The sequence below is a fragment of the Actinosynnema sp. NPDC020468 genome (assembly GCF_040642015.1).
GTDB lineage: Bacteria > Actinomycetota > Actinomycetes > Mycobacteriales > Pseudonocardiaceae > Actinosynnema.
Genome location: NZ_JBFAEO010000003.1, coordinates 111,957 through 169,074, shown reverse-complemented (window position 1 = coordinate 169,074; position 57,118 = coordinate 111,957). Strand labels below are relative to the sequence as shown.

The following is a 57,118-nucleotide window of genomic DNA, read 5'->3' as shown; positions in this document are numbered from 1 at the left end:
GACGCTGACCGTGGCGATGTCGTTCGCGCTGGCCGCGTCGACGTTCTGCCCGCTGCTGGTGCTGGGCATCTGGTGGCGCGGGCTGACGTGGGTCGGCGCGGTGGCCGGCATGGTCGTCGGCGGCGGGCTGGTGATCGGCGCGCAGGTGGTGAACGTGATCAGCTCCTACACCGGCGGGTGGGCGCACTCGGTGTTCGCGCAGCCGGCGCTGGTGACGGTGCCCGCCGCGTTCTTCACCATGATCATGATCAGCCGGCTGACCGCGCGGCGGCGGCCCGAGGACGTCAACCAGATCCTGCTGCGGCTGCACGCGCCCGACCCGCTCGGGTTCATGCGCGACCGGGACGTGCAGCGGTTCGGGACCTCCGCGCAGCGGGCCGAGTCGGCGAAGCACCGCGGTCAGGGCTGACCGGTCCGGCCGCCTTGAGGGTCCGCAGGACCGGGCTCGTCTCCAGGGCCGTGATGCCGTCGACGGCGGCGAGGCTGCGCGTCAGGTAGCGGTGCAGGTCCGCCGGGTCGGTGCACAGCGCCTGCGCGACCAGGTTCGTCGGACCGGTGGTGGCCGCGACGAACGCCAGTTCCCCGTGCCGCGCCAGGGCTTTCGCGGTGCGCTCCTGGTCCTTGGGCGCGGTGGAGATCCACAGCAGCGCCTGGGTGTCCGCGCCGAGCAGCCGCGCGTCGATCTCCACGTCGAAGTAGAGGGCGTCTGAGGAGCGCAGCGCCCGGAGTCGTTTCGCGACCGTCGCGGGGGAGTGGCCGGTCGCGCTCGCCAGCTCGCCCAGCGGCGTCCTCCCGTTGCGCGCCAACGCGTGCAGCAGCGGTGCGTCGGTGTCGCGGACGTCGTCCGGATCGGACTGCTCCGGGGTGAGCGCGCGGATCTGCTGCGGTGTCAGGGAGTTCACGCGGCCGGACCACGCCGTCGGGCCGCCCAGGTGGACGTTGAGCACCAGGTGCGCCGAGACGGCGGTGATGCTGGTGGTCTTCGGGATGTCGTCCAGCAGCAGCGACGTGGTGGCGTGCACGAAGGCGATGATCTCCGTGCCGCCGGAGGTGAGCTTGACCCAGCTCGTGTCGGTGCGCCTGGCCAGCGACTCGGCCAGGTCGCGCGCCGTGCTCGGCGCGGCGGTGATGCGGGTGACCCAGCGCTGCGCGGCGTGGTGGTGGGTCAGGCCGACGACCCGCAGGCCGGCCTCGGCGGTCAGGCGCTGGTGGCGGCGGGTGATCGTCTGGGTGGAGACGTCGAGCGCGGCGGCGACGCGGGCGAACGGGGCCCGGCCGTCTACCTGGAGGGCGTGGATCAGCGCGCGGTCGAGGGTGTCGAGCATGGAGTGATTCTGCGCTCGGTGCGGGTATATTGGAAGAATTCTGCCGCTTTACGGTGAGATCTGGTCCGGATCGTGGTGCCGGTCGACAGTTCGCGGCATGATCACAGTGACGAAACACCGGTGGGTCGCGCTGGCCGCGCTGCTCACCGCCGAGGCGATGAACCTGCTCGACTCGACGGTCGTGCAGGTCGTCGGGCCGGTGGTACGGGCGTCGTTGGGTGGTCCGCTGTCGGACGTGCAGTGGTACACCGCCGCGTACACGTTGGCGTTCGCCGTGCTGCTGGTGACGGGCGGGCGGCTGGGCGACCGGTACGGCCGGCGGCGGGTGTTCCGGGTCGGGGTCGTCGGGTTCGTGGTGGCCTCGGTGCTGTGCGCACTCGCCTGGTCGTCGGGCGCGCTGGTGGCGTGGCGGGTGCTCCAGGGCGCGTCGTCCGCGCTGGTGATCCCGCAGACGTTGGGGCTGATCAGGGCCGCGTTCGGGGAGGAGGAGAGGTCGCGGGCGCTCGGCTTCATCGGGCCGGTGATGGGGCTGGCGGCGGTGTGCGGGCCGGTGCTCGGCGGTGTGCTGACCCACGCGGCGACGTGGCGCGCGGTGTTCCTGGTGAACGTGCCGCTGGGCGTGGCGGTGCTGGCGCTGTCGGTGCTGCTGCCCGAGGACCGCGGCGCGGTGCGGCGGCTCGACCTGGTCGGCTCGCTGCTGGTGGTCGTGGGCGCGGGCCTGGTGGTCCACCCGCTGATCCAAACCTGGGACGCGCGGGTGTTCGGCCTTGGGGTGCTGGTGCTGCTGGTGTTCGCCTGGCACCAGCGGCGGTGGGGCGCGCTGGTCGAGCGGAGCCTGTTCGCGAGGCCTGCCTTCCCGGCGGCGCTGGTGACGTCGACGCTGCTCTTCGCGGTGGTGACGGGTGTGCTGCCGGTGGTGGTGCTGGACCTGGAGCTGCGGTCGCGGGTCGACGTGCTGGACGCGGGGGTGGCCGTGCTGCCGTGGTCGGTGGCGATGGGTGTCGGGTCGTGGGTGGCGGGCGCGTGGCTGGTGCCGCGGTTCGGCTCGCGGGTGATGGCGGCGGGTGCCGTGCTGCTCGGCGGCGGGGTGGTGGCGTTCGCCCTGGGCGGGTGGCTGCCGGCCGCACTCACCTTGTGCGGCTTGGGTTTCGGCCTGTTCGCCACGCCGTTCTTCACGATTGCCCTGGCGGCCGTGCGGCCGGAGGAGACGGGGTCGGCGGCGGGCCTGCTGAATGCGGTCCAGCAGTTCGGCGGCACCCTCGGCGTGGCCGTCCTGGTCACCGCCTACCTAGCCCACGGCCCGTCCACCGCCGCCTGGCTCGCCGCCGCCGCCCTGCTGCCGATGACCGCGGCCGCGGCCGTGATGACCCGACCACCCGCCGCGGCACCGAAAGGAACGCGATGACCCCGCCCGATCCGCCGGCGTCGCCCACCCGGCACTCACGCGCCGCCGACCCGGCCGACTTCCTTGGCGCCGAAAGGAAGTGCGATCGACCTTTCCGGCCCGACGGCCGGACCGCCCGAAGACAGCGCCGGCCCGGCGCGGATCGCCGGCCGATCCCTGTGGCAGCGGAACGAAGTGCAACGGACTTCTCGACCTGGCGGCCCGACGGCCGGACCGACCGACGGCTGCGCCGGCCCGGCGCGGATCCCCGGCCGACTTCCTTGGCACCGAAAGGAACGCGATGAGCCTCTCGATCCGGCGTCGTCGCCCACCCGGCACCCACGCGCCGCCGACCCGCCCGGCTCCCGTGGCGCCGAAAGGGAGTGCGATGGACCTTTCCGGCCCGACCGCAGCACCCCGCGACGGCAGCACCGACCCGGTGGGAATCGCCGGCGGATTCCTGTTCGGCGCGGCACCGACCTCGTCGCGGCGACCGGTCTACGTGGTGCCGGAAGAGGCGCTCTGCACCGCGCCGGACTCGAGCCCCGACCCCGCGCGGTGCAGGCCGTCGGCGTCCGGCGGCCTGCACCGGCGGCCTGCCCTCCGGTCGTTGCGGCTCGGCGTCCGCTCCCGCTCGGCGCGGTGGGGATTGTTGAACAAGGGGACGATTTCGACCCCCTCAAACAGTGGCGGTGAGTAGGGGGTTGATCTCGAATGGGTGACGACAAGGTCGCCGATCCGGCTATCGGTGAGTTTCGTCACCCGAGTGGCCAATTGTCGCGGTGTTCGTACCGCTCATCGCATCACTCGACTGTTGAGCGCAAGTCCACGCTCGGCCTCTATCTCGCGTGACTCACGTCTCCCTACCGTCCTCCGCGTATCTGGACGCACCAGGAGGCCTTACGTGCCGTTCATGTTGCTGACACCGTCGACAAGTACGCGAGGAGGGGACCGTGAGCACCACTGAGCACACCCCGCAGGACTCGACCGGCACGGGGCACGAGTGGGTCGCCGTGCAGGCGAGCCCCGACTTCGTGGAGCTGCGCAGGCGGCTGCGGTCCTTCGTCTTCCCCATGACCGGGCTGTTCCTGGTCTGGTACCTGCTCTACGTGCTGCTCGCCGACTACGCCCACGGTTTCATGTCGACCAAGGTCATCGGCAACGTCAACGTCGGCCTGATCCTGGGTCTGCTCCAGTTCGTGTCCACGTTCGCCATCACGACCCTCTACGTGCGGCACGCCAACAAGAACCTCGACCCGAAGGCGGAAGCCATCCGGGCCAAGCTCGAAGGGGGGCAGGAGTGAGCAGCAACGCCGCCCTCAACATCGGCATCTTCGCGGTGTTCGTCGCCGCGACGCTGATCGTCGTCATCCGGGCCAGCCGCAACACCAAGACCGCCGCAGACTACCTCGCCGCCGGCCGCGCCTTCACCGGCCCGCAGAACGGCATCGCGATCGCGGGCGACTACCTGTCCGCCGCGTCGTTCCTGGGCATCGCCGGCGCGATCGCGGTCAACGGCTACGACGGCTTCCTGTACTCGATCGGCTTCCTGGTCGCGTGGCTGGTCGCGCTCATGCTCGTGGCCGAACTCCTGCGCAACACGGGCAAGTACACGATGGGCGACGTCCTGAGCTTCCGGATGCGCCAGCGCCCGGTTCGCGCCGCCGCCGCCACGTCGACCATGGTCGTGTCGTTCTTCTACCTGCTGGCCCAGATGGCGGGCGCGGGCGGTCTCGTCGCGCTGCTGCTGGGCATCACCGGCAAGGGCGGCCAGGCGATCGTGATCGCCGTCGTCGGCGCGCTGATGATCACCTACGTGCTGATCGGCGGCATGAAGGGCACCACCTGGGTGCAGATCATCAAGGCCGCGCTGCTGATCGTCGGCGCCGGCGTGATGACCGTGTGGGTGCTCGCCAAGTTCGGCCTGAACATCTCCGGCCTGCTCGGCGCGGCGGTCGACAACGCGCCCAAGGCCGGCGAGAAGCTGCTCGGGCCCGGCCTCCAGTACGGCAAGACCGGCACGTCCAAGCTCGACTTCCTGTCGCTGGGCCTCGCCCTGGTCCTCGGCACGGCGGGTCTGCCGCACATCCTGATGCGCTTCTACACCGTGCCGACCGCCAAGGAGGCGCGCCGCTCGGTGGTCTGGGCGATCTGGCTGATCGGCATCTTCTACCTGTTCACCCTGGTCCTGGGCTACGGCGCGGCCGCGCTCGTCGGCCCGGACAAGATCAACGCGGCGCCCGGCAAGGCGAACTCGGCGGCGCCGCTGCTCGCGGAGGCCCTCGGCGGGCCGCTGCTGCTCGGCCTGATCGCGGCGGTCGCGTTCGCCACGATCCTCGCCGTGGTGGCCGGCCTGACGATCACCGCGTCCGCGTCGTTCGCGCACGACATCTACGCGAACATCATCAAGAAGGGCGCGGTGGAGGACAAGGACGCCGAGGTGAAGGTCGCCCGGCGGACCGCAGTCGTCATCGGCGTCGTGTCGATCGTCGGCGGCATCGCGGCCAACGGCCAGAACGTCGCCTTCCTGGTGGCGCTCGCGTTCGCGGTGGCGGCGTCGGCGAACCTGCCGACCATCCTCTACTCGCTGTTCTGGAAGCGGTTCAACACGCAGGGCGCGCTGTGGAGCATCTACGGCGGCCTGGCGATCACGATCGTGCTGATCGTGCTGTCGCCCGCCGTGTCCGGCCTGCCGACCTCGATGTTCCCGTCGGCGAAGTTCGACCTGTTCCCGCTGTCCAACCCGGGCATCGTGTCCATCCCGCTGGCGTTCCTGCTCGGCTACCTCGGCACCGTGCTCTCCAAGGAGAGCAACCCCGAGAAGTACGCCGAGATGGAGGTCCGGGCGCTCACCGGCACCGGCGCGGAGAAGGCCGTCGCGCACTAGTCCCACCCGAAGACCCTGTGGGGAACCGCTCACCCGGCCGGGTGAGCGGTTCCTTATGCGGTGGATACCCCGCCGCGTGGCAGCATTGGCGCGTGACCGTTCCCAGCGTTGAAGTGAACGAGGTGCCGGCCGAACTCGGCGGCAAGGTGCTGCTCGACGTCCGCGAGGCCGACGAGTGGGCCGCCGGCCACGCGCCGGGCGCGCTGCACATCCCGATGAGCGAACTCGCGGGTCGGCTCGGCGAACTGCCCGCCGACAGCGAGCTGTACGTGGTGTGCCGCTCGGGCGGCCGGTCCGCCCGGGTCACGCAGTACCTGAACGCGAACGGCTGGGACGCGACGAACGTCGACGGCGGCATGCAGGTGTGGCAGGCGACGGGCCGTCCGCTCGTCGGCGAGGTCGAGGGCGCGGAGCCGGAGGTCGTCTGACGTGCACCCGCAACCGATGCGCGTGGACTGGGTGGCGAGCCCGCCGCCCGGCGCGTACCCGCGCCGTCGGTTCGACGCGCCGCCGCGCCCCTACGCCGGTCCGCCCTCCTACCCGGTACCGCCGCGCTGGGGCTTCCCGCTGCTCGCCTGGCGCTGGCCCACGTCCGTCGCCACGGCCGACACGCGGCCCGCGGACTCGGTCGAGCACGTCCAGCGGCTGGCCCGCACCGCCTCGCACGCGCTCGGCCTGACCGGCCTCACGGCGCTGTGGGCGGCGGGCAGCGAGGTGTGGCGCTACGTCCTGCTGCTGCTCAGCCGGCACGGCGCGCTGTCCGCGACCACGGTCGGCGTGTCCGACGCGATGGTGGTGTCGTCCTCGGTCGTCACGTCGGTGGCGGGCGTGTTCGCGCTGCTGCTCACCCTGCTGTGGCTGCGCCGGGCCCGGGCCGCCGCCGCGTCCGCCGCCGGTTACGCACCGTCGCGGTCCGAGGGCGAGGTGCTCCTCGGACTGGTGATACCCGGGGTGAACCTGTTCGTGCCCGGTTCGGTCGCGGCCGAGTTGGAGCACGCCGCGTTGCGTGAACCCGCGACCACCCGCCCGCGCCCGTCCCGGCTGATCCGCTGGTGGTGGGGCCTGTGGGTGGCGGCCGGCCTGGTGTTCACCGCGACCGTGGCGTGGGGTTTCCGGGACAGCGTGCAGGCGCTGGCCGACGGCGTGCTGCTGCACGTGGCGTCCGACCTGCTGGCCGCCGCGGTGGCGATCACGACGGCCGTGCTGGTCCGCCGGATCACCACGTTGCTGCTGCCGGTGGACGCCGCGGCGATCCGGCGGATGCGGGTGGTGGGCGTGAAGGACGCGCCGGTGCCCGACCTGCGCACCGTGCGGTCGGCCGGAGGCGTGCGCTAGCACCCGGGCGTTCCCCGTTGTTCCTGCGGTGTTCTCCTTGGCGCGCAACGACTCTGCCACGGTGGAGGGCATGCGCGCACTCGTGCTTGCCCTCGTCCTCGCGATGGCGGTCCCGGCGGTCGCGGACGCGCGCCCGCGGCGGGAGTTCGACCTCCAGGCCCACCGGGGCGGCATCGGGTTGACCGTCGAGAGCACCCTGGCCGCGTTCGGCCGGGCGCTGGAGGTCGGCGTCACGACGCTCGAACTCGACGTGCAGATCACCCGCGACGGGCGCGAGGTCGTCACCCACGACCGCAGGACCAACCCGGCCAAGTGCCTCGACACCGCGCCCGCGACACCCGGCGACCCGCTGTTCCCCTACGCCGGGCGCTACGTCAAGGACCTGACGTTCGCCCAGGTCAGGACGCTGGACTGCGGTTCGCGGCGGTGGGACAGGTTCCCCGACCAGGCTTTGTCGCCGGGTGCGCGGATGCCGACCCTGGCCGAGGTGTTCGGGCTCGCGCGCTCCTACCGGGCGTGGGACGTGCGGTTCAACGTCGAGACCAAGGTGGAGGCCGCCGCGCCCGAGGAGACCGCGCCGCGCGAGCAGTTCGTGGCCGTCACCCGGCGCGAGGTGCTCCGGTCCGGCTTCCTCGCCAACGTGACCATCCAGTCCTTCGACTGGGGCACGCTCCAGCTCTGGCGGCGGACCGACCCGAGGTTCCGGCTGGTCGCGCTGACCCAACCCGAGTTCTTCCGGCCCGGCTCGCCGTGGACCGGCGGCCTGGACCCGGCCGACTTCGGCGGCAGCCCGGCCCGCGCGGCGCGGACGTTCGGCGCGGTCGCCATCTCGCCCGTGCACGGCAACCCGCAGGACGGCAAGGTCACCGACCCCGGGTACGTCCCGTTCACCACGAAGGCGATGGTCGAGGACGCGCACCGCAACGGGATGAAGGTGATCCCGTGGACCGTCGACGACCCGGCGACCATCGGGAAGCTGATCGACGACGGCGTGGACGGCCTCATCACCGACTACCCCGACCGGCTGCGCACGATCCTCCAGGAGCGGGGATTCCGGCTGCCGAGGCGGTACCACCGCTAACGGGCCGCGTCCGGCCGCGATGGCGCAGTCATGGGAGTGGAACGTGGCGAGTGGCTGTGCCGGCTCGGTGTGGCGGGCGCGGTGCTCGCGCAGGTCCTCGCCGACGACTCGCGCGGCGACGTGGCGATCTGGGGTCGGGTGGCTGCCGTGGCCCTCGGCGTCACCGCGCTGAACGGGTTCCGGTTGCTGCGTTACGCCGCCGCGCCGCGCGACCGGCTGCGAGCCGAGTGGCGCACGCTGTCGGTCTACTACGGCCCGGGCGTGACCGGCGACCGCGCTCAGCGCCGGGTGCTGCGGATCACCGGCGCGGTGTTCGCCTGCTCCGGGGTGCTGCTGCCGCTCACCACCTGCCTGTCGGGCCACTGGGTGTGGGCACTGCTGTCTGCGGTGTCGACGGGCGCCGTGGTGGCCGGGTGCGCGCCGTTCTTCGCCCGTCGAGGTCCTCGGGTGCGCGCCGGGATCGCCCGATCGCTGCGCAGTCCCCAGGCGTGGGTCGTCCTCCTGGTCTGCGGCCTGTCGGCACTGGTGTTCGCCTTTCTGGCGTCCGCCGGCGCGGGCCTGCTGATCGCGGGCCTCGTGGTGTGCTGTGCGGGTGTGCTGGCGCCGCTGTTCGAGGCCGGCCGGGTGGTCGCCGACGTCGTCGGCGCGCGCCGGGACCGGGTGCGGTTGGCCTACCGCGCGCGGTTCGAGTCCGACTACCCGCTGCTGGACTCGTTGCGGGACACGGCGACAGCCGAGGGCGCCCTGGCCCTGCTCGACCGGCTGGACCACCCGCTGCCGGCTCCGGACCGCGGGCTGCTCGCCGAGGTGGCCGACGTGATGGACGACGACGACCCGCGCGCCGCGGTGCTCGCGATCCTGCCCGTCCGGCACTACGCCGTTCCGGGCGGTCGGCGGAACCCGCCGCTGCGGTGGGCGCACAGCGCGGCGGTGCGGGAGCGGATGCGGTCGCTAGCCGCGGCCCAGGTGTAGTTCGCGCCAGCCGCGCATCACGAACTCCTGGCGGCGTTCGGGTTCCGCGGCCAGCACGGCGTCGGGGAGCCTGCGGGTCAGCGCGGACAGCGCGGCCTCGACCTCGATCCGGGCCAGCGGCGCGCCCAGGCAGTAGTGGATGCCCATGCCGAAGCCGAGGTGCGGGTTCGGCGAGCGGGTGATGTCCAGCACGTCCGGGTCGGCGAACACCGCCGGATCGCGGGCCGCCGCGCCCAGCAGGGCCGCGATTTTCGTACCCGGTGGCACCGTGTGACCGGCGATCTCCACCCGTTCGGTGGCGGTCCGTTCGAAGAGCTGGAGCGGCGAGTCGTAGCGGATCGACTCCTCGACCGCCGACGGCAGCAGGTCCGGCGCCGACACCAGCAGGCGCCACTGGTCCCGGTGCGCCATGAGCGCGCGCACGCCGTTGCCGATCACGTTGACCGTCGCCTCGTGCCCGGCCATGAGCAGCAGCACGGCCGTGGCGACCAGTTCGTCCTCGGTGAGCTTCGCGCCGTCCGCGTCGGTCACCGCGACCAGGTCGGACACCAGGTCCTCGCCCGGCGAGGCGCGCCGGTGGGCCACCAGCTCGCGCAGGTAGGCCACGAACTCGGCCGCCGCGCGCTCCGCCGCCGCCTCCTTCTCCGCCGGCAGGCCGTACTCGTACATCTTCACGATCGCGTTCGACCACGGCTGCAACAGCGGGCGGTCGGCGGCGGGCACGCCCAGCAGCTCGGCGATCACCTCGACCGGCAGCGGGGTCGCGACGTGCGACAACAGGTCCGCCGAGCCCTCCGAGCCGATCTTGGCGACCAGCTCGTCCACCAGCCGGTCGGCCAGGTCCGCGACCCACGGCCGCAGCCGCTCGACGTGGCCGCGGCCGAACGCGGCGGCCACCAGCCTGCGCAGCCGGGTGTGCGTCGGCGGCTCGTTCTCCAGCAGCGAGTTGCGGTGCAGCAGGTTGAACGCGGTGAACCGCTCGACCGGCTTCGCGTCGGTCCAGATCCGGCCGAGCCCGCGGTGCCGCAGCACGGCCTGGCAGGCGCTGTGCGACACCGCCAGCGCGATGCCCATCCCGGGGTGCTCGTGCACCTCGCCCCGCTCCCGCAGCGCCGCGAACGTCGCGTACGGGTCGGCGAGGAAGGCCGGGTCGTGCTGGTCGAACGGGGTCACGGTCACGGACGGTAGGTCGTGCGGAGCGGTCCCGTCCATCGGCGTGTGGTTGTGCGTTCAAATAGTCAGCAAGTCGTGACATCAAGTAGTCGGGTTGACCCGTTCGGTCTCCACCAGCAGCATTCCTCCTCGTGTCGCCTGAAGTCGTCGCCCACCGCGGCGCGTCCACCGCGGAGCCCGAACACACCCTCGCCGCGTACCAGCGCGCGATCGCCGAAGGCGCAGATGGGCTGGAGTGCGACGTCCGGCTGACCCGGGACGGGCACCTCGTCTGCGTGCACGACCGCACCATCGACCGCACCAGTGACGGACGCGGCGTGGTCAGCGGGATGACACTCGATCAGCTGAAAAAACACGACTTCGGCCGGTGGCACGGCGACGAGCCCGCCGACGTGCTCGAACTCGACACGCTGCTCTCGCTCGCCGCCGACCACGACCGGCGGGTCTTCGTGGAGACCAAGCACCCCGTCCGGTACGGCGACCGGGTCGAGAAGGCGCTGTCCGCCGCGCTCGCCCGGCACCGGCTGGACGTGGTGATGATGTCGTTCAGCCTCACCGCCGTGCGCCGGTTCAAGACGCTGCGGCCCGAGGTGCCGACCGTGCTGCTGTTCGACCGGCTGTGGCCCGAGCGGCTGCCCGGCTGGGCCGACTTCGCCGGACCGGGCGTCCACCTGCTGCGCCGGCACCCCGACCGCGGTCGCGGCGCCTACTGCTGGACCGTGGACGAGCCCGCCGACGTGGCCCTGTGCGCGGAGCGGGGCGTCCGGTTCGTCGCCACGAACAACCCGGCGGACACCCGCTCGCTGCTTGCGGATAACTTGACGCGCGACCAGGGACCCTGACCTTTGGAGGCCGCGGTGGCGAAGCGGACGGCCGTGAAGACCAAGAGCGCGGACGGCGTGAACCCCCGTCAACCGTGCCCGTGCGGCTCGGGCAAGCGCTACAAGGCGTGCCACGGCGGCGCCGGCGGCGCGGCGGACGTGATCGTGTCGCGGCCCTTCGAGGGCCTCGCGGCCGAGGCGGAGCTGATCGCGCTGCGCGAGTTCGTGCCGGCGGCGACCGTGCCGCTGCCGATCAAGGACGGCGCGCGCGAGGTCGTGCTCGCGACCGTGCTGCCGATGGCCGCCGCGGCGCTGGTACGGGGCGACGGCACGGCGTTCGTCGGCCTCCAGGTGCAGACCCGGTCGGGTGATCTCTCCCGCGACCTGGCGCGCGCCGTGCAGTGGGCGCTGACCGCCGAGACGGGCGACGCGCTGCCGATCGTGGGCGTGGACGACGGCACGAACCCCGGCCGCTTGCAGGACCTCCTCGACACCGAGGCCGGGTTGAGCCCCGAGCTGCACACCGACTTCGCGTGGTGGATGCCGCCGGGCACCGAGCCGAGCGGCGAGGTCCAGCTGTCCCTCGAACGGGCGAACGCGGCGATCCTGCCGACCGAGCGCCTGGACGCGCCGGGCGTGTTCGCGGCGTACTGGGTCGACGCGGGCGACAAGGCGCACCTGCGCTGGGTGCGGCCGGAGCCCGAGGAGCGGCTGCTGGCCGCGCTGGCCCGGCTCGCGGTGCGCTCCGAGCACGACCTGGGCGAGGGTTCGCGCTACGCGGGCTCGTTCCGCGCGCACGGCCTGCTGGTGCCGGTGTGGGACCTCGACCGCGAGCTGCACTCCAGCGAGTGGGCCGGTCCGGCCGAGGCGCTGGGCAAGCGTTTGCAGGACGCGCTGACCAGCCTGGACGACGAGCCGCTCACCGAGGCCGAACGGCGGGCCCGGGACGGGCTGCGGGGGCGCCAGATCACCCTCAGGTGATACTTGTCCACAGGTATCCCCACCTTTGTCCACAGGAACCTGTGGACAACTTGGAGGACGAGTGATCCTGAGGATCAGCCCGCGCGACGACTGGAGTCGTGACCGGGAGGCAGGTGCCATCCCGCTCGACCCGGACGGCTTCGTGCACTGCTCGGACCCCGGCACCGTGCACCTGCCCGCCAACCGGCTGTTCCACGGCCGCGCGGACCTCGTGCTGCTCCAGGTGGACCCGGACGGGCTGCCGGTGCTGTGGGAACCGGGCGAGACCGAGGACGGCCCGTGGTTCCCGCACGTCTACGGGCCGATCCCGACCGACGCCGTGGTGGCCGTGCACGAGTTCGCGCCGGACGGCGCCGGCACGTTCCACCCATTGCCCGTGCTGTAGTCGCGAAGCCGGGCCGGGTCCGCGAGGGACCCGGCCCGGGAGGCCACCGGTGGCGCCTAGACCGTGCCGCCGGCCGCGCGCGGGGCGCTGCCGTCGGCCGCGTCGCCGACCGTCTCGCGGTTGAGGAACGCCTCCACGTGGAAGAGGTTGCCCGCCGCGCGGTCCACCACGGTGAGCAGCGTGCTCATCGACGCGACCTCCTCCACCTGTTCCTTGAGGAACCACTGGAGGAACTGCTCGCCGATGTAGTCGCCTTCGTCGCGGGCGGTCTTCGCGAGCGTCACGATCTGCTCGGTGACCGTCTTCTCCTGTTGCAGCGCCAATTCCACCGGCTGCCGCGCCTCGGTGAAGTCGTTGCGCACCGCGTCCACCCCGGGAATGGCGACCTTGAGCCCGTTGTCCATCAGGTACTGCACGATCATCATCGCGTGGTTGCGCTCTTCGAGCGCCTGCTTGTAGAAGTGCGCCGCGAGTCGGGGCAGGTCGTTGCCGTCGAACCACACCGCGATGGCCACGTACTGCTGCGCGGCGGTGAACTCGTGCCGCACCTGTTCGCGGAGCAGTTCGTGGAACTTGGAGTCGCGGGTTTCCGAGAGTTTCCTGACTGTGGCCATGCGCCCAGGTTAACCGGAAAATGATTCCGGCGCACCGAAGGCAAGGCTAATGAACAGGTTCGGAAAGGGTTCCCTAATTTAGGCGATCCTCTGTGACCCTTTTCTCACACCAGCGCGGCGCGGTCGATCGGGCACGACATGCAGCGCGGTCCGCCGCGGCCGGAGCCCAGTTCCGAGCCGCTGATCCGGAGCACCTCGACGCCCGCGTCCTCCAGCCGGGCGTTGGTCTCCACGTTGCGCTCGTAGGCCACCACGAGGCCCGGTCCGACGGCCAGCGTGTTGTTGCCGTCGTCCCACTGCTCGCGCTCGGCGGTCACCGGGTCCAACCCGGTGTCGATCACCCGCAGCCGGTCGATGCCCATCACCTCGGCCGCCGCCGCGAGGAACGGCCGGCGGTCCGCCACCACGACGCCGCCCGCGCCGTCCGAGCGCACCGGGAACGCGTCCAGGCTGTCCCGCACCGCCGGGTACATCACCACGGCGTCCCGGTCGACCATCGTGCACACCGTGTCCAGGTGCATGGTCGCCCGCTCCTGGGTGATCGGCACCGCCAGCACGGTGTGCGCCAGGCCGTCCGCCAGCGCCGACCGGGCGAACGACTCCGCGCCCGCCGGCGTGGTCCGCTCGCCGACCCCGATCGCCAGCACGCCCGGCGCGAGCAGCAGCACGTCGCCGCCCTCCAGCGGGGCCGAGTGCGCGCCGTACGCGCGGCCCGTGCGGCGGAACCGGGGGTGGTAGGCGTAGATCAGGTCGGTCAGCGCGGTCTCCCGGTCGCGGGCGGGCAGCGCGAGCGAGGTGATCGCGACCCGGTCGCCCACCCACACCGACGAGTCGCGGGTGAACAGCAGGTTCGGCAGCGGGTTCACCGCGAAGTCGATCGGGTGGTGCATCTTGCGCACCAGGGACGCGCCCTCGGCGGCGGGCAGCTCCTCGAACGTCATGCCCGTGGTCAGCGTGGTCGCCAGCTGCTCGGGCGAGGCGCCGGACAGGTGCGAGCGCAGCGCGTCCGCCAGGTCGATGCCGAGCCTGCGCTCGTCCACCGCGCTGTGGATGCCCGCGATCCGCGCCCGGTCGTCGTGCAGGGCGCTGACCAGCAGGTCCGACAGCAGCAGCACCTCGACGCCGCGGCCGCGCAGCACCTCGGCGAACGCGTCGTGCTCCTCCTGGGCGCGGTCCACCCACGGCACGCCGTCGAAGAGCAGCTGGTCGTTGTTGCGCGGCGTCAGCCGCTTCAGCTCGGCGCCGGGCCGGTGCAGCAGCACGGTGCGCAGCGGACCCACCTCGCTGTCGACCCTCGGCGCCGGTTCGGGCGTGCCGTCGATGGTCCCGGGAGCTGCGATGTGCGCGGTCACGGCGTCGAGGGTAACCCGGAGAATGCGCAAGTCGCAGCTCCAAGGTGGTCTGGATAACCGAAGTAGATGGCAAACGCGTCTCAAGGCGTCGATTCGTTGCGTTCTGAACAGGTACAGCAGGTCGATCGTTGCGGCGTCACACCGGTCCACCTCGTTCCGATGTCACCGTCGGGCGGCATGATCGTGGGGACAGGGGAGGACATCAGGTGGACATCAGGGTGACGGTCGACGCGCCGGGCAGTGCGGCGTCGGCCACCGGGATGCTGCTCGGCGAACTGCGCGACCAGGCGCGGGTGGACGCGGCGCCCGCGCCCGAGGCGTTGCCCGCCGGCGCCAAGAGCGGTGCCGGCGCGGCCCTCGCGGAACTCGTCGTGAACGGCGCGGGTGAGGCGGCGGTCGGCGCGATCGCGGCCGTGGTGACCGCGTTCGTGCAGCGGCGCAGCGCGCGCAAGGTGGTGCTGAAGGTCGGCGAGGACGAGCTGACCGTGGAGGGGCTCGACGCGCGGACGCAGAAAGCGCTCGTGGAGGACTGGCTGCGGCGGCACGGGGACTGACCGTGGGCAGGCACGCGTTGCTCGTCGCCACCGGCGACTACGCCGACGCCCGGCTGAGCAGGCTCCGGGCGCCCGAGCAGGACGTCGACCGGCTCGCCGCGCTGCTGGAGGACCCCGACGTCGGCGGGTTCGCCTCCGTCGCGGTGCTCAAGGACGAGCCCAAGAGCACCGTCGAACGGGCCGTCGAGGACCTGCTCGCCGACCGCGAGAGCGACGACCTCGTGCTGCTCTACTTCTCCTGCCACGGCCTGATGAACCCGGCCCGCCGGCTGTTCTTCGCCGCCGCCGACACCCGGCAGGACCGGCTGGCCAGCACCGCGCTGTCCCGCGCGTTCGTCAACGACCAGCTGGAGGGCTGCCGGGCCGCCGGGCGCGTGCTGGTGCTCGACTGCTGCTTCAGCGGCGCGTTCAGCGACGGCTTCAAGGGCGGCGCCGAGCCGGTGATCGAGGACCGGGGCGAGGGGTACGCCGTGCTCACCGCCACCAACGGCTACGAGTACGCCTACGAGTCCTCCGGCGACGGGTTGGAGGCGCTGCGGTCCTCGGTGTTCACCGACGTGGTGATCCAGGGGTTGGCGAGCGGTGACGCCGACCTCGACGGCGACCGGTGGATCGACGTGGACGAGCTGGCCAAGTACACCTCGCGCGAGGTCGCGCGGCGCACCGACCGGCAAACCCCGATGTACTTCGCGCGCGGGTCCGGCTCGCTGCGGATCGCCCGCGCCGGTGCCGGCGGCGTGCCCTCGGGGGTGCGCCGGGTCGCCTCCTACACGTCGGCACAACTGTTGGTGGCCAAGGGTTTCCGGGTTGCCGCCGAACCCGTGTGGCGCACCCTGGGCCCGGTCGGGCGGCGGGCCGTGGTGACCGTGGACGGACAGCCCGTCGAGCTGGGCGACGCGTCCGCGATCGCCGAGGCCTACCAGCCCGACGACCCGCGCGACGGGCTCGGCGTCGGCTACGTGCGCGACCTCGTGCGGCAGGTGCGGCTGGACGCGGGCGACGGCGCGGCGTCGGCGGTGGCCGTGGCGCAGGGCGCGATCACCGGCCTGGTCGACGCGATGCGCGACGGCGCGAACCCGGTGCGGCTGATGCGCGGTGTCGACGCGGCCGCCAAGCGCGCCGCGGAACTCGTGGTGCGCGACCACGTCGAACTGCTGCCCGGCGACGTGGCGCGGCTCGCGGCGTCGGTCGCGGGGTCGGCGCGGATCGGGCGGGTGGTGGCGTCGGTCGTGGAGCGGACCGGCGCCGGCGGTCCGGTCGTGGTGGAACGCGGTCAGGGTTTCGGGCTGGAGCACGACTTCGCGCGCGGTGTGCGCTTCGATCGCGGCTACGCGTCCAGCCTGTTCGTCACCGACACCGCCCGGCACGAGGCCGTGCTGGACCAGGCGCGGGTGCTGCTGGTGTCCGGCCGCGTGCCGGAGCAGGTGGGTCCCGCCACGCTGGGCAGGATCTTCGGCGACTGCCCGGCGCGGCTGGTGGTGTGCGAGCAGGTGTCGCACGGGCTGCTGACCGCCGTGCTCGGCCTGCCGCGGCCGGCGCTGCTGGTCGCCGCGGACCGCACGACGCTGGGTCTGCTCCGGGTCGCGGTCGGCGGACTGGTGCTGGAGGCCGACCTGCTGGGTTCGGCCGGCACGAGCGCGCTCGGCGGCGCGACCAAGGTCGTGTCGTCCGAGTGGGAGACGTCGGTGATCGGGCCGCGCGCGGACGGCGACCGGGCCTCGGCGGCCGTGCTGCGGGCGTCGGCGGCCGATTTCGGCGCGGTCGAACGGGCCGTGCGCGCGGTCCGGGGCGCCGCGGCCGAGGGCGTGCTGCGCGGCGGTGGCGTCGGGCTGCGGTCGATCGGCGAGGTCCTGGCGGGCGAGGCGACCGGCACGCCCGAGGAGGTCGCCGGGTGGCGCGCGTTCGCGACCGCGCTGGCCGCGCCGTCCGACCGGCTGGCGGACAACGCGGCCGTCGAGCCGCACGACCTCGACCCCGGGCTGATCGACTCGGCCGCGGTGGTGCGGGTCGTGGTGGAGGCGGCGGCGCGGACGGCCGCGCGCTTCCTGCGGGTCGCCTAGCCCGACGCGGCCGCGGACGCCGCGATCGTCGTGCTGATGATCGCGGCCTGCACCTGCTCGATCGCCTTGCGGGTCGCCTCGGACGCCCAGTCGCCCTCGGAGATCTTCTTCAACCGCGCCTTGACCTCGGCCCGCGGCAGGTCCTTGAACACCTTGCGGTCGTACTGCACGGACCTGACCAGGGACGCCAGCGCAGCGGTGCGCTCGTCCACCGGGTCGTCGCCGGTCACCGCCCTGGTGAGGCGCTCGCGCGCGTCGGTCTCCTGCGGCGGCTGCACGCCGTCCGGCGCCGGGTAGCGGGTGCGCGGGAACAGCAGCAGCACCCGGTCCTCCTCGCGGCGCAGCACGCCCGCGTCGACCAGACCCGTCAGCACCTGGTCCGGCAGGCCCTTGGACAGCTTGTCGACCCACGCCTTGGGCCGGCGCGGCTTGTCGTCGCCGATCCTGGTCAGCGCCAGGTCGAGCACCGGGTTGCCGGTCGGGGCCGGGTTCGTGACGGTCACGTGCTTGTCGACCACGTCGATCCGGCCGGCCAGGGTCAGCTCGACCAGCACCGCGCCCGCCAGCCCGAAGCCGAAGTTGGGCTGGCCGAGCTTCCGCGTGCCGTCGTCGTCGTAGGCGAGCAGGGCCAGTTCGTCGGCGAGGGTGAGGTCGCTCATCACCCGATCCTAGGCACCGCGCGGCGCGGCCCGCCGGGTTTCCGGGAGGTTCAGGGCAGCCAGGAGACGAGACCGCGCAACACCGTGTAGCCGACGAACGCGACCACGTCGAGCAGCGTGTGCGCCGCGATCAGCACCCACAGCCGGTTGGTGCGCTGCCAGACCTTGCCGAACACCAGACCCATCACCACGTTGCCGAGGAAACCGCCGAAGCCCTGGTAGAGGTGGTACGAGCCGCGCAGCACGGCGCTCGCGAGCAGCGCCGCGTTCGGGCGCCACCCCTGCTGACCGAGCCGGGTGATCAGGTAGCCGACGACCAGCGTCTCCTCGGCCCACGCGTTGCCGGCGGCGGACAGGACCAGCACCGCGCTGCGCCACCACGACTCGTCCAGCGTGGACGGCTGCACGGCCAGGTTGAAGCCCAGGTGGTACATCAGCAGGTACAGGCCCAGACCCGGGATGCCGATCACCGCGGCCAGGCCGAGGCTGCCCAGGGCGTCCTTGAGCGGCCGGGTGCGGTCCAGGCCCAGTGATTTCAGCGCGATGCCGCCGGTCCACAGCAGGTACAGGCCGAGCCCGCCCCACGCGGCCAGCTGCGCCACGCTCAGCAGCTGCGCGATCAGGTCGAGCAGGTCGAACCTGGCCTGCGGGACGTTGATCGCCACCGACTGCTGGTTCAGCGGCACCGGTTGGAGCAGGCTGTCGACCAGCCTGACCAGGCTGCGCGCGCCGGACATGCCGAGCGTGATCGCGAAGACGAGCAGCAGTTCGACCCGGATGGCGCGGCGTTCCTGGAGCACCCGTGGAGGTTAACGGCGTTGCGCGAGGAACGGGCAGCCCATCAGCCTGCGCAGCTCGACCGACAGCTCCTGGGCGGTCGCGACCGGGCGGGAGAACGCGATCCGCACGTCGTGGTCCTCCTCCGCCGCCTCGACCCGCAGCCGCAGGCCGAACCGGTCCAGGCCCAGCGGGCGGACGTGACCGCCCCGGAGGTTCTCCGGCAGGTGCTGGGAGAGCAGCCCGACCACGTCGCGGTGGGACAGCTCCAGGTGCCGCAGCCAGTGGTCCTCGTGCGCGCAGAACGGGTCCGGCACGGCGGCCGCGAACAGCTCCGGGCGCAGCGACACGGTGCCCTCGGCGTCGGCGACCACCAGGGACGCCGGGTCCAGGGTCAGCACCGCGGCGCCGTGACCGACGTCGAGCAGCCTCGGGTCCGGCTTGGCGTCGGCGACCTCCAGCGCGGCGCGGCGACCCTCCTCGACGTCCAGGGCGCGGATCCAGCCGGTGATCCACAGCAGGCCGCGGACCGGTTCGCGCAGCGGCACCGGCGCGTGGTCGGCGATCTCCAGCACGGCGGTCAGCTCGGCCCTGCGCGCCGCGCCGACCAGCGGGTGGTCGTCGTCGAGCAGCACGGTCGTCCGACCGCCCGGGTGCACGTGGTGCAGCAGCGGCACGACCCGGTCGTCCGTGCCGTCCGAGGGCAGCAACGCGGCGCGCCCGCCCCGTGCGGCCATGGTCCGCGCGCGCTCCGCCGGTGGCGGAGCCGGCGGTCGACGGTTCTCGCTCACCGCCTCACCTCCCCGACTTAGGTCACCCTAACTTGCCGGGCCGCCTCCGCGAAACCCCCGCCAGGATCCCGCGGGTTCGCCCGCCCGGCACCCCGAGTCCGCCGGTCGGTCATCCCGGCGCCGTGCGCGGGGGTCCGGTTGGCGGATGTCCGGCGGGTGCCGGCGGTTTTAGCCTGGGCGCGGGGTGAGATCGGACTTGGGTGGCGGGCCGTCCACCGACGGGGTGGCGATGGAGGACGCCTGGACGCGGCACTGCCTGGAGATCGCCGGGCGGCGGGCGTTCGGGTGGGTCGTGCTGGGCGCGATCGCCTTCGTCGGACAACTGTTGTTGATCTTCCTCGGGCACGTGCCCGGCCAGGTTCCCCTGATGCTGCTGGTCTTCTCCGTGGTCGTGCTGGGGCTCGGCATGGCGCGCCGCCGGGTGCCGCCGGTGATGGCCGACGAGCCGTGGCGGTTCGCGCGCGTGCACTGGCGCGGCGGACGGCTGGTCGTGCACGGGGAGCCCGAGCTGGTGCTCGACGTGACCGCCGGGCCGATCAGCCGCGGACGGATCAACCGGCACCGGCGCGCCTGGTACGTCGGCCCGGACCGCGACGGGCACTCGGTCGTGACCTTCCGCGGCGTGCCCCGGCTGTTCCCGGCGCGGTCCGCCGGGCGGTCACCCGGGTGAGGTGTGACCCGTTTCGCCGGTGATCGACCCGGCTACCCGGCCCGCACCTGGTTTGGTGGAGGGCGTGAGCGTGGTGGGCGAGGACTGGACCCGGAGGTGCCTGGCCAGGGCGGACCGCAGGGCGGCGGCGTTCGTCGGGTCGGCGGTGGTCGCGGGTGTCGTGGTGTGGCTGGCGTCGGGGTGGCTCGGGTCGCGGTGGGTGCTGCTGCTGCTCCCGCTGTGCCTGGAGTTCGCCGTGCCGGGGTTGCGGCACCTGGCCGGGCGGCGCGCGGTGCGGCGGTTGCTCGGCTCGTACCCGTGGCACGCCGAGGCGGTGACGTTCGTGCCGGGGCGGACCCGGGTCGGGCGGCAGGCGTTCCTGGAGGCGGCCGGGTCCGACCGCACGTTCCTGCGGCTGCCCGAGATGCCCGAGCGGGTGCGGGAGTACGTGCGGCGGTACGGGCAGGTGTGGCTCGCCGGGCCCGACGCGCGCGGCCGGGTCGTCGTGCTGACCCGGGGCATGCCGTTCCTGATCCTCGGCCGGGTGGTCATCCGCTAGCTCCGGCGTCACCGACCCACCGGGATGCCGGCCTGCTCGGCCCACGCGGCCACGTCCTCCTTGCGCAGCGCGGTGGCCAGCAGGTCCGGGAAGCGGTCCGGGGTGCAGGCGAACGAGGGCGCGCCCAGGTCGGACAGGGCGGCGGCCAGCTCGTGGTCGTACGCGGGGGTGCCGCTGTCCGAGAGCGCGAGCAGCACCACGACCGTGACGCCGCTCTGCACGAGTTCGCGCACCCGGCGGCGGAGTTCCCGCGCCACACCGCCCTCGTAGAGGTCGCTGATCAGCACCAGCACCGTGTCGGCCGGCCTGCGGACCAGGGACTGCCCGTACGCGACCGCGCGGTTGATGTCCGTGCCACCGCCCAACTGCGTGGCGAACAGGAGGTCCACCGGGTCGTCCAGCTGCTCGGTCAGGTCGACCACCTCGGTGTCGAACACGACCAGCTTCGTGTCGACGCTCTTCAACGTCGCCAACGACGCGCCCAACACCGCCGAGTACACGACCGACTCGGCCATCGAGCCCGACTGGTCCACCAGCAGGACCACGTCCTTGAGCGCGGCGCTCCGGTTGCGCCGCTGCCGGCCGAGCAGGTCCTGCACCACCACGGTCCGCTGCTCGGGTTGGTAGTGCCGCAGGTTCGCCCGCACCGTCGCGTTCCAGTCCACATCGGCCGGCCGGGGCCGCCGGGTCCGTCGCGAGTGGTCGACCGCGCCGTGCACCGCCGCGCGCAACCGGTCGGCCAACCGCCGCTCGATGTCCTCGACCACCTTGCCCACCACGATCTTCGCGGTTTCCCTGGTGCGCGCCGGTATCGCCGAGGACAGCGACACCAGGGTGCCCACCAGGCTGACGTCGGGCTCCACACCGGACAGCAACTCGGGCTCCAGCAACAACTGCCGCAACCCCAGGCGCTCCACCGCGTCCCGCTGCATCACCTGGACGACGGAGGAGGGGAAGTAGGTCCGCACGTCGCCGAGCCAGCGGTGCAGCACCGGCGACGAGCCGCCCAACCCGGCGCTCCGCTTCCCGCCCGCGTCGACCGGATCGCCCCCGTACAACCCGGTCAGCGCCGCGTCGCGCCGCCGGTCGTCCTCGCCCAGCGCGGTCAACCCGTCGCCCGCGGCCCCGCCCAGCAGCAACCGCCAGCGCCGCGCCCGTTCGTCCGCCGTGCTGTCCACGTTGGCCTCCGCGGTCATGTGTCCTCGTCCGTGCTCGTGGTGGAGGGAGTGGTCACGCGTCCGCCAGGAGGGCGCGGACGTGGTCGGCGAGGCGGGTGGCGAGGGCTTCGTCCCAGTCCTCGGCCCGGCTGCCGCCCTGCGCGGTGCCGGCTTTGACCCGGTCGCCCAGCAGGCGGCGTTCGGAGGCGCTGAACTCGGTCACCGCGCGGCGCAGCAGGGGCAGTGCGGCGTCGAAGTCGGCCGGGGACAGGCCCGTCAGCCACTCGTCCACCACGGTGAACAGCCGCGGGTCGGCGGCCAGCAGGGCGGCCGAGCCGCGCAGGAAGCCCGCCACGAAGGCGGTGGCGCCCGCGTGGTGGGACACCGCGCGGTGCAGCCGGACCGCCACCTCGGACGAGTCGAGCACGCCCTCCTCCCACAGCAGGCGGGTGGCGCGGCCGGCGGGGAGGCCGTGTGCGTCGGGCATGGTGGTGAGCGTGGCCAGGGCTTTGCGCCACGTGCCGCGGTGGGCGTCGTCGGCGGCCAGCCGGACCGCGTCGTCCGCGCCGTCCACCGCGGCCAGCGCGCGTTCGGCGGTGTCGTCGTCCACGTTCCGGCACGCGAGCGGGAGACCGACCGCGCCGCGCGCGAGCAGGCCGTGCAGCGCCACCCGCAACAACTCCGGGTCCGTGCCGCGGACCGAGCCGTAGCGGACCGTGGTGGCCAGGTCCGGCAGGGCGGCCAGCAGTTCCAGCGCGTCGGTCGCGGCCGCGGCGCAGCGGTCCAGGGCGAGCCGCGACGCCGTGACGGCGGCCTCGATCTCGCAGCCGACCGACCGGTTCAGCACCTCCGCCGCCTCGACCACCCGGCCCGCCGCCGCCGCGCGTTCGACCAGCACGTGCCGCGCCGCGCCCTCGACCGTCGTGCCGTGCCTGGCCGCGCCCGCCAGCGCCACCGCGAACTCCGGCTTCCAGTGCAGCTGCCACGCCTCGGCGAACGTGCCGAGCGTCCGCGTCGTGTCCGGCGTGCCCCACGGCACGCCGAGAACCTCCAGGCGCCGCAACAACTTCGACCGCTCCCGGTCCACGTCCTTGCGCAGGTCCAACCGCATCGGCTTGACGAACGCCGGTGCCGGCATCCGCAGCTTCCGGCGCAACCGGTCCAGGTCGACCGCCAGCGGCGACCGCGGCACGCCCTCGCCGACCTCGCCCAACCGCTCGCCGATCACCAACCGCTCGTGCACCAGCCTCAGCGGCACCTCGTCGCCGCCGCACAGCACGGCCAGCGCCGCCTCTGTCACCTCGGACAACCCCGGCGTCGGCCGACCGCGCAGGGCCGCGAGCGTGTCCGCGAGCCGCACCGCCTCGACCGCGCTCGCCGTCGACGCCGGCAGGTCCTCCGACCGCAGTACCGAGCACGCCCGGGCGAACCACCGCGCCACGCCGTCACCCTTGGCCGCGGTCTCCCACAGATGGGCGTACCAACCGGGTGACGTCACGCCCGCGCCGTAACCGGACGAGGACGCCAGCCGGCCGTGGCTCCACGGCACCCACGTGCCCGACACCTTGCGGCGCGGCAACCCCTTGAGGGCCGCCGCGTCCACCGCCGCGGGCGGCAGGTCGCGCAGCGCCGGCACGTGCCACGCCCCGCAGACCACCGCCACCGGGCCGGCGGTCGACTTCAGCGCGTCCCGGACGCCCTGGCGCATCCGGGCCTCCCGGCGCAGCGTCCGGGCGTCGACCTGGTCGGCGAACTCCTCGCGCAGCGCCGTCATCGCCTCCACCACCGCCTCGGCGAGACCGCGCGGGTCGGTGTGGTGCTCGACCACGTCCTCCCACCAGCGCTCCGGGTCGTCGAACCCGGCCGCCTCGGCGAGCGTGCCCAGCGGGTCCACCACGGCCCGCGGCTCCTCGCCGTCCCGTTCCTCGTCGGCCAGCGACACGGCCGCCGGCAGGTCGAAGAACCGCACCGGGACGCCGTTCGCGTCCGCCCACGTCATCGCCTGCCACTCCGGGGAGAACTCGGCGAACGGCCAGAACGCGGCCCGCGCCGGGTCCGCCTCGTCGTGCAGCAGCAGCGCCACCGGCGGGGTCAGGTCGCGGACGTGCGCCAGCAGCGCGTCGCCCTCGGGCGGACCCTCGATCAGCACGACCTCGGGTCGCAGCGCCCCCAGTGCCGCCACGACCATCCGGGCCGAGCCGGGACCGTGGTGCCGGATGCCGAGCAGCGTCACCCGGTCGGGAAGCGGACGGGTCATCAGCCCACCAGGTCCTGGCACGCGCGGTAGAGGTCGCGCCACTCCGACCGCTCCTTCACCACGGCCTCCAGGTACTCCTGCCACGCCGCCGTGTCCGACACCCGGTCCTTCACCACCGCGCCCAGCAGCCCCGACGCCACCTCGTCCGCGGTGATCCGACCGTCGCCGAAGTGCCCGGCCAGCGCCATCCCGCTGGTGACGACCGAGATCGCCTCGGCCGTGGACAGGCTGCCGCTCGGCTTCTTCAGCTGGGTTCGACCGTCCACAGTGGACCCGTTGCGCAGCTCGCGGAAGATCCGCACGATCCGGCGCACCTCCTCCAGCGCGGGCGGCTCGGCGGGCAGCTCCAGCGCCTTGCCGAGCTGCGCGGCCCGGCTCGACACGATCGCCACCTCGTCGTCCTCGGTCGCGGGCGGCGGCAGCACGACCGTGTTGAACCGGCGGGCCAGCGCCGAGGACATCTGGTTCACGCCGCGGTCCCGGTCGTTCGCGGTCGCGATCACGGTGAACCCCGGCACGGCCTGGACCTGGGTGCCGAGCTCCGGGATCGGCAGCGTCTTCTCGGACAGGATCGTGATGAACGAGTCCTGCACCTCGGCGGGCATCCGGGTCAGCTCCTCGACCCTGGCCACCGCGCCGGTGCGCATCGCGGTCAGCACCGGGCTCGCCACCACGGCCGCCTCGGACGGGCCTTCGGCGATCAGCCGCGCGTAGTTCCAGCCGTACCGGACCTGGTCCTCGCCGGTGCCCGCGGTGCCCTGCACGACCAGCGTCGAATCGCCGCTCACCGCCGCCGCGATGTGCTCGGACAGCCACGACTTGGCCGTGCCCGGCACGCCGACCAGCAGCAGCGCCCGGTCGGTGACGAGGGTGCCGACGGCGACCTCGACCAGCCGGCGGTCGCCCACGTACTTCGGCGCGATCACCGTGCCGTCCGGCAGCGTGCCGCCCAGCAGGTACTTCACGACGGCCTGCGGCGACATCCGCCACCGCGGCGGGCGCGGGCGGTCGTCCGCGTCCGCGATCGCGGTCAACTCGGCGGCGTACTGCCGCTCCGCGGCCGGCCGCAGCACGGTTTCGGTGGTCACGGGGTGTCCTCCCGGTCGGTGGGGTTCGGGGTGAACGCGACGCGCAACCGCATGCGCAGCCGCAGGGTGTCGAGTTCGCTGGTGTGCTCGGGCCAGCGCCCGGTGATCGTGTCCCACCGCGCGCCGAGCACCTCGGCGTCGCCGCGGGCCAGCAGCACCGCGGGCGGGCGCCCGGCGCGCCACCTCGGGTCGCGCATCCCGGCGTACCGGGTGAGCAGCGCGGCCGTCGCCTCGGCCGACCACGGGCCGGGCAGCTGGGAGCACGCGTGGTCGAGCAGGTCGTAGTTCCACTGCCGGGACACCTCGACGACGGTGCGCGCGGCCAGGTCCGCGGGCAGCCCGGCCAGCATCTCCAGCTGCTCCATGCCGGTCAGCGACCTCGTCGCGGCGACCGCCCACGGCCGCGCGTCCACGGCCAGGTTCAGCCGTTGCGCCACGCCCCGCAGCAGCGACGCCGCCCACGGCCCGCGTTCCAGCACGAGCGCCGCGCCCGCGTCGTCCTCGCCGAGCCGGTCGGTCCAGTGCCCGGGCGGCACGCTCGCCGCCGCGCCCCTGATCCGGCCCGCGATCCCCGACTCGGACCCGTCGCGCAGCAGGTCCCGCGCCTCGTCCGGCTCGGGCGCGCGGTCGGCCCACAGCTCGTCGGACTGCACGTCGAACCCGTCGGCGGTGCGCCAGAGCCCCCGGTACAGCCGGTCGGCGGCCCGCTCGGCCAGCCGCGACGACGGCAGGTGCCGCACCAACCGCAGCGCCTCGTCGTGCACGCCGACGGCCCGGTCGTCCAACGCCCGCTCGAGCAGCGGCTCGTCGGCGTCGGACAGCCCGGCCTCCAGCGCGCCGACCACCGCCTGCCGGTCGATCGCGCGGGGTTGGCGGTCGTACTCGGTGTCGAGGAACGCCCGGACGCCCGCCGGGTCGTCCAGCCGGGCCCGCCGCAGGTGCGCGGCCCTGGTCGCGACGGGCAGGTCCATGACGGCCGCGAGGTCGACCTCGCGCGCGCCCTCTGTGGCGGCCCAGGACCAACCGGGGCGGACGCCGGCCAGCCAGCGGCCCCGGGCGCCCAGAACGGCCGTCACGGCCTGCCTGAGGCCCGGGTGGGCGGTGCCGAGGCCGAGCAGGGCGGGCAGTTCGCGGTGCTCGGCCACCACACCGGCCGCCCTGGCCATGCCGCACCACTCGGTCAGCAGCACCTGGTCGTCCAGCGCGAGGATCTCCGACAGCACGGCCCGCGCGGCCTCTCCGGCCTGCACGTCCGCGACCGCGGCCGCCACCGGCAACGCCACCTCGTCCACGAGCGCCGGCACCGACGCCCCGAACGCGGCCGGCCCGAACACCGCCACCCGGTCGAGCAACTCGCCCGCCGACGTCCCGGACCGCGACGCGCCCACCAACAACGCCTGCACGGCCGCCTCCCACTCCTCCCGCACGCTCACCGCCCCACCTCCGGTCGGGACGCGACGGCCCGAGGCGCCGCGGTTCGTGACGGGGGCGTCCGGTGGGGCGGTGGTGGGCAGGCCGGGCCGGCGCTGCTTCGCTTTCTCGGGTTGTCGCTCGGGTCGGGTCGGTGCGCGTGGCGTGGTGCGGTGGCCCGGTGTGCCGGGTTTCGTGGCGCGGGCGTCCGGTCGGACGGCAGTGGGCAGGCCGGGCCGGCGCCGTTTGGCCTTCTCGGGTTGTCGGTCGGGTCGGGTCGGTGCGCGCGGTGTGGCGTCACGGCCCGAGGGGCCGGAGCCTGAGGCGCGGGCGTTCGAGGGGGCAGCGGCCGGGTCGAGGTGGCGACGTCTCCGCCCGTCCCGCGGGTTGCGGCGGGCAGGTGCGGGCCGACCGGGCGGGGTGTCGCGGGCTCGAGGGCGCGGGGCGGGGTGGTCACACGACCTCCGGTGCGCGGTCGGGGAGGGCGGTGGCGCCGACGCGGAACTCGTGGCCCGTCCACAGGCCGTAGGTCGTGAAGGGCGCGCCTCCGGTCAGGGCCAGGGCCCGATCCCACGGCAGGTCGCGGCGCACGGGCAGGCCTCGGCCCTCGGTGTCCACCAGGTGGGTCGCGGTCGCCCGCACGGGGCCGCACGCGAGCGGGTGGAGGCGTTGCCACGGGTCGGCGCGCAAAGCCGGTTCCAGGCCGGCCAGGGCGGCCCGCCACGTCGTGGGCGCGGGCACCGCACCGGCCGGCGTCTCGGTCCGGGTGTCGCCCACCGCGACCCGGGTCGAGCCCGGGTACGGGTGCAGGACGCCCTCGAACTCCACGCCGTGCGGCAGCGGGGGTGCCGGGCGGGCGCCGCCGCCGGCGTGCCGGATCGCGACGAACCAGCCGTGCGCGCGGCCCCACACCCACTGGCGGACGGTGCGGACCAGGCCGTCGTCGGTGTCCAGGCGGATCAGCGGCAGCCAGCGGTCGGCCAGGCCCGGTCCGGCGCGGACCTCCTCCTCCGGCACGGAGAAGCCCAGCCGGCGGCGCACGAGGTCGGTGTCGGTTGCCGCCAGGCGGGTCAGCAGGTGCAGGCCGCCCAGCCGGTCGGCCGCGTCGTGCGCCCAGTGCGCGCCGCCGGCCGCGACCACGGCCCGCAGTTCCTCCACCGCCGACGCCAGCCCCTTGGCCTGCGCGTCGACCATCCGCGCGCCGATCGAGTGCCACCACGCCGCGTCCCGGCCGGGCAGGCCCGCGATGCCCGCGTCCGCCACGTCGCCCAGCCAGTCGGCCAGACCCGTGACGCCCGCGCGCACCGCGCCCTCACGACTGCGCGCGGTGCGCTCCTTGGCCTTCGCCCGCCGCTGCACCGCCTCGGGCGAGGTGTCGACGGCCTTGGCCGCGCCCGCCTTCCGCCTGGTCAGCCACTCGGTCACCCAGTCGGGCGCGGTGCCCGGCTCGAGCGGCGAGCGGGCGTCGACCAGCTGGAGCGCCACCGCGTGCTTGCACGGGAACTTCCGCGACGGGCAGCTGCACTTCGCCGCCCGGTCGCCGAGGTCGACCACCACCGCGTACGGGGTCCGGCCGCTGCCCTTGCAGAAACCCCACAGGGCCTCGGGGTCGCGACCGAGCCCCGACCAGCCGGAAGACCCGGCCAGCTTGGTGGCGGCGCCCGCCACCCCGCTGTCCGGAGCCAGTTCCAGAACCGCCTGTGCGTCCATGGCTGCGGAGAGTACGGACGGGCACCGACAATTCCGGGATCAGTCCAGGTCGGGGCCTCGGCGCGACCACGACCACGCGTAGCGCGGGTCCTCGCCGGCCAGCGCCGCCTCGCCCAGCTCCAGCGGCCGGAACGTGTCGACCATGACGGCGGTCTCGTCGAACGCCTCGGCGCCCAGCGAGGCCTCCACCGCGCCCGGCTGCGGACCGTGCGTGCAGCCCGACGGGTGCAGCGACAGCGACCCGATGCCGATGCCCGAGCCCTTGCGCGCCTCGTAGTCGCCGCCGACGTAGAACATCAGCTCGTCGGAGTCCACGTTCGCGTGGTTGTAGGGCACCGGCACCGACAGCGGGTGGTAGTCGACCTTGCGCGGCACGAACGAGCACACCACGAAGTTCGGGCCCTCGAAGGTCTGGTGCACGGGCGGCGGCTGGTGCACGCGCCCGGTGATCGGCTCGAAGTCCCGGATGTTGAACACCCACGGGTACAGGTGCCCGTCCCAGCCGACGACGTCGAACGGGTGGTTCGCGTAGGTGAACCGGGTGAGCCCGGCGCGGTGCCGGACCAGCACGTCCACGTCCTCGCCGTCGACCAGCAGCGGCTCGACGGGTCCGCGCACGTCGCGCTCGCAGTACGGCGAGTGCTCCAGGAACTGGCCCTTGGCCGACAGGTAGCGCTTCGGCGGCCCGATGTGCCCGGTCGCCTCCAGCACCAGCAGGCTCAGCGGCGTCTCGGGTACCACCCGGTAGGTGGTCGAGGTCGGCAGCACGACGTAGTCGCCGGGACCCACGGGCAGCGCGCCGTAGATCGTCTCCACGACGCCCTCGCCCTCCTGGACGTAGAGCAGTTCGTCGCCCGCCGCGTTGCGGTACAGGGGGCTCGCGACCGACGCGCGGACGAACCCGATCGTCACGTCCGGGTTGCCGAACAGCCGTCGGCGACCGGTGACCGCGTCGGCGTCGTCCCAGGTCAGGTCGGTGGTCTTGAAGTGGCGGGGCTTGAGCGGGAGGTTCGGCTCGAGCGGGCCCCGGTCGTCCGCCACGGTCACCGCGTCCACGATGGCGGTCGGCAGGTGGCGGTGGTAGAGCAGTGCCGAATCGGCCGAGAAGCCCTCGACGCCCATCAGCTCTTCCGCGTACAGCCCGCCCTCCGGTGTGCGGAACTGCGTGTGGCGCTTTCGGGGGATTTCCCCGACCTGGCGGTAGTACGCCATCGTCTCACTCCGGCGTTCGATAGTCGGACATCTTTGTTCATTGACCGGTACGCCACTAGCGTGTCAGCCGTGTCAAGCGCCTTCGAACTCCGTGCGCCCGGTCCACGCGGCACTCCGCCCCTGCTCGCGCGGCTCGTCGACGACGCCGCGCTGTTCCCGCCGGGCAACGCGACGATGCCCGACGCGGTACGCGGTCACCTCGACGCGCGCGTCGGGGAGTGGGCCGGTGCGGTTGGTCTCTTCCTGTGTCCCGCTTCGCGGCTGGCCGAGCTGATCACCGAGCTGATCAAGGTCAAGCCGGTGAAGCCGATCGCCCTGTCCCTGGTCATCGACACGGGGCTGGGGGGTGTGCCCAAAGCCGTGTCGATCGTGGAGTCGCGCAGCGAGCTGCTGGCCCTGCGGATGGTCGAGATGCCCGCCCCGTCCGACGTGGACGAGGTGTGGCTGGAACGCGTCTCGGAGTTCGTGCCCGAGGACGTGATCCGCGTGGTCGAACCCCGGCGCGGCGGCGCCGAGTGGCTCGACGGCGTGCGTCGCGTCATCGAGCACGGCAGCTGGCCCAAGCTCCGCTGCGGCGGTCTGAGCCGGGAGAACTTCCCGAGCCTGGACGAGGTCGCGGACTTCCTCGCGGTGGTCAGCGGCGGCGGGGTGGCCTTCAAGGCGACCGCCGGCCTGCACCACGCCGTCCGCTACACGGACGAGAAGACCGGCTTCACCCACCACGGTTTCCTCAACCTGCTCGTCGCGACCGCGCGTGCGCTCTCCGGCGGCGACGTCCGGGACGCGCTGGGCGCCACCGACGCGGCGGCGCTCGGCGAGGAGGCCCGGTCGCTGTCCGACCAGGCCGCCCACGCGGTCCGCGGCGTGTTCGCGTCCTACGGCTCGTGCTCACTGGACGAGCCGATCACCGACCTCGAAGAGCTGGGGCTGCTGTGAGCTGGATCGACGACCCGCAGTTCCGGGCGGACGCCCCGTTCGGACCGCAGACCCTTCCCTACGGGGTGATCCCGGCGGGCATCGCGGTGCGCGTGGGTGACCAGGCGTTGCCGTTGCGCCCCCTGGCGGACCACTTCGGTCCCCGACTGGGTGAACTCGTGGCCGCGGACTCCCTCGACCCGCTGCTGGCCGCCGGCCGGCCCGTGTGGAGCGAGCTGCGCGCCCGCGTGGTGGAACTGGCCACGGCCGTGTCCGCGCCGCGCGGCGCCTCGCTGGTCGGCCTGGACGACGCCGTGCTGCCGTTCCGGGTCGCCGACTACGTGGACTTCTACTCGTCGCGGCACCACGCGGAGAACGTCGGCCGGATCTTCCGCCCCGACGGCGACCCGCTGCTGCCCAACTGGACGCACATCCCGATCGGCTACCACGGCCGCGCGGGCACCGTCGTCGTCTCCGGCACGGACGTGGTGCGGCCCAGCGGTCAGCGCAAGACCCCCGAGGGCCCGGTGTTCGGCCCGTCGCAGCGGCTCGACATCGAGGCCGAGGTCGGGTTCGTCTGCGGCGGCCCGGTCCGCTCGCGGCTGACCCCGTCACAGGCGGCCGACCACGTGTTCGGCGTGGCGCTGGTCAACGACTGGTCCGCGCGCGACATCCAGGCCTGGGAGTACGTGCCGCTGGGCCCGTTCCTGGGCAAGTCCTTCGCCACCTCGGTCGCCGCGTGGATCACCCCGCTGGAGGCGTTCGCGGTCGCCAGGGTCGCGCCGCCGCACGGCGACGTGCTGCCGTACCTGGTGGAGGAGAAGCCGTGGGGCCTCGACCTCGCGCTGGAGGTCGAGTGGAACGGCGTGCGGGTGTCCCGGCCGCCGTTCCGCGAGATGTTCTTCTCGTTCGCCCAGCAGCTCGCGCACCTGTCGTCCAACGGCGCTACCGTTCGGCCCGGTGACCTGATCGCGTCGGGCACCGTGTCCGGTCCGTCCCGCGACGAGCGCGGCTCCTTCCTGGAGCTGAGCTGGGGCGGCACCGAGCCGATCGCGCTGGACGGGGTCGAGCGGACGTTCCTGGAGGACGGCGACACGGTGCGGATCACCGCCACGGCCCCGGGCGAGGACGGCTCGCTCGTCGGCCTGGCCGAGGTGGTCGGCACGGTGCGGCCCGTCGACGAGAGGTAGGAAGTGAGACCGGAACCCCGGCCGAGGCTCCCCGTTCCGGCGTCGAAGGAGAGTTCCCTGACGCTGGAACGGGGCCTCGCCCTGCTCCAGGCGGTGGCGGACGCCGAGTCCGAGGCGCCGTCCATCAGCGAGCTGGCGGCGGCCATCGGCGCGTCCAGGGCGGCGGTGTACCGGCTGCTGGTGCCGTTGCAGTCGCGCGGCCTGGTGCGCCGCGAGGGTTCCAAGGTGCGGCTGGGCCTCGGCGTGCTGCGGCTGGCGTCGAACGTGCTGCCGCAGCTGCGCCTGGCCGCCCAGCCCGCCCTGCGCACGCTCGCCGAGCACGTCGGCGCGACCGCCCACCTGACCGTGGCCGACGGCACCGAGGCCCAGGCCGTCGCCGTGGTCGAACCGTCCTGGACGGCCTACCACGTGGCCTACCGGGTCGGCTCGCGCCACCCGGTGCACCGCGGCGCGGCGGGCAAGGCCATCGGCCTGTCGATGGAGGGCAGGCAGTGGGTGAACTCGACCGGCGAACTCCAGCCGGGCGCCTTCGGCGTGGCCGCGCCGGTGCGCGGGGTGCCCGGCCTGCGTGCCAGCGTGGGCGTGGTGGCCCTGGAGAAGCTCGACGGCGACGTCGTGGGCCCCCAGGTCGTCCGCGCCGCCCAGGAGGTCGCGGACGCCCTGCGGTGAGTCACGTCGCCGGCGCGGCCCGGTGACCGCGGCGACCGGGACCAACGTCCCGGTCCGGACGGGACGGTAGGACCTGAGCGGGACCCCGGGCACCGGCTTACCGTCACCTCGTGGACGTACTCGACCTGGCCCGGTGGCAGTTCGGCATCACCACCGTCTACCACTTCCTCATGGTGCCGCTGACGATCGGGCTGTCGCTGCTCGTGGCGGGCATGCAGACGGCCTGGGTGCGGACCGGCGACCGCAAGTACCTGGGCATGACGAAGTTCTGGGGCAAGCTGCTCCTGATCAACTTCGCCATGGGCGTGGTCACCGGGATCGTGCAGGAGTTCCAGTTCGGCATGGCCTGGAGCGCCTACTCGCGGTTCGTCGGCGACGTGTTCGGCGCGCCGCTGGCCATGGAGGGCCTGGTCGCGTTCTTCGTGGAGTCCACGTTCCTCGGGCTCTGGATCTTCGGCTGGGACCGGTTGCCGCGCAAGGTGCACCTGGCCTGCGCGTGGGCGTTCTCGCTGGCCACGATCGCGTCGGCGTACTTCATCCTGGCCGCGAACTCGTGGATGCAGCACCCGGTCGGCGTCGTGCTGGAGGACGGCCGGCCGCGGCTCACCTCGATCTGGGCGGTGCTGACCAACAACACCGTACTGGCCGCGTTCCCGCACACGATCTTCGGCGCGTTCGCGGTGGCCGCGACGTTCCTGGTCGGCATCGCGTGCCGGCACCTGTGGCGGCGCAGCGACCACGAGGGCGTGTGGCGGGCGTCGGTCAAGCTCGGCACGTGGGTCGGCGTGGCGGCGTTCGCCGGGCTCGCGATCACCGGCGACTTCCAGGGCAAGCTGATGTTCCGGCAGCAGCCGATGAAGATGGCGGCCGCGGAGGCGTTGTGCCACACGGAGTCGCCGGCGTCGTTCTCGGTGTTCGCGATCGGCGACGTGTCGCGGGCGGACTGCGAGAACGTCAAGAGCGTCACCGTGCCGGCGCTGCTGTCCTTCCTGGCGCACAACGACTTCTCCTCCGAGGTCAAGGGCATCCAGGACCTCGTGCCGCTGTATCAGGCGAAGTACGGGACGAACTACCCGGTGGACGACCGGCTCGGCGAGTTGAGCGGCAAGCCGATCGACTACGTGCCGAACCTGCCGGTGACGTACTGGGGTTTCCGGCTGATGATCGGGTTCGGCGGGATCGCGGTCCTCGCGGGTCTCGCCGCCCTGTGGTCGACCAGGGGTGGCCGGGTGCCGAGCAGCCGGTGGTTCCCGGTCGCGGCGCTCGCGAGCATCGCGACCCCGTTCCTGGCCAACAGCTTCGGCTGGATCTTCACCGAGATGGGTCGCCAGCCGTTCGTGGTGGTGCCCAACCCGAGCGGGGTCGACGGGGTGTGGATGTTCACCGCGCGCGCGGTCTCGAACTCCACACCGGGGGAGCTGCTGACCTCGCTGATCACCTTGACGCTGGTCTACGGACTGCTCGCGTGCGTCGAGGTGTTCCTGATCCGGCGGTACGTCCGCGCGGGGGTCGCGGGCGTGCTGCCGGATCGGGAGGAACCGAAGACCGACGAAGACGTCCTGTCGTTCGCCTACTAGGAGACGGGCAGTGGAAACGCTCTGGTTCTGCGTGATCGCCCTGCTGTGGCTGGGCTACCTGTTCCTCGAGGGCTTCGACTTCGGCGTCGGCATGCTCCTCCCGGTGCTCGGCCGGGACGAGACCGAGCGGCGGGTGCTGATCAACACCATCGGTCCCGTGTGGGACGGCAACGAGGTGTGGTTGCTGGTCGCGGGCGGTGCCACGTTCGCGGCCTTCCCGGGCTGGTACGCGTCGCTGTTCAGCTCGGCGTACCTGCCGCTCACCCTCTTCCTCGTCGCGCTGATCGCCCGCGGCGTCGCGTTCGAGTACCGCGGCAAGGTGGACTCGGCGCGCTGGCGGCGGCTGTGGGACACGATGATCGTGGCCGGGTCGTGGGTCGCGGCACTGGGCGTGGGCCTGGTGCTGTCGGCGAACGTCTTCGGCCTTCCCCTGGACGCGAACGGTGACCGAGTGGGGTCGCCGTTCGCGGCCATCACCCCGCAGTCGCTGCTCGGCGCGCTCGCGGTGGCGGGGTACGCGCTGGTGCACGGCGCGGTGTTCCTGACGCTCAAGACCGAGGGCGAGGTCCGGGAGCGGGCCCGCGGGCTGGTGCTGCGGTACGCGCCGTTCGCGTTGCTGCCGCTGGTGGTGCTGTTGTTGCTGGTGCAGTTGCACTCGGGCTCGACGTGGACGTGGGCGGCGTCGATCGTGGTCGCCCTGGCGGCGCTCGGCGGGTACGCGCGGTTGGTGCTGCGGCGGGAGGGGCAGGCGTTCGCGCTGATGGGCGTCGCGGTGGCGGCGACCGTGGTGGCGCTGTTCGGCGCGCTGTACCCGAACGTGCTGCCGTCCACGCTGGACCCGGCGTTCTCGCTGACCGTGGCCGACACCGCGTCCAGCCCGTACACGCTGACCGTGATGACGTGGGTCGCCGCGTTCGGCACCCCGGCCGTGCTGGTGTACCAGGGCTGGACCTACTGGGTCTTCCGCAAGCGCATCGGCACCCGCCACATCCCGGCCGTGCACGTGCCCTCGTCGTAGGATCGTCCTACAATCCTTCGATCCTCTAGTTCAACGGTACCCTTGAGGACTCGTTGAACTAGAGGATCGTTGAACAATCTGCCGGCCGCTGGTCCGCTACACGGACCAGCGGGACCACAATTGATCCCGGTAATTCTCGTTGCACGGGAACAAGAACACGCTCCCGTCACCGTGCGCCGCGACACACCGGCTCTGGAATGCCCAGTTGACCAGTTGGAAGCTGCTGCCCCTCTGGTAGAAGAGCCACCACTGGTCGCTGTACGAGGTGTTGCACTCGAAGGTGAACACCGAGCCGTCGGCATGTGCGGCGAGGCACTTCCCGCTGTACGCGTTGACCAGTTGGAGAGTGCCGTTGTAAGTCCAGATCTGGTCGGCGTACAGGATTCCGCAATCGGTGTACAGGAAGACCGCGGGATGGTGGTTGGCCAGGCAACCGTTCGGCAGTTCCTGGTTGAACAGCTGGTAGACGCCCGGAAGCCGGGGCGCGGCAGTGGGTGTGGCGGCGGGTGCCGCGGCCGTCGACAACGCCATCACGGCGACGGCGACCGACAGCGCGGCGCAGAACTTCCCGATGCGCGATCCGATGAGCACGATTCCCCTCCACATCGCTCCGGTGGATTGCGATCGGGGGAAAATTATCAGCCGTTCCCGGATGTCGGTGAAATCCTGACCGGGTATCACCCTGTCGGTGCGCGACCGCCGGTGCGCCGAATTCCGGGCCGCCGCGAAATCGACCATCGGCTCACCGCTCGGGCAATTCCACCCGGAAAGTCGCACCCTCGCCCGGCGCGGTCGTCAGCGTCACGGTGCCGCCGTGCGCCTCCACGATCGCCCGCACGATGGCCAACCCCAACCCCGTGCCGCCCTGGGAACTGCGGGCCGCGTCGGCCCGGTAGAAGCGCTCGAAGACGCGGTCGGCCTGGTCGGCGGTCATCCCCGGGCCGTGGTCGACCACCTCGACCACCGCGCCCGGCCGGACCCGCACCTGAACCGGCGCGGAGTCCGGCGTGTGCGCCAGCGCGTTGCCCACCAGGTTCGCGAACACCTGCCGCAGCCGCGCCTCGTCACCCGGCACGACCACCGCCGCCGCGTCCAGCGCGATCTCCCGCCCCGGCGCCACCGCCCGCGCGTCCCGCACCGCGTCCGCCGCCAGCACCACCAGGTCCACCGGCTCGGACCGCAACGCCCGGTCCTGGTCCAACCGCGCCAGCAGCAGCAACTCCTCCACCAGCACGCCCATCCGCACCGACTGCTCCTCGATGCGCCGCAACGCGTCCGGCGCCGGCGCCGCGCCCTGCCGGAACAGCTCGGCGTACCCCCGGATCGACGTCAGCGGCGTGCGCAGCTCGTGCGAGGCGTCCGCGACGAACCGCCGCATCCGCACCTCCGACCGCCGCGCCTCCTCCTCGGACGCGGCCCGGGCCTGGAACGCGGTCTCGATGTGGCCCAGCATCACGTTCAGCGACGTGGCGAGCCGCCCGACCTCGCTGCCCGGCTGCCGCACCGGCACCCGCCGCGACAGGTCGCCCGCCGCGATCGCCTCCGCGGTCGCCTCGACCTCCTCCAACGGCCGCGTCGACCGCCGCACCAGCAGGTGCCCGGCCACCGCCATCAGCAGCACCGCGCCGAGGCTGATCAGCAGGAACGTCTCCCGCAGGTCGTCCACCGCGTCGTCGACGTCGGCCTGCGACACCGCGACCACCAGCTCCGCGTCGCCGACCCGCCGCGCCAGCACCCGCCACCGCCGGTCACCCGACACCGACCCGACCGTGGTCGGCGAGCCGGTCAACCCGCCGTACCCGGGCAGGTCCGGTTTCGGTCCGTCCGACGGCGTGCTCAGCTCGACCGTGCGCCCGGTCGAATCGCGCAGCAGCGCCACGTCCTGCTGGAAGAACCCCCTGGTCACGCCGCGCGACACGGCCTGGGCGACCTGGCGTTCCGCGCCGTCCGCGATCCGGCTGAGCCGACCGTCGACCTGGCCGAGCAGGTACCGCTCCATGACCTGCGAGCCGATGAGCCACGTGCCGAGCAGTCCGGCCGTGGTGAGCAGCACGAGCACCGCGACCAGGCGGACGCGCAGCGACGTGCCCCGCGGCGACCTGGTCAGGACGGCCTGCGCAGCACGTACCCGATGCCGCGCACGGTGTGGATCAGCCGCGGCTCCACGTCGTCCACCTTGCGCCGCAGGTAGGAGATGTAGGACTCGACCACGCCCACCTCGCCGTTGAAGTCGTAGTGCCAGACCTGGTCCAGGATCTGGGCCTTCGACAGCACCCGGCCCGCGTTGCGCAGCAGGTAGTGCAGCAGCTTGAACTCCGTGGGCGACAGCTCGACCACCCGGCCCGCCCGGCGCACCCGGTGGCTGTCCACGTCGAGTTCGAGATCGGCGTAGGACAGCGGTTCCGCGGGCTCGCGCGGCGGTTTCGTCCGCCGCAGCACGGCGTGCACCCGGGCGATGACCTCCTCCAGGCTGAACGGCTTGGTGATGTAGTCGTCGCCGCCGATGGTCAACCCGGTGATCTTGTCCTCGGACGCGTCGCGCGCGGTCAGGAACAGCACCGGGATGGTCTGCCCGCCCGCGCGCAACCACCGCAGCACGTCGAACCCGTCGCGGTCGGGCAGCATCACGTCCAGCAGGATCAGGTCGGGCGGCTCCTTCTCCACGTGCCGCAACGCCTCGCCGCCGGTGGCGGCGGTGTCCACGGCGAACCCGTTGAACCGCAGGCTCGCCGCCAGCAGCTCCCGGATGCTCGGTTCGTCCTCGACCACCAGCAGCCTGCCGTGCACCGCCCCACCCCCTCGCCGCGTCCTACTCCGTACGCCGGGTCACCGTCTGCGCCGCCACCGTGCCGTCGGAGCCGGCCTGGCCCTGCACGACGACCTGGTTGCCCGCCTTGAGGTCGGACAGCGCGCCCTGATCGGTCAGCTCCACCTTGGTCGAGTCCGATGTGGACACCTTCACCACGGTACCGTCCTGCGTCTTCACGTACAGGGTGGTGCCGTCCACGTGGTCGACGGTGCCGATCGTGCCGCGGCGCGCGGCCTGGCCCTGTTGGCCCTGCTGACCCTGGCCCTGGCCCGCGCCGGGGAAGCCCTCGCCGCGCTGCCGTCCCGCGCCCGCCGCCTGCTGGGTGGTCGTGGCGGACGTGCCGAACGCCTTGTGCGTCAGCACACCGCCGACGAACGCGATCACCAGCAGCACCGCCACGCCGAGCAGCGCGGTCGTCCTGTTCACACCGCCCTTGGCCTGCTTGAGCTTCGCGTCCAGGTTCTCGTCGGGCAGCGGCTGGTCCAGTGGGTTGCTCACGGTCGTTTCCTCGGGATCACTCATGGCGCAAGGCCTCGATGGGACGCAGCCGGGCGGCCCGGCCTGCGGGGTAGCTGCCGAAGAACAGTCCGATCAGCGCCGACACCGCGAACGCGAGCAGCACCGACGACGGCACCAGCACGGGTTCGATGCCCGCGATGGTGAACCGGGTGCCGATCACGCCCACGAGCACGCCGAGCGCGCCGCCGAACAGGCTGAGCAGCGTGGCCTCGACCAGGAACTGGCCGAGGATGGTCGACCGCGGCGCGCCGACGGCCTTGCGGATGCCGATCTCCCGGATCCGCTCGGTCACCGTGACCAGCATGATGTTGGTGATGCCGATCCCGCCCACCAGCAACGAGATCGCGGCCACCGACGCGAGCAGCACGGTGAACGTCTCGGTGGTCTGGGTGCGCGCGGTCAGCAGCTGTTCCTGGCTCAGCACCCGGTAGTCGGCGGTTTGGGTGCCGGTGATGTGGTGGCGGCCGTTGAGGATCGCGGTCGCCTCGGCCTGCGCGGTCGCCACGTCGTCGCCGCTGCGCGCCTGCACCACGATCTGGCTCAACCCGCCGAACCCGGTCAGCGCGTTCTGCACGGTGCTCAGCGGCGCGACCGCGATGTTGTCCGCGTCCTGCAACCCGCTCGAGCCCTTGCTCGCCAGCACGCCCGTCACGGTGAACGGGATGTTGTTGACCAGCAACGACTTCCCGATCGGGTCGGTGCCCGGGAACAGCTCGGTCGCCACCGTCGCGCCGATCACCACGACCTTGCGCGCCCGCTGGACGTCGTCGTCCCCGAACAGGCTTCCCTGCGCGGGCGTGCTGTTGGTGGTCTCGAAGTACGACGGGTCGGTGCCGAGGAACTGGCTGACGTCGTAGCTCTTGCCGCCGTAGATGGTGGTCGCGCTGGTGGAGCTGACCGGCGACGCGTGCTTCACCGCGTCCGCCTCGGCGAGCGCCTTCGCGTCCTGCGCGGTGAGCTTGGCGTTGCGCTGCGGGCTGATGGTGATGATGTTGGTGCCCAGCCCGGAGATGCTGTTCTGCACCGCCGTCGACGCGCCGTTGCCCACCGCGATCAGCAGGATCACCGACGCGACGCCGATCAGGATGCCCAGCGTGGTCAGCGCCGAGCGCATCTTGTTGGCGGCCAGGCCGCGCAGCGCGAACCCCGCGATGTCGAGGACCCTCATACGAGTGCACCCGCCATCCGGCCGTCCACGACCCGCACGGTGCGGTGCGCGTGCGCGGCGACGTCGTCCTCGTGCGTGATCAGCACGACGGTGCGGCCGGCCGCGTTGAGGCGGTCCAGGATCGCCAGCACGTCGCGGCTGCTCGCGGTGTCCAGGTTGCCGGTCGGCTCGTCGGCCAGCACGATCGCCGGGCTGGTCACCAGGGCGCGCGCGATGGCCACCCGCTGCTGCTGACCGCCGGAGAGTTCGTTGGGGCGGTGGGTTTCCCGGTCCGCGAGGCCCACCAGGTCGAGCGCCGCCCTGGCCCGGGCGCGGCGGTCGTGCTTCTTCAAGCCCGCGTACACCAGCGGCAGTTCCACGTTGGCCAGCGCGGTGGTCCGCGGCACCAGGTTGAACGACTGGAACACGAAACCGATCTTCCTGTTGCGCAGCAAGGAGAGCTGGCTCTCCTGGAAGTCGCCGGTGTCGATGCCGTCGAGCAGGTAGCGGCCGCTCGTCGGCACGTCCAGGCACCCCAGGATGTTGAGCAGCGTGGACTTGCCGGAGCCCGACGCGCCCATGATCGCCAGGTACTCGCCCTGCCGCACCGTGAGGTCCAGCCCGCGCAACGCGTGCACGGCCGTGTCGCCCGCGCCGTAGGTCTTGCGCAGGTCCCGGACCTCGATGACCGGGGTCACCGCCCGCCGCCGCGGGTGCCGCCCTGACCGGTGCCGCCGACGCCCGGGAAGTTGCCGGTGCCCTGGCGCTGCCCGGTTCCCGCCTGGGTCGTGCTCTGGGTGACCTGCGGCAGCACGACCTGCTCGCCGTCGCTCAGCCCGTCGGTGATCTGCACGTACTGGTCGCCGCGCACCCCGACCTGGACCGTTTTCGTGGTCTCCTGGCCGTTCTCGAGCACCTTGACGGTGTTCGTCGTGCCGGTCGTGGTGACCGCGGCGGACGGCACGGCCACGCCGGTCGCCTGCGCCACGGTGATCTCGACGCTCGCGGACTGGCCGGGGCGCAGGCCCTCGGGGAGGCTGTTCAGGCCGACCGTGACGCCGTACTGCACCACGTTGTTCGACGTCGTGGGCAGCAGGTCGACCTGGGTCACCTTGCCCGCCAACGCTTGTGCGGACAGCGCGTTGACCGTGACGGCGGCGGTCTGGTCGAGCTTGAGCTTGCCGATGTCGTTCTCGGCGACGTTCGCGTGCAGCACCAGGTTCTTCATGTCGGTCAACGTGATGAAGCCCGACGACGTGGTGCCGGTGCCGGTGCTGCTGCTCCCGGACTGGCCGCTGCCGCTGCTGCTGCTGCTGCTCGACGACCCGGCCTTCTGCCCGACCGCGCCGGTGAGGCTCGTGACGGTGCCGTCCTGGGGCGCGGTCAGCGTCGCGGCGGCCAGGTTGTCCTGCGCCTGGGTGAGCGCCAGCGTGCTCTGGTTGACCTGCGACTCCTGCTGCGGCGTCGACGTGCCCTTGGCCTCGGCGTTGGTCAGCGTCAGCTGCGCCTGGTCGAGGTTGTCCTGGGCGATGTCCACCTGGAGCTGGAGCTGCCTGGTGTCGAGCTTCGCCAGGGTTTGGCCCTTGGCCACCGTGTCGCCGACCTTGACGTCCAGCTCGGTGACGGGGCCGGAGGTGGCGAAGTTCAGCGTGGCGGTGGCGAAGCTCTGCACCTCGCCGGAGGCGGTGACCACCTCCGAGACGTCCCGGGTCGCGGCCGCGGCGGTGCGGGTCTGGGTGCTCTCCGCGCTGCCGCCGGTGCCGAAGAACACCAGGTAACCGGCGACCACGACGCCGACGAGCACGACCACCAGCAGGCCGTTGACGATCCACGATCTCCTCATGGTGTCGGAGTCTCTTGGTCCTGCCTGTGGGGTGGCTGCGAGTTTCCTGGCAGTCCGCTGAAGGCTCGCCGGGACCTTGGTCCCGTGCCGGAGGGGACCCTCGGACCTGCGGGATCGCGGCGCGCGCTCTTAGCTTGGTGTCGTGGACGTCCCCGGAGCCCCTTCCGCCAAGAAGCCGGGGCGCGGCCCGCTCGGCGCGCTGCCCGCCTTGTCGCGGTCGGCGCGCCGGGCGTTGGCCCTGTGCGGCTTCCTGGCGCTGCTGACCGCCGTGTGCCTGGTGGGTCAGGCGGTGTCGCTGGCGTCGGTGCTGGTGGGGCGCGGGTCGTTCTGGGCGCTGGGCGGGTTCGTCGTGGCGCGGGCGCTGCTGGCGTGGGCGACCGAGGCGGTGGCGGCGCGGGCGGCGGTCGGCGCGAAGCAGGAGTTGCGGGCGGCGTTGCTCGACCGGTCGCTGCGGCTGGGGCCGGAGTGGATCGGCGGGCGCGGCGCGGCGGCGTTGTCGGTGGTCGCGGTAAAGGGCCTGGACGCCCTGGACGCGTATTTCACCCGGTACCTGCCGGCGTTGGTGACGGCGTTGGTCGTGCCTTTCTCGGTGGGTCTGTGGGTGCTTTTCACGGATCCGACGTCGGCTTTCCTGGTGGCCGTGACGGTGCCGCTGATCCCCGTTTTCGCGATTCTCATCGGGCGGTTCACCCAGGGGCGGGTCGAAGCCTCGGCGTCGTCGCTGGAGCGGTTGTCGACGCGGTTGGCGGAATTGGTGCGGGCGTTGCCGTTGTTGACGGCGTTCGGTCGGGTGGCCGGGCAGTCGGAGGCCGTGCGGCGGTGGGGCGAGTCGCACCGGCGTGCGTCGATGGGCACCCTGCGGATCGCGTTCCTGTCCGCGCTGGTGTTGGAGGTCGTGGCGTCGCTGTCGGTCGCGCTGGTCGCGGTCGGGATCGGGTTGCGGCTGGTGTCGGGGGAGTTGACGCTGTTCACGGGGTTGGTCGTGCTGATCCTGGTGCCGGAGTGCTACCTGCCGCTGCGCGCGGCGGGCGCGGCGCACCACGCGAGCGAGGACGGCGTGGAGGCGGTCCGCCGGGTGTCGGAGGTGCTGGCCGAACCCGTGCCGGTGCGGTCCGTGCCGGTGCGGTCGTCCTCGGCGGCGGTGGAGGTTCGGGACCTGCGGGTGCGGCGGCGTGGTCGGTGGGCGCCGGACGGCGAGACGTTTCTCGTCCGGCCCGGCGAAATCCACCACCTGTCGTCGCCGAGCGGTTCGGGTAAGTCGACTTTGTTCGCGGTACTGCTCGGGTACGTGACTCCCGATTCGGGTGAGGTGCGGCTGTCGGGCGACATCGCGTGGGTGCCCCAGCACCCGGCGTTCGCCGGGAGGACCGTGGCCGAGGAATTGGAGTTGACGACCGGTCGCGTGGACCGCGAAATCCTCGCGTCGGTGGCCGCCGACCACCTGGTGGACCGTCCCATCACCGCCCTGTCGACCGGCGAACGCCAACGCGTGGCCGTCGCCCGCGCCCTGACCCGGGTCCGCGCCGGCGCGGCGGTCCTCCTGCTGGACGAGCCCACCGCCCACCTCGACCCCCCGACCGCGTCCCTGGTGATGACCGCGATCCACCAGGCCGCCGCCGAGGGCGCCGCCGTCCTCCTCGCCACCCACAGAATCGTTCAACAATCCCCCCACCCCACAATCCCCACCCCCTCCCTCTCACACGTTCAACAATCCCCACCCCCCGCCTCCCCGCCCCTGACCCTCCGCCTGACGGCCGGCGCGCTCTTGGGGGCGTTGGCGTCGGCGAGCGGGGTGGCGTTGACCGCGCTGTCGGCGTACCTGATCGCGAAGGCGTCGACCCAGCCGCCGATCCTGACGTTGTCGGTGCTGGTGGTGGGGGTGCGGGCGTGTGCGCTGGGCAAGGGCGTGCTGCGGTACGCGGAGCGCCTGGTGTCGCACGACGCGGCGTTCCGCTACGCGACCGCGCTGAGGGTGCGGCTGTGGCGGGGCCTGCGGCCGGGGAAGGCGGCGCTGGCGACGCTGGTGGACGACGTGGACACGGTCCGGGACCTGCTCCCGAGGGTGTACCAACCGCCGCTGGTGGCAGTCGGCGTGGGCGCGGCCGCGGTGGCGCTGTTCGCCGCCGTCAACCCGCCCTCGGCCGCGATCCTGGCGGCGTTCCTGCTGGCCGGGGCGTTGCTGGCGCCGGCGGTGGCGGTGCTGGCGGACCGAAGGGCCACCGCGGCCCTGTCGACCGGCCGCAGCACCCTGACCGAGAAGGTCACCACCCTCCTGACCGCGGCCCCGGACCTCCTCGCGTTCGACGCCACCAGGACCTACCGAGCCGCCCTGACGAGCGCCGACACCACCCTGACCACCCTCGCCCGCCGCCAGGCAAAGGCCACCGGCGCCGCCACCGCGATCACCCACCTGACCACCGGCCTGGCCGCCCTGACCTGCATCGCGACCGCCCCACCCACCCTGAACCCCCTCCTGCTCCCCGTCCTGGCCCTGGTCCCCTTGGCCCTGACCGAACCGTGGTCCACCCTCCCCTTGGCCGCCCAACACCGAGACACCCTCCGAGCCGCCTACGGCCGCATCACCCACCCCCAAAATCGTTCAACAACCCCACAATCCCCTCACCCCACAATCCTCACCACCCCAACTCCAGCCCCCTGGGCCACTACGGCCAGCCCGCCTCCAGCCACCTTGATCGACCCAGCCGGCCCAGCAGGCCCGACCCCGGCCACCCCGGCCGGCCCAGCCACTCCAGCCACGCCGGCCGGCCCAGTCGGCCCGGTCGGCCCAAGTCCAGCCAACCCGGCCGGTCCGGCCACCCCGACTCCCGCAGCCCCCGCCACGCAGGCCACCTTGTCCGGTCCGGCCGCCCCGACTCCCGCCGCCCCGACTCCCGCTCCCATCGCCCAGACTCCCGTCGCCCCCGCTCCCGTCGCCCAGACCGCCGCTGTCGCCCTTCCCGCGCTGCCCTTGCCGTCCAGCCCTCAGGGACTGCCCATTCCGTCCCTCCCCCGGAGCGCGGTCGGGTCGTCTGGCTCGCGTGCGGTCGGCTCGGCTCGGTCGCATGGCGCAGCTCAGGCGGATTGTTCAACAATCCTTCATTTGGACGTTTCGACGTCTCACACATCCACACCGCATGAGGATTGTTCAACGATTCTACGATTGAAACCGGTGGTGCTCGACGGCGTCGTGGCGCGGTGGGAAGGGGCTGACCGGCCGGTGCTCGACGGGGTGTCGGTCGAGGTGGGGGCGGGGGAGTGGGCTGCCGTGGTCGGCGCGTCCGGGAGCGGGAAGTCGAGTCTGTTCGGGGTGTTGCTGGGGTTCGTCGGGGTCGACCGGGGGACCGTGGCCGTGCCGCCCGCGATCTCGTGGGCGCCGCAGGAGGCCGTGACCGTGGCGACGACCGTGCGGGAGAACCTGCGGATCGGCAAGCCCGGCGCGTCGGACGACGAACTGCGTGAAGCGCTCGACCTGGTCGGGTTGCGGGTCGGGTTGGACGCGGTGGTCGGCCCCGGGCTGCTGTCCGGCGGCGAGGCGCTGCGGCTCGGGGTGGCCCGGGCGCTGGTGCACGACGCGCCGCTCGTGCTGCTGGACGAGCCCACCGCGCACCTCGACCCGGAGGCCGCCGACCTGCTGCTCGCCAACCTCGAACGCGCACTCGCCGGCCGCACCGTCCTGCACGTCACCCACCGCCCCGACGAAGCCCGCCGCGCCGACCGCGTCATCGAGATCGCCGGGGGACGGGCCGAGCCCAAGGCCTACCGTTGAGCACCGTGGACCCCGCCCGCGTGCTCGCCGCGTCGACCGAGATCACCTCCGCCGCGCTCGCCGGCGACGACCCGGACGCCGTCCTCCCGCTCGTCGTCCGCAGCGCCGCCGCCCTGGCCGGCGCCGACCTGGGCCTGGCGATGATCACCGGCGACGACGGCACGCTCACCGTCGAGGCCTCCACCCGCGACGACGACGCCATCCGCGACATCGTGCTGTCCGACCGCTCGTCGGCGGCCCGGGCCGCGCGCACCGGCATCCCGGTCGTCGCCGACGACGTCACCACCGACCCGCGCACCGCCCCGTACGTCCCGCGCGCCCTGACCGGCTACGGTCCGTTCGCGGTGGCACCGTTCGGCACCAAAGAGCGAAAAATCGGCGCGCTCGCGGTCTACCGCCGGAAGGGCGAGCCGGGGTTCAGCGCGGACACCGTGGACGTGCTGACCGCGTTCGCCGCGCAGGCCGGCCTGGCCGTGGTGCTCGCCGAGGGTTCCACCGCCCGTCAGCGGGTCGCGGTCTACCAGGAGCGCGAGCGCATCGCGCGCGACCTGCACGACGTGATCATCCAGCGCCTGTACGCCACCGGCGTCCAACTGGACCTCCTCGACCGCCGCCTCAAGCTCGACGGCCGCGAGGCCAAGCGCCTGGCGGACGCGGTCGACCAACTCGACCAGACCATGGCCGAGGTCCGGGCCACCGTCCGCGCCCTGCGCAGCGCCGACCCCGGCCGCCCGGCCGACACCGACCTGGAGCGCTCGGTCCTCGCCGAGGCGCGCACCGCCGGCGAACTCCTCGGCTTCGCTCCGACCGTACGGACCGCGAACCTCGCCGACGTCCCCGCCGACCTGGCCGACCACGCCCGCGCCGCCCTCCGCGAGGCCCTCTCCAACGTCGTCCGCCACTCCGGCGCCCGCCACGTCGACATCGCCGTCCACCGAACCGCCCACCACCTCGCGGTCGAGGTCTCCGACGACGGCTGCGGCATCCCCCGCGGCGTCGCCAGACGAGGTCTGCGGCACCTGGAGGAACGCGCCCTCGCGGCCGGCGGCGGCTGCGAGGTGGAATCTTCACCCAGGACGGGCACGAAGATCACCTGGCACGTCCCCCTCCCGTGACCGCCCGGCGCCCCCCACGCGCCGCCACCCCACGCGCCCGCCTCCCACCCACCGCCTCCCACCGACTGCCGCTTGCCGGGTCCGCTTCTGTGCCGACCGCTCGCTGCCTGCCCGCCGCTCGCTGCCTGCTGCCAGCCCGCTGACCCGCCAGCCCGCTGACCCGCCAGTCCGCCAGCCAGCTGGCTTGCCGACTTGCTTGCGACCGCCGGCCCGCCCGCCCACTGGCCGTTGGCCCGCCGCCTGCCACTGGCTTGCCGGGGCCGCTCATTTGTCGGCTGCTGCTCGTTTGTCGGTCCATCTGGTCGCTTGGCTGCCGCCGGCTCGGTGGCCTACCCCGTCCGCCGGCCTGCTTGCCCGAACGCCGGCTCGCCCACCCGCCGTCAGCTGGCCCGCCGCCTGCCACTTGCTTGCCAGGGCCGCTCACTTGCCTGCTGCCGCTCGGTTGGCGGTCTGCCCGGTCGCTTGCCTGCTGCTCGCTTGCCGGCCGGCCTGCCTGCCGTCGGCTCGCTCGCTGCCCGCCCTCTTGCCGTGCTCGCTGCTTGCCTGCCGGCCCGGCTGTCTGCGCGCCCGCCTGCCCTGCCCGCTCACTGGCCCGCAGGCCCAGTCGCTTGCCTGCCGGCCGGCTTGCTGGTCGGCCTGCCTGCTGCCGCCTCCTGCGGTCGTTCGATTGTTGAACAATCGGGTTGATCGACGTGTGAATTGTTGAACAATTGAAACGGCTACCCAGTTTTTGGGCTGTTTTCGGATGCGGTGCGTGGCCGGATCACTCTGCGGGGGTCGCTTGGGCAGGTGTCACGCGAAGGCTTGGCACGAACGGGTGGGTGATGCGCCGATGGGTGAACCGCGATCAGCGACGCGGATCGACGGCCCATGCGGGCGCGGCGTGGCGGGGTGTCGCGAGCGGGGTGGGCCGGCGGATGCGGGTCCGTGGGAGTGGGGTGGCGGAACCGGGCCGTGGAACCGGGTCAGTGGCACCGAGTCAGCGGAACCGGTGCAGTGGAACCGGGTCAGCGGGCGCGGCGGGCTACCCAGGCTGCGGCTTGGGTGCGGCGTTCCATGCCCAGTTTCGACAGCACGGCCGTCACGTAGTTCTTCACCGTCTTCTCGGCCAGGAACAGCCGCTCGGCGATCTGCCGGTTCGTCATCCCCTCGCCGATCAGCTCCAGCACCCGCCGCTCCTGCTCGGTCAACGCGTCCAGCACGTCCACCTCCGCCGGCCGCCGCATGCGCTCCAGCACCCGGGCCGTCGTGCGCGGGTCCAGCAGCGACCGGCCGGCCGCGACCTCCCGCACCGCCACCACCAGGTCCTGCCCCCTGACCTGCTTCAACAGGTACCCCGACGCCCCGGCCATGATCGCGCCGACCAGCGCCTCCTCGTCGTCGAACGCGGTCAGCACCAGGCACCGCACGTCCAACGCCCGCAACCGCCCGCACAGCTCGACCCCGGTCCCGTCGGGCAGCTGCACGTCCACCACCGCCACGTCCGGCCGCACCGCGGAGGCCCGCGCGACCGCCTCGCCGACCCCGCCGGCCTCGGCCACGACGGTGATGTCGTCCTCGTCCTCGAGCAGTTCGCGCAGCCCCCTGCGCACCACCTCGTGGTCGTCCACCAGCAACACGCGCACGGGCACGAACCAACCATAGGGCGAATGCCGGTACCGCCCGCACGCGGACGTCAAGACAGTGCAGGCATGCTCGTACGCGCGATCGAGGAAGCGGACCGGATCGTCGTCGGCCGACTGGTGCTGGAGTTGTGGGGCGCGCACACCGCGGTCGCCCACGGCCAGGTGTTCTTCCCGGCGAGCCTGCCGGGATTCCTGGTGGAACAACAGGAACAGGTCGTCGGCCTGCTCACCTACGCCACGTCGGACGGCCTGTTGGAGATCGTCACCGTCGACGCGCTGCGAAGAGGCAGGGGCGTCGGCAGCTCGCTCGTGGACGCGGCCGTGCACCGGGCGAGACAACTCGGGTGCAACCGCGTCCGCCTGACCACCACCAACGACAACCTCGACGCGCTGCGCTTCTACCAGCGGCGCGGGTTCCGACTGGCCGCGCTGCGCCCGGACGCGGTGCGGGAGTCGCGGCGGCTCAAGCCCGAGATCCCGTCCGTCGGCGAGTACGGCATCCCCATCACCGACGAGCTGGACCTGGAGAGATGGGTGGCGCCGAGGTAGTTGTCCACAGGTTCGGCCCGGGTTGTCCACAGACCTGTGCACAACCGGTGTGACCTGGCTAACGCCTCGGCAGCGGGCTGAAGACCTCGTCCCACGCCGCGGCGACCTGACGTGCGCACGTCCGCGGCGCGACACCTCCGACGCCGGTGCCCAACCCGGGCATCGCGATCGTCCGGACCGCCGAGCGCAGCGGGCGTCCGTCGTCGAGCCTGCCGGACACCCACAGCCGCAGCACGGCGCGGGCGGCGAGGTACGGGTGCACGGTGTCGTCGGGCAGGAGTTCACCCGGAAGGCGCATGGTGGGCGCGCTGATCAGCCATTCGGGTTGGGTTTCCCCCGTCGGCACGGCCAGCGCCTCGCCGACGGGCAGTTCGCCGCCGTGCAGGGCCAGGACCGCGCTGCGCACGTGGTCCTCCACGAACGGGAACGCCCGCGCGTAGACCGCGTCGATGCCGCCGCGCATCCAGCCGGACGAGTTCGCCGGGCTGACCACGGCCTCGGCCACGATGTCGAGCACGGAGCCCCGGTGCACCTCGACACCGGTCCGGCCCTCGGCGACGGACTGCCACGCGAGCGCGAGCGGTTCGTCCACAGCGCACAGCACCAGACGGGGAACGGCTACCGGAGCGATGATCTCACCCTCCGTATCGGCGGACACGAGTCCCAGCATTCCAGGAGAACCGGCCTGTCCGGAACCGGGGCGGGCACCCGCCTGCCGGGTGATCCTCGCCTCAGCGGTGATCACTGGACGTGGTGCTCGTAAGGTTGCGATCGTGCTCGCCTATCTAGGACCGCAGGGGACGTTCACCGAGCAGGCCGCGCTCGGCTTCGCCACACCGGACACCGAACTCGTGCCGTTCGACACCGTGCCCGCCGCGCTGGACGCCATCCGCCGCGGCGAGGTGGACGCGGCGTGCGTGCCGGTCGAGAACTCCGTCGAGGGCGCGGTGCCGGCGACCATGGACGCGCTCGCGTTCGGGGAGCCGGTGGTCGCGGTCGGCGAGGTCGTGCTGCCGGTGCGGTTCAGCGTGCTGGTGCGGCCGGGTGCGGGCGAGGTGCGCACCGTGACGTCCCACCCGCACGCGTTGGCGCAGGTCAGGGGCTGGTTGGCGGAGCACCTGCCGAACGCCGACGTGGTCGCGACGACGTCGACGGCCGCGGCGGCGCGCGCGGTGCACAACGGCGAGTTCGACGCGGCGGTGAGCGCGCCGGTGGCGGTGCGGCACTACCCGCTGGCGGAGCTGGCGACCGACGTGGCCGACGTGCGGGACGCCAAGACGCGGTTCCTGCTGGTCCGGCGACCGGGTCCGCTGCCCGCGCCGACGGGGTCGGACCGCACTTCGGTGGTCGTGACGGCGTCGGACCGGGTCGGCGCGCTGTCCGAGCTGCTGACCGAGCTGGCGCTGCGGGAGATCAACCTGACCCGGATCGAGTCGCGACCGACCAAGGGCCGGCTCGGCGAGTACCGGTTCTACATCGACCTGGACGGGCACGTCGCGGAGGAGCGGGTGGGCGACGCGCTGGCCGCGTTGCACCGGCACTGCCCCGAAACCCGATTTCTGGGGTCCTACCCGAAGGCCGAACCGGGCACAGTGTCCTCCGGTGACGAGGACTTCGTGTCGGCGGCCGGGTGGCTGGCGTCGGTGCGGGAAGGGCTGGGGGCGTGAAGCTGGTTCTGGTGCGACACGGGGAGACGGCGTCGAACGTGGGGATGGTCCTGGACTCCAGACCACCCGGTCCGCCGCTGACCGAGGCGGGCGTGGCGCAGGCCGCGGCGCTGGCGGAATCACTGCCCGGTCCGGTGACGGCGGTGTACGCGAGCGTGGCGGTGCGGGCCCGGCAGACCGCGGCACCGCTGGCGGCGGCGCACGGACTCGAGGTGCGGGTCGTGGACGGCGTGCACGAGATCGACTGCGGTGACCTGGAGGGCCGCGACGACCGCGCCTCGTTCGAGGTCTTCGTGTCGGTGGTCCGCCAGTGGGCCGAGGGCTCCCTGGACGTGCCGATCCCCGGCGGCGAGTCGGGCCGCCAGGTCCTCGACCGCTTCCTGGCCGCGGTGGACAAGGTCGTCGCCGACCACGCCGCCGACGACACCGTCGTCCTGGTGAGCCACGGCGGCGCCCTCCGCATGGCGGCCCTCGCCCTGTCCGCCAACGTCCAACCGGCCCTGGCCGAAGCAGGCCTCCTCCCGAACACCGGCCAGGTCGTCCTCGAGTCGACCCCCACCGGCTGGCTCTGCACCTCCTGGACCGGCGTGGACGTCATCGAAGGCCTCCCCGCCTGACCCACCCCACCGAACGATCAGCGTAGGATCGTTCAACAATCCCACAATTCACCCGCTGTCGACGCATGGACGCCCGCCTGCCGAGACGCCGAACGACTGAATGACTGATGCTCCCTTGTCGGATTGTGGAACAATCCGACAAGGGATTTGTTCAACAATCCCACAACCGGCTGGCCGTGGGTGCGCGGAAGCCGCTTGTCAGAGGCTCGAACGGTGGCGTTCAATTGTTGGATTGTAGAACAATGCAACGACGAGATTGTTCAACAAGAGGGCAATGGGGCGCAATGGGGCGAGCGACCGAGGGGGTGGCGGGCTAGCCCCAGCCCAGTTCGTGGAGCTTGGCGTCGTCGATGCCGAAGTGGTGGGCGATTTCGTGGACCACGGTGACGGCGACCTGTTCGACCACGTCGTCCTCGTCCTCGCAGTAGTCCAGGAGGGCTTCGCGGTAGATCGTGATGCGGTCGGGGAGGACGCCGCCGTAGTCGGTGGTCCTCCTGGTCAGCGCGATCCCGTGGTAGAGGCCCAGCAGGGTCGGCACGTCCGGGTTCCGGTCCTCCACCAGCACGACCACGTTGTTCATCGCCGCCGCGAACTCCGGCGGGATCAGGTCGAGGGCCTCGGAGACCAGGTCCTCGAAGTGCTGTCTGGACATCTCCACCGGCACGGCCGGGTCACCTCGTCGGTTCGACGGTCGTGGTGGTCGGCGCGACCGACGAGCCCGACGTGGACGAGGGCGCGTTCGAACTCGGCTTCGCCGAACTGGAGTGCAGCGGCGCGCCGGTCGCCTCGGCCTGCGACACGGCCGTGGTCTGCGGCGGGTTCGCGGTGGTCAGCGGTGGCGCGTCGGGGTTGCGGACGCTGCCCTCCCACGCGACCAGCCCCGCGTCGTTCGGCGGCGCGCCCACCTTGCAGTTCGCCTTGTGCGACCCGGCCGCCCAGCTCTCCGCGACCCGGGTGTCCCACGTGACGATCAGGTTCCGCGCCTTGAAGTCCGCCGTGCCGCTGTACTCGGTCGAGATGCGGGCGCACTCGGCGGCCATCGTCTCGTCCTGCTTCTCCGGTGACGGGAAGTCACCGGCCGGCAGCGCCACCACCCCGACGATCTCGAACGTGTGAGGTTTCGAGCACTCGATCGGGTCACCCACGGATTTGGCGTCGGTCACGCCCAGGCACACGCCGGGGTCGTACACGTCGGACTGGTCCTGCGTCTTGGCCGTCCCGAACGCCCGCAGCAGCCCACCGCCCGGCCCGGCCACCTGGAGCCCGCACCGCACCGTGCGCTGGCCTTCCTTCCAGTTGCCCTCGCCGGGGTTGAGCGGTCCGACGGTGTACTTGCCGAACGGGTCGAACTTGCCGCCCAGGTAGTCGAGCGAGGTCTTGGCGCAGTTCTCCTCGCTGATCTTCGCCCAGGTCGCGTCGTCCGGGTACGGCGCGCCGGACGGGTACCGCGGCCCCAGGTCCACCACACCGGTGACCTCGAACAGGTGCTGCTTCGCGCAGTCGACCTGGTTGATGTCGGCCAGGTCCTTCTTGGTCCAGTCGAGGCAGTTGCCGGGTTGCGCGGCGTAGGCGGGGTTGACCGTGGTAGACGTGGTCGCACCGCCACCCGGGGGTGCGACGACGGCCGGGACCACCGAGGTGAACGCACTCACCAAGAGCAACCCGAAGGCACCGGAGAACGCGCCGAGCATGACCACCCGGTCACCTCGGCGAAACCAACGAGCGCTCGTGGACATCTACTCCATGATGCCTGGAACCGACCCGAACCCCATCGCGCGGGTGGAGTGTGTTGCTAATTGGACACTCGTCACCCGTTTGGCGGCCGATCTCTGTACCGTCCCCGCCGGGAGTGGCTGATGACTGAGAACGAGAAGACCGGACCCAACCGACCCGAGGACGGCGCCGTGCCGCCCACCGGTGGCGGAACGACGCCCGAGAGCGGCAACCCGCCGACCGGACCGCTGCCGTCCGCCGGCGCGGAGTCGACCCCGCCCCGGGGTGCACCGGCGCAGAACGCGCCCGGCACCCGACCGACCACCGGACCCGGCACGCCGTCCGGACCGACCGCGCCGACCGGACCGACCACGCCGTCCGGACCCGGCACGCCGACCGGCCAGGGCTCACCGCCGCCGTACCAGCCGGCCACCCCGCCGGTGACGGCGCAGCCGGGCGGCAAGGGCCGCATCCGGCAGCAGGAGCCCGGCCGCACCAAGGCGCGCCCGCCGACACTGGCCGAGCAGCGCGCCCGCGAGCAGGCCGTCCGCGACCAGCAGGAGGAGGAACTCCGCCTCCAGGCCGAGGCCGCCCGCAAGCGCCGCAAGCGCAAGCGGCTGCTGATCGGCGGCGGTGTCACGGCGGGCGTGGTCGGCGTGGTGGCGATCTGGTACGCCGCGTCCAGCGCCGAGGACGTCGAGGCGCAGTGCACCAAGGACGACGTGGTGGTGGACGACCAGTACTGCGACGCGAGCTACGCGAGCAGTCACGGCGGCTACTCCAGCGGCGGCTTCATCTACATCGGCGGCAGCTCCTACCGGTACCACTACGGCGGTTCGAGCGTGCCCGTCGGCACCAAGGTCGCCGGGGGCAGCTACACCATCCCCAAGGGCGCCAACGTGGCGACGAAGTCCGGCACCTCGATCCAGCGCGGCGGCTTCGGCATCTCCAGCAAGAGCGGGAGCAGCAGCAGCGGCGGCAGCAAGAGCGGAGGCAGCTGAGTGCGTCGGGAGACCTCCGCACCCAGGCCGAACTGGCAGCGCACGGTGTCCGATCAGGGCCTCGTGTTCGGCGTGCCCGCGCGGGGCGCCGACGGGCAGCCGCGGCCGTACTGGGACGAGTCGGCGCACTACGTGTTCGACATGAGCGACATCCTGTCGCTCGAGGCGGACGTGGAGCTGCTGCACAGCATGTGCCTGGACGCCGTGGACAACGTCGTGGTCACCGAGCGGTACCGCGACTTCGGCATCCAGGAGTGGCTGTGGCCCGCGATCGCCGAGTCCTGGAAGCGCCGCGACCCGCACGTGTACGGGCGGTTCGACCTGCGCTACGACGGTCGCGGCCCGGCGAAGATGTTGGAGTACAACGCCGACACGCCGACGTCGCTGTTGGAGGCGTCGGTCGTGCAGTGGGACTGGAAGACCGACGTCTTCCCCGACGACGACCAGTGGAACTCGATCCACGAGAAGCTGGTCGAGCGCTGGGCGGAGATCGGTCAGGGCCTGCCGTCGAGCGAACTGCACTTCACCTGGTCGGCCGCGGACCCGTCGGGCGAGGACCACGTGACGGTGGCCTACCTCCAGGAGACGGCCGCCGAGGCGGGCATGAACACGGTGGGTCTCGCGATCGAGGAGATCGGCTGGGACCCGCTGCTCAAGCGGTTCGTGGACCTCGAAGAGGCGCCTATGGGCACCGTGGTGAAGCTCTACCCGTGGGAGTGGGTGGTCGACGAGCAGTTCGGCCGCTACGCCGTGGAGAGCCTGCCCGGCACGCTGTGGGTCGAGCCGCTGTGGAAGATGCTGCTGTCCAACAAGGCGCTGTTGGCGGTGCTGTGGGAGATGTACCCCGGGCACCCCAACCTGCTGCCGGCGTTCCTGGACGAACCGGGCTTCCTCACGGAGTACGTGCGCAAGCCGCGGTTGGGCCGTGAGGGTGCGAACATCCAGATCGTGGCGCCGGGTTACGAGACCCAGACCGGCGGCGTCTACGGCAAGGAGGGGTTCGTCTACCAGTTGTTCGACCCGCTGCCCGAGTTCGACGGCTACCGGCCCGCACTGGGCGCGTGGGTGGTCGGCGACCAGGCGGCCGGGCTCGGCATCCGCGAGACGGTCGGCCTCGTGACCGACGACGGCGCGGCGTTCGTCCCGCATCGGATTGTTGAGTGAATGGAGTTCCAGTGATCACCCAGCTCGCGTTGGACCCCGGCTTCGGCTCGGCGATCGGCAGGGGCATCGGCGCGATCGCCCTGTACGCGGTCGTCGGCCTGGTGCTGATGGTGTTCGGCTTCTACGCCATCGACTGGACCACCCCCGGCAAGCTGTCCACGCTGGTCCGGACGGGCAGGCCGAACGCGGTGATCGTGACGGCGGCAGGCCTGTTCAGCATGGCGCTGATCATCGTGGTGGCGATCTACAGCTCGGCGGGCAAGCTCGACGAGGGCCTGCTGTCCGCGCTGGTCTTCGGTTTCGTCGGCATCGTGGTGCAGGTGCTGGCCGTCCGACTGCTGGAGTGGGTGACCCGGCTGGACATCGGCTCGCTGATCGAGTCGGAGCGCTTCGCGCCGGCCAGCATCGTGGTGGCCTCGGCGCACGTCGCGCTCGGTCTCGTCGTGGCGGTCGCGATCAGTTGACGTCGCGCGGTTCTGTCGCCAAGCCTCGTGTCGCGGTGTCGGCACGGGGCTTCGTGCTGTCCGGACCAGGGTTTTCGACACTGGTGTTGCATTATCGCGACCGCATGTCGCAGCGTGGTACGACCGTTGGGCCGCTGCGCCGGATCACGCTCCGTCGCTAGCGTCGCTCCGTGATCCCTGACGTCCAGCGCTACGAGTGCCGGCACGACTTACCCGAGGACGAGTGCACGGCCTGCGGGCCGTTCGTCCCGCAGCAGGGCCGCTACCAGCGGCTGCCGTCCACGCCCGCCGAGCCCGCCGCCGTCATGCCCGGCGGGTTGCCCTGCCTGGTCCGCGACGGCGAGGAGTGGCGGGTCGGGACGCTGGTGTGGGAGAAGGGCGCCCGCGCCGACGGCCGCTGGTGGGCCCGGGTGCGGTACCGGGTCGACGGGCGGCTGATCACCGCCGACCGCCACCAGGACGACCTCAAGCCCCGGTCCGGCTCCTGACCGGGGATATCCGTGCGTTGCCCCGCGGCGCAGCGACTACGCTGACCCCTCGTGATCGACCTCAAGGCACTTCGCGAGAACCCGGAAGCCGTCCGCGCGTCGCAGCGAGCGCGTGGCGAGGACGAGGGTGTGGTCGACACGTTGCTGTCCCTGGACGAGCGCCGGCGGTCGGCGATCGCGCGGGCCGACGCGCTGCGGGGCGAGCAGAAGGCGTTCGGCAAGCAGGTCGGCCGGGCCCGCGGCGAGGAGCGCGACGCGTTGCTGGCCAAGGGCAAGGAGCTGGCCGCCGAGGTCAAGGCCGCCGAGGCCGAGCAGCACGCGACCAACGCCGAGCTGGACGCGCTGCACCGGCTCGTGCCGAACGTCGTGCACCCGGACGCGCCCGAGGGCGGCGAGGACGACTACGTGGTCGTCAAGCACGTCGGCGAGCCGCGCGCGTTCGACTTCGAGGTGCAGGACCACCTCGACCTCGGCACCCGGCTCGGCGCGATCGACATGGAGCGCGGCGCCAAGGTGTCGGGCTCGCGGTTCTACTTCCTGACCGGCGTGGGCGCGCAGCTGGAGCTGGCGCTGCTGAACATGGCCGTCGCGCAGGCCACCGCCGCCGGGTTCCAGCTGATGATCACGCCCACGCTGGTGCGGCCGGAGATCATGGCCGGCACCGGGTTCCTCGGCGCGCACGCGAGCGAGATCTACCGGCTCGAGGCCGACGACCTGTACCTGGTCGGCACGTCGGAGGTGCCGCTGGCCGGGTATCACTCGGACGAGATCCTCGACGGGCCGCGGCGTTACGCGGGGTGGTCGTCGTGCTATCGGCGCGAGGCCGGGTCGTACGGCAAGGACACCCGGGGCATCATCCGGGTGCACCAGTTCAACAAGGTCGAGATGTTCTCCTACGTGCGGCCCGAGGAGGCCGAGGCCGAGCACGCCCGGCTGCTCGCGTACGAGGAGGAGATGCTCGCCAAGATCGAGGTCCCCTACCGGGTGATCGACACCGCGGCGGGTGACCTCGGCACGTCGGCGGCGCGGAAGTTCGACTGCGAGGCGTGGATCCCGAGCCAGCAGGCGTACCGCGAGCTGACGTCGACGTCGAACTGCACCACCTTCCAGGCGCGTCGGCTCAACGTCCGGTACCGCGACGACCAGGGCAGGCCCGCCATCGCGGCGACCTTGAACGGCACGCTCGCGACGACCCGGTGGATCGTGGCGATCCTGGAGAACCACCAGCAGGCCGACGGGTCGGTCGTGGTGCCCGCGGCGTTGCGGCCGTTCGTCGGTTCGGACGTACTTCGTCCCAAGGCGTAGGTATTCCGGCGGCGTCGGGCGTCTCCTAGGTGGCATGACGTTCGAAGCCTCGGTAGGGAGCGTCGACATCACGCCCGAGTTCCCGCCGTTCCCCAGTTTGTGGATGGGCGGGTACGGGTGGGTGCCGCGCGGCAACCACGGTCGGGTCGCCCGACGCCTGCGGGCGCACTGCCTGGTGTTGTGGGACGACGGGATCGCGCACGTGCTGCTGCGCGCGGACGTGATCAGCGTGCCGCGGGACGTGCACGGGCTGATCCGGGACACCCTCGTGGACGAGGAGTTGGTGACGCCGGAGCGGTTCCTGCTCAACGGCAGCCACAGTCACTCCGCCGCCTGTCTGGGTGACACCCGTCCTGACCCCCGGTTGGTGCTGAACCTCGGGCCGGCCGACGTGGACGCGGTGAACGGCACGACGTCGTTGACCGCGTCGTTGCTGATCCAGTTGGTGCGGGACACCTTCGACGGCGAGCGGACGCCGGTGTCGCTGACGTACGGCACGACGTCGGCCCCGCTGGGGTTCAACCGCGCCGGGCTGCCGACGGTGTTGGACGAGGTGCCGGTGGTGGTGCTGCGGCGGTTGTCGAACGGGCGAAAATTCTGCTTGCTCTTCGGGGCGGCCTGTCACCCGGTGTCACGGGGCAACGACGACGTCTTCGACGGCGACTACCCGGGCGCGGCGGCGGAGCGGGTGGAGTCGGAGTTCGACGTGCCGGCCCTGTTCTTCCAGGGGTGCGCCGGTGACCAGGACCCGATCGAGCCCCACC

55 protein-coding genes (2 of these 55 only partly in view) are annotated in these 57,118 nt (G+C 72.6%); 31 read left to right on the top strand and 24 right to left on the bottom strand.

Annotation, left to right across the window (positions count from 1 at the left end; translation table 11 throughout):
- Positions 1-409: the 3' portion of a cation acetate symporter gene (locus AB0G50_RS04445; RefSeq protein WP_360102166.1), read on the top strand. Its footprint begins 1,373 nt before the window's first position; only the last 409 of its 1,782 coding nucleotides appear in the window; the start codon falls outside the window, past its left edge; its stop codon occupies positions 407-409.
- Here AB0G50_RS04445 and AB0G50_RS04440 read toward each other — a convergent pair.
- Positions 330-1,325 (bottom strand): AsnC family transcriptional regulator, encoded by a 996-nt coding sequence (locus tag AB0G50_RS04440; protein WP_360102164.1) that lies wholly within the window; start codon positions 1,323-1,325, stop codon positions 330-332. The genes AB0G50_RS04445 and AB0G50_RS04440 overlap by 80 nt on opposite strands.
- A 97-nt stretch (positions 1,326-1,422) precedes the next feature.
- Between AB0G50_RS04440 and AB0G50_RS04435 the strand changes: the two genes are divergently transcribed.
- The 7 genes from AB0G50_RS04435 to AB0G50_RS04405 all read left to right on the top strand — a co-directional run bounded on the left by AB0G50_RS04435 (position 1,423) and on the right by AB0G50_RS04405 (position 8,984).
- Entirely contained in the window at positions 1,423-2,730 is a 1,308-nt protein-coding gene (locus AB0G50_RS04435) for an MFS transporter (protein WP_360102162.1), read from the top strand.
- A gap of 932 nt (positions 2,731-3,662) precedes the next feature.
- Entirely contained in the window at positions 3,663-4,013 is a 351-nt protein-coding gene (locus AB0G50_RS04430; RefSeq protein ID WP_360102160.1) for a DUF485 domain-containing protein, read from the top strand.
- Positions 4,010-5,596: a cation acetate symporter gene (locus AB0G50_RS04425; RefSeq protein WP_360102158.1), complete on the top strand. Its 1,587-nt coding sequence runs from the start codon at positions 4,010-4,012 to the stop codon at positions 5,594-5,596. The genes AB0G50_RS04430 and AB0G50_RS04425 overlap by 4 nt, the downstream gene beginning before the upstream one ends.
- A gap of 92 nt (positions 5,597-5,688) precedes the next feature.
- Positions 5,689-6,024, top strand: a complete 336-nt coding sequence (locus tag AB0G50_RS04420) for a rhodanese-like domain-containing protein (protein ID WP_360102156.1) — start codon at positions 5,689-5,691, stop codon at positions 6,022-6,024.
- A gap of 1 nt (position 6,025) precedes the next feature.
- Positions 6,026-6,931, top strand: a complete 906-nt coding sequence (locus AB0G50_RS04415) for a DUF4328 domain-containing protein (protein ID WP_360102154.1) — start codon at positions 6,026-6,028, stop codon at positions 6,929-6,931.
- 70 nt (positions 6,932-7,001) lie between these two features.
- Positions 7,002-8,012 (top strand): glycerophosphodiester phosphodiesterase family protein, encoded by a 1,011-nt coding sequence (locus AB0G50_RS04410; protein WP_360102152.1) that lies wholly within the window; start codon positions 7,002-7,004, stop codon positions 8,010-8,012.
- A gap of 30 nt (positions 8,013-8,042) precedes the next feature.
- Positions 8,043-8,984, top strand: coding sequence for a hypothetical protein (locus AB0G50_RS04405; RefSeq protein ID WP_360102150.1), 942 nt, complete (start codon positions 8,043-8,045; stop codon positions 8,982-8,984).
- On the opposite strand, the gene AB0G50_RS04400 is transcribed toward AB0G50_RS04405, so the two are convergent.
- A complete protein-coding gene (locus AB0G50_RS04400; RefSeq protein WP_360102148.1) occupies positions 8,964-10,196 on the bottom strand; it encodes a cytochrome P450 in 1,233 nt (410 codons plus the stop codon). The genes AB0G50_RS04405 and AB0G50_RS04400 overlap by 21 nt on opposite strands.
- Positions 10,197-10,288: 92 nt before the next feature.
- On the opposite strand from AB0G50_RS04400, the gene AB0G50_RS04395 reads away from it, so the two are divergent.
- The 3 genes from AB0G50_RS04395 to AB0G50_RS04385 all read left to right on the top strand — a co-directional run bounded on the left by AB0G50_RS04395 (position 10,289) and on the right by AB0G50_RS04385 (position 12,344).
- The gene (locus AB0G50_RS04395) at positions 10,289-10,999 is read left to right on the top strand and encodes a glycerophosphodiester phosphodiesterase family protein (RefSeq protein WP_360102146.1); all 711 of its coding nucleotides are present in this window, start codon (positions 10,289-10,291) and stop codon (positions 10,997-10,999) included.
- Between the two features lie 15 nt (positions 11,000-11,014).
- Complete coding sequence (locus AB0G50_RS04390) at positions 11,015-11,959, top strand: DUF5926 family protein (protein WP_360102144.1); 945 nt, start codon at positions 11,015-11,017, stop codon at positions 11,957-11,959.
- Between the two features lie 61 nt (positions 11,960-12,020).
- On the top strand, positions 12,021-12,344 hold the full coding sequence (locus AB0G50_RS04385; protein WP_360102142.1) for a DUF952 domain-containing protein: 324 nt from the start codon (positions 12,021-12,023) through the stop codon (positions 12,342-12,344).
- Between the two features lie 56 nt (positions 12,345-12,400).
- Here AB0G50_RS04385 and AB0G50_RS04380 read toward each other — a convergent pair whose 3' ends face one another.
- Entirely contained in the window at positions 12,401-12,958 is a 558-nt protein-coding gene (locus tag AB0G50_RS04380) for a ferritin (RefSeq protein ID WP_360102140.1), read from the bottom strand.
- Positions 12,959-13,062: 104 nt separating this feature from the next.
- A complete protein-coding gene (locus tag AB0G50_RS04375) occupies positions 13,063-14,310 on the bottom strand; it encodes an arginine deiminase (RefSeq protein WP_360102138.1) in 1,248 nt (415 codons plus the stop codon).
- Between the two features lie 206 nt (positions 14,311-14,516).
- On the opposite strand from AB0G50_RS04375, the gene AB0G50_RS04370 reads away from it, so the two are divergent.
- Both AB0G50_RS04370 and AB0G50_RS04365 read left to right on the top strand, forming a co-directional pair.
- Complete coding sequence (locus AB0G50_RS04370; RefSeq protein WP_360102136.1) at positions 14,517-14,864, top strand: hypothetical protein; 348 nt, start codon at positions 14,517-14,519, stop codon at positions 14,862-14,864.
- Between the two features lie 2 nt (positions 14,865-14,866).
- Positions 14,867-16,924, top strand: a complete 2,058-nt coding sequence (locus AB0G50_RS04365) for a caspase family protein (protein WP_360102134.1) — start codon at positions 14,867-14,869, stop codon at positions 16,922-16,924.
- Here AB0G50_RS04365 and AB0G50_RS04360 read toward each other — a convergent pair.
- From AB0G50_RS04360 to AB0G50_RS04350, 3 genes are read right to left on the bottom strand one after another with little or no spacing between them, the layout of a single operon-like run.
- Positions 16,921-17,583 (bottom strand): GPP34 family phosphoprotein, encoded by a 663-nt coding sequence (locus AB0G50_RS04360; RefSeq protein WP_360102132.1) that lies wholly within the window; start codon positions 17,581-17,583, stop codon positions 16,921-16,923. The genes AB0G50_RS04365 and AB0G50_RS04360 overlap by 4 nt on opposite strands.
- 50 nt (positions 17,584-17,633) lie before the next feature.
- Entirely contained in the window at positions 17,634-18,383 is a 750-nt protein-coding gene (locus AB0G50_RS04355) for a type II CAAX endopeptidase family protein (protein WP_360102130.1), read from the bottom strand.
- A 9-nt stretch (positions 18,384-18,392) separates the two neighbouring features.
- Positions 18,393-19,151 (bottom strand): DUF2470 domain-containing protein, encoded by a 759-nt coding sequence (locus AB0G50_RS04350; RefSeq protein WP_360102128.1) that lies wholly within the window; start codon positions 19,149-19,151, stop codon positions 18,393-18,395.
- 184 nt (positions 19,152-19,335) lie between these two features.
- Between AB0G50_RS04350 and AB0G50_RS04345 the strand changes: the two genes are divergently transcribed.
- On the top strand, positions 19,336-19,821 hold the full coding sequence (locus AB0G50_RS04345; RefSeq protein ID WP_360102126.1) for a hypothetical protein: 486 nt from the start codon (positions 19,336-19,338) through the stop codon (positions 19,819-19,821).
- 64 nt (positions 19,822-19,885) lie between these two features.
- Complete coding sequence (locus tag AB0G50_RS04340; RefSeq protein WP_360102124.1) at positions 19,886-20,359, top strand: hypothetical protein; 474 nt, start codon at positions 19,886-19,888, stop codon at positions 20,357-20,359.
- Between the two features lie 8 nt (positions 20,360-20,367).
- On the opposite strand, the gene AB0G50_RS04335 is transcribed toward AB0G50_RS04340, so the two are convergent.
- The 6 genes from AB0G50_RS04335 to AB0G50_RS04310 form a co-directional block, all read right to left on the bottom strand.
- Complete coding sequence (locus AB0G50_RS04335; protein ID WP_360102122.1) at positions 20,368-21,555, bottom strand: VWA domain-containing protein; 1,188 nt, start codon at positions 21,553-21,555, stop codon at positions 20,368-20,370.
- A 34-nt stretch (positions 21,556-21,589) separates the two neighbouring features.
- Complete coding sequence (locus tag AB0G50_RS04330) at positions 21,590-23,773, bottom strand: DUF5682 family protein (RefSeq protein WP_360102120.1); 2,184 nt, start codon at positions 23,771-23,773, stop codon at positions 21,590-21,592.
- A complete protein-coding gene (locus tag AB0G50_RS04325; protein ID WP_360102118.1) occupies positions 23,773-24,861 on the bottom strand; it encodes an AAA family ATPase in 1,089 nt (362 codons plus the stop codon). The genes AB0G50_RS04330 and AB0G50_RS04325 overlap by 1 nt, the downstream gene beginning before the upstream one ends.
- Positions 24,858-26,294 carry a DUF5691 domain-containing protein gene (locus AB0G50_RS04320; RefSeq protein WP_360102116.1) on the bottom strand — a complete coding sequence of 479 codons (1,437 nt, stop codon included), beginning with the start codon at positions 26,292-26,294 and terminating at the stop codon, positions 24,858-24,860. The genes AB0G50_RS04325 and AB0G50_RS04320 overlap by 4 nt, the downstream gene beginning before the upstream one ends.
- Before the next feature lie 430 nt (positions 26,295-26,724).
- Positions 26,725-27,981 carry an SWIM zinc finger family protein gene (locus AB0G50_RS04315; RefSeq protein WP_360102114.1) on the bottom strand — a complete coding sequence of 419 codons (1,257 nt, stop codon included), beginning with the start codon at positions 27,979-27,981 and terminating at the stop codon, positions 26,725-26,727.
- A gap of 39 nt (positions 27,982-28,020) precedes the next feature.
- Entirely contained in the window at positions 28,021-29,193 is a 1,173-nt protein-coding gene (locus AB0G50_RS04310; RefSeq protein WP_360102112.1) for a homogentisate 1,2-dioxygenase, read from the bottom strand.
- Positions 29,194-29,262: 69 nt separating this feature from the next.
- Here AB0G50_RS04310 and AB0G50_RS04305 point away from each other — a divergent pair, with 69 nt between their 5' ends.
- The 5 genes from AB0G50_RS04305 (at position 29,263) to cydB (ending at position 34,562) form a co-directional block, all read left to right on the top strand.
- Entirely contained in the window at positions 29,263-30,129 is an 867-nt protein-coding gene (locus AB0G50_RS04305) for a hypothetical protein (RefSeq protein ID WP_360102110.1), read from the top strand.
- A complete protein-coding gene (locus AB0G50_RS04300) occupies positions 30,126-31,298 on the top strand; it encodes a fumarylacetoacetate hydrolase family protein (RefSeq protein WP_360102108.1) in 1,173 nt (390 codons plus the stop codon). Before AB0G50_RS04305 ends, AB0G50_RS04300 begins: the two co-directional genes overlap by 4 nt.
- Positions 31,299-31,301: 3 nt before the next feature.
- The gene (locus tag AB0G50_RS04295; RefSeq protein ID WP_360102106.1) at positions 31,302-31,967 is read left to right on the top strand and encodes a helix-turn-helix domain-containing protein; all 666 of its coding nucleotides are present in this window, start codon (positions 31,302-31,304) and stop codon (positions 31,965-31,967) included.
- Between the two features lie 110 nt (positions 31,968-32,077).
- Positions 32,078-33,544, top strand: coding sequence for a cytochrome ubiquinol oxidase subunit I (locus AB0G50_RS04290; RefSeq protein ID WP_360102104.1), 1,467 nt, complete (start codon positions 32,078-32,080; stop codon positions 33,542-33,544).
- Positions 33,545-33,554: 10 nt separating this feature from the next.
- Positions 33,555-34,562, top strand: coding sequence for a cytochrome d ubiquinol oxidase subunit II (gene cydB, locus AB0G50_RS04285; protein ID WP_360102102.1), 1,008 nt, complete (start codon positions 33,555-33,557; stop codon positions 34,560-34,562).
- 96 nt (positions 34,563-34,658) lie between these two features.
- On the opposite strand, the gene AB0G50_RS04280 is transcribed toward cydB, so the two are convergent.
- The 7 genes from AB0G50_RS04280 to AB0G50_RS04250 are packed head-to-tail and all read right to left on the bottom strand — an operon-like array spanning position 34,659 to position 40,880.
- Positions 34,659-35,300, bottom strand: coding sequence for a ricin-type beta-trefoil lectin domain protein (locus tag AB0G50_RS04280; protein WP_360102100.1), 642 nt, complete (start codon positions 35,298-35,300; stop codon positions 34,659-34,661).
- Positions 35,301-35,304: 4 nt separating this feature from the next.
- On the bottom strand, positions 35,305-36,621 hold the full coding sequence (locus AB0G50_RS04275; RefSeq protein WP_360102098.1) for a HAMP domain-containing sensor histidine kinase: 1,317 nt from the start codon (positions 36,619-36,621) through the stop codon (positions 35,305-35,307).
- Positions 36,622-36,665: 44 nt separating this feature from the next.
- Complete coding sequence (locus AB0G50_RS04270) at positions 36,666-37,349, bottom strand: response regulator transcription factor (RefSeq protein ID WP_360102096.1); 684 nt, start codon at positions 37,347-37,349, stop codon at positions 36,666-36,668.
- A 22-nt stretch (positions 37,350-37,371) separates the two neighbouring features.
- A complete protein-coding gene (locus AB0G50_RS04265) occupies positions 37,372-37,869 on the bottom strand; it encodes a hypothetical protein (RefSeq protein ID WP_360102094.1) in 498 nt (165 codons plus the stop codon).
- Between the two features lie 16 nt (positions 37,870-37,885).
- Positions 37,886-39,058, bottom strand: coding sequence for an ABC transporter permease (locus AB0G50_RS04260; protein ID WP_360102092.1), 1,173 nt, complete (start codon positions 39,056-39,058; stop codon positions 37,886-37,888).
- Complete coding sequence (locus AB0G50_RS04255) at positions 39,055-39,735, bottom strand: ABC transporter ATP-binding protein (protein ID WP_360102090.1); 681 nt, start codon at positions 39,733-39,735, stop codon at positions 39,055-39,057. Before AB0G50_RS04255 ends, AB0G50_RS04260 begins: the two co-directional genes overlap by 4 nt.
- Complete coding sequence (locus tag AB0G50_RS04250) at positions 39,732-40,880, bottom strand: HlyD family efflux transporter periplasmic adaptor subunit (RefSeq protein WP_360102088.1); 1,149 nt, start codon at positions 40,878-40,880, stop codon at positions 39,732-39,734. Before AB0G50_RS04250 ends, AB0G50_RS04255 begins: the two co-directional genes overlap by 4 nt.
- Before the next feature lie 142 nt (positions 40,881-41,022).
- Between AB0G50_RS04250 and AB0G50_RS04245 the strand changes: the two genes are divergently transcribed.
- Positions 41,023-44,646: an ATP-binding cassette domain-containing protein gene (locus AB0G50_RS04245; RefSeq protein ID WP_360102086.1), complete on the top strand. Its 3,624-nt coding sequence runs from the start codon at positions 41,023-41,025 to the stop codon at positions 44,644-44,646.
- A 5-nt stretch (positions 44,647-44,651) separates the two neighbouring features.
- A complete protein-coding gene (locus tag AB0G50_RS04240) occupies positions 44,652-45,761 on the top strand; it encodes a GAF domain-containing protein (protein WP_360102084.1) in 1,110 nt (369 codons plus the stop codon).
- A gap of 1,007 nt (positions 45,762-46,768) precedes the next feature.
- On the opposite strand, the gene AB0G50_RS04235 is transcribed toward AB0G50_RS04240, so the two are convergent.
- A complete protein-coding gene (locus AB0G50_RS04235; protein WP_360102082.1) occupies positions 46,769-47,392 on the bottom strand; it encodes a response regulator transcription factor in 624 nt (207 codons plus the stop codon).
- A 60-nt stretch (positions 47,393-47,452) separates the two neighbouring features.
- Here AB0G50_RS04235 and AB0G50_RS04230 point away from each other — a divergent pair, with 60 nt between their 5' ends.
- Complete coding sequence (locus AB0G50_RS04230; RefSeq protein WP_360102080.1) at positions 47,453-47,935, top strand: GNAT family N-acetyltransferase; 483 nt, start codon at positions 47,453-47,455, stop codon at positions 47,933-47,935.
- A 58-nt stretch (positions 47,936-47,993) separates the two neighbouring features.
- Here AB0G50_RS04230 and AB0G50_RS04225 read toward each other — a convergent pair whose 3' ends face one another.
- Complete coding sequence (locus AB0G50_RS04225; protein WP_360102078.1) at positions 47,994-48,605, bottom strand: macro domain-containing protein; 612 nt, start codon at positions 48,603-48,605, stop codon at positions 47,994-47,996.
- Between the two features lie 103 nt (positions 48,606-48,708).
- Here AB0G50_RS04225 and pheA point away from each other — a divergent pair, with 103 nt between their 5' ends.
- Together pheA and AB0G50_RS04215 are read left to right on the top strand one after the other, a co-directional pair.
- Positions 48,709-49,602: a prephenate dehydratase gene (gene pheA, locus AB0G50_RS04220; RefSeq protein ID WP_360102076.1), complete on the top strand. Its 894-nt coding sequence runs from the start codon at positions 48,709-48,711 to the stop codon at positions 49,600-49,602.
- Positions 49,599-50,219 (top strand): histidine phosphatase family protein, encoded by a 621-nt coding sequence (locus AB0G50_RS04215; RefSeq protein ID WP_360102074.1) that lies wholly within the window; start codon positions 49,599-49,601, stop codon positions 50,217-50,219. The genes pheA and AB0G50_RS04215 overlap by 4 nt, the downstream gene beginning before the upstream one ends.
- A 313-nt stretch (positions 50,220-50,532) precedes the next feature.
- Here AB0G50_RS04215 and AB0G50_RS04210 read toward each other — a convergent pair whose 3' ends face one another.
- Positions 50,533-50,883: a metallopeptidase family protein gene (locus tag AB0G50_RS04210; RefSeq protein ID WP_360102072.1), complete on the bottom strand. Its 351-nt coding sequence runs from the start codon at positions 50,881-50,883 to the stop codon at positions 50,533-50,535.
- Positions 50,884-50,890: 7 nt separating this feature from the next.
- Complete coding sequence (locus tag AB0G50_RS04205; RefSeq protein ID WP_360102326.1) at positions 50,891-51,910, bottom strand: septum formation family protein; 1,020 nt, start codon at positions 51,908-51,910, stop codon at positions 50,891-50,893.
- A 165-nt stretch (positions 51,911-52,075) separates the two neighbouring features.
- Between AB0G50_RS04205 and AB0G50_RS04200 the strand changes: the two genes are divergently transcribed.
- The 6 genes from AB0G50_RS04200 to AB0G50_RS04175 form a co-directional block, all read left to right on the top strand.
- Positions 52,076-52,933 (top strand): hypothetical protein, encoded by an 858-nt coding sequence (locus tag AB0G50_RS04200; protein ID WP_360102070.1) that lies wholly within the window; start codon positions 52,076-52,078, stop codon positions 52,931-52,933.
- A complete protein-coding gene (locus tag AB0G50_RS04195; RefSeq protein ID WP_360102068.1) occupies positions 52,934-54,097 on the top strand; it encodes a glutathionylspermidine synthase family protein in 1,164 nt (387 codons plus the stop codon).
- 11 nt (positions 54,098-54,108) lie between these two features.
- Positions 54,109-54,561, top strand: a complete 453-nt coding sequence (locus tag AB0G50_RS04190) for a DUF350 domain-containing protein (RefSeq protein WP_360102066.1) — start codon at positions 54,109-54,111, stop codon at positions 54,559-54,561.
- A 170-nt stretch (positions 54,562-54,731) separates the two neighbouring features.
- A complete protein-coding gene (locus tag AB0G50_RS04185) occupies positions 54,732-55,049 on the top strand; it encodes a hypothetical protein (protein WP_360102064.1) in 318 nt (105 codons plus the stop codon).
- Between the two features lie 51 nt (positions 55,050-55,100).
- Positions 55,101-56,354: a serine--tRNA ligase gene (serS, locus tag AB0G50_RS04180; protein WP_360102062.1), complete on the top strand. Its 1,254-nt coding sequence runs from the start codon at positions 55,101-55,103 to the stop codon at positions 56,352-56,354.
- Between the two features lie 34 nt (positions 56,355-56,388).
- Positions 56,389-57,118, top strand: partial view of a hypothetical protein gene (locus AB0G50_RS04175; protein WP_360102060.1) — the 5' portion only. 596 nt of this gene lie beyond the right edge of the window; only the first 730 of its 1,326 coding nucleotides appear in the window; it begins with the start codon at positions 56,389-56,391; its stop codon lies off the right edge, out of view.

Coding starts and splice junctions, on each gene's coding strand:
- AB0G50_RS04440 (WP_360102164.1), bottom strand. CDS start 1,325: ATGCTCGACACCCTCGACCGCGCGCTGATCCACGCCCTCCAGGTAGAC.
- AB0G50_RS04435 (WP_360102162.1), top strand. CDS start 1,423: ATGATCACAGTGACGAAACACCGGTGGGTCGCGCTGGCCGCGCTGCTC.
- AB0G50_RS04410 (WP_360102152.1), top strand. CDS start 7,002: ATGCGCGCACTCGTGCTTGCCCTCGTCCTCGCGATGGCGGTCCCGGCG.
- AB0G50_RS04405 (WP_360102150.1), top strand. CDS start 8,043: ATGGGAGTGGAACGTGGCGAGTGGCTGTGCCGGCTCGGTGTGGCGGGC.
- AB0G50_RS04400 (WP_360102148.1), bottom strand. CDS start 10,196: ATGGACGGGACCGCTCCGCACGACCTACCGTCCGTGACCGTGACCCCG.
- AB0G50_RS04380 (WP_360102140.1), bottom strand. CDS start 12,958: ATGGCCACAGTCAGGAAACTCTCGGAAACCCGCGACTCCAAGTTCCAC.
- AB0G50_RS04360 (WP_360102132.1), bottom strand. CDS start 17,583: ATGAGCGACCTCACCCTCGCCGACGAACTGGCCCTGCTCGCCTACGAC.
- AB0G50_RS04335 (WP_360102122.1), bottom strand. CDS start 21,555: ATGACCGCGGAGGCCAACGTGGACAGCACGGCGGACGAACGGGCGCGG.
- AB0G50_RS04330 (WP_360102120.1), bottom strand. CDS start 23,773: ATGACCCGTCCGCTTCCCGACCGGGTGACGCTGCTCGGCATCCGGCAC.
- AB0G50_RS04315 (WP_360102114.1), bottom strand. CDS start 27,981: ATGGACGCACAGGCGGTTCTGGAACTGGCTCCGGACAGCGGGGTGGCG.
- AB0G50_RS04310 (WP_360102112.1), bottom strand. CDS start 29,193: ATGGCGTACTACCGCCAGGTCGGGGAAATCCCCCGAAAGCGCCACACG.
- AB0G50_RS04280 (WP_360102100.1), bottom strand. CDS start 35,300: ATGGTCGATTTCGCGGCGGCCCGGAATTCGGCGCACCGGCGGTCGCGC.
- AB0G50_RS04260 (WP_360102092.1), bottom strand. CDS start 39,058: ATGAGGGTCCTCGACATCGCGGGGTTCGCGCTGCGCGGCCTGGCCGCC.
- AB0G50_RS04250 (WP_360102088.1), bottom strand. CDS start 40,880: ATGAGGAGATCGTGGATCGTCAACGGCCTGCTGGTGGTCGTGCTCGTC.
- AB0G50_RS04230 (WP_360102080.1), top strand. CDS start 47,453: ATGCTCGTACGCGCGATCGAGGAAGCGGACCGGATCGTCGTCGGCCGA.
- AB0G50_RS04225 (WP_360102078.1), bottom strand. CDS start 48,605: ATGCTGGGACTCGTGTCCGCCGATACGGAGGGTGAGATCATCGCTCCG.
- AB0G50_RS04205 (WP_360102326.1), bottom strand. CDS start 51,910: ATGCTCGGCGCGTTCTCCGGTGCCTTCGGGTTGCTCTTGGTGAGTGCG.
- AB0G50_RS04200 (WP_360102070.1), top strand. CDS start 52,076: ATGACTGAGAACGAGAAGACCGGACCCAACCGACCCGAGGACGGCGCC.